General features: G+C 40.5%; 47 protein-coding genes and 2 tRNA genes (1 of these 49 running past the window's edge). 28 read left to right on the top strand and 21 right to left on the bottom strand.

From position 1 onward, the window contains the following. Window positions 1–673 precede the first annotated feature (673 nt). On the top strand, window positions 674–1,699 hold the full coding sequence (locus tag ABF638_RS07165; protein ID WP_435021472.1) for a D-alanine--D-alanine ligase family protein: 1,026 nt from the start codon (window positions 674–676) through the stop codon (window positions 1,697–1,699). A gap of 151 nt (window positions 1,700–1,850) precedes the next feature. On the opposite strand, the gene ABF638_RS07170 is transcribed toward ABF638_RS07165, so the two are convergent. The 3 genes from ABF638_RS07170 to ABF638_RS07180 form a co-directional block, all read right to left on the bottom strand. After that, complete coding sequence (locus ABF638_RS07170; RefSeq protein WP_435021474.1) at window positions 1,851–3,239, bottom strand: ATP-grasp domain-containing protein; 1,389 nt, start codon at window positions 3,237–3,239, stop codon at window positions 1,851–1,853. A gap of 130 nt (window positions 3,240–3,369) precedes the next feature. Then, window positions 3,370–4,203, bottom strand: coding sequence for an O-methyltransferase (locus tag ABF638_RS07175; RefSeq protein ID WP_435021476.1), 834 nt, complete (start codon window positions 4,201–4,203; stop codon window positions 3,370–3,372). A gap of 4 nt (window positions 4,204–4,207) precedes the next feature. After that, the gene (locus ABF638_RS07180; RefSeq protein ID WP_435021478.1) at window positions 4,208–5,440 is read right to left on the bottom strand and encodes a sedoheptulose 7-phosphate cyclase; all 1,233 of its coding nucleotides are present in this window, start codon (window positions 5,438–5,440) and stop codon (window positions 4,208–4,210) included. A gap of 969 nt (window positions 5,441–6,409) precedes the next feature. Between ABF638_RS07180 and ABF638_RS07185 the strand changes: the two genes are divergently transcribed. The 4 genes from ABF638_RS07185 (at window position 6,410) to ABF638_RS07200 (ending at window position 10,166) form a co-directional block, all read left to right on the top strand. Then, window positions 6,410–7,126, top strand: a complete 717-nt coding sequence (locus ABF638_RS07185; protein ID WP_435021480.1) for a methyltransferase domain-containing protein — start codon at window positions 6,410–6,412, stop codon at window positions 7,124–7,126. 403 nt (window positions 7,127–7,529) lie between these two features. Continuing rightward, a complete protein-coding gene (locus ABF638_RS07190) occupies window positions 7,530–8,609 on the top strand; it encodes a M4 family metallopeptidase (RefSeq protein WP_435021482.1) in 1,080 nt (359 codons plus the stop codon). Between the two features lie 176 nt (window positions 8,610–8,785). Next, a complete protein-coding gene (locus ABF638_RS07195; RefSeq protein ID WP_181928858.1) occupies window positions 8,786–9,085 on the top strand; it encodes a protealysin inhibitor emfourin in 300 nt (99 codons plus the stop codon). Window positions 9,086–9,263: 178 nt separating this feature from the next. After that, window positions 9,264–10,166 carry a DUF4437 domain-containing protein gene (locus ABF638_RS07200; protein WP_435021484.1) on the top strand — a complete coding sequence of 301 codons (903 nt, stop codon included), beginning with the start codon at window positions 9,264–9,266 and terminating at the stop codon, window positions 10,164–10,166. Between the two features lie 30 nt (window positions 10,167–10,196). Here the strand turns inward: ABF638_RS07200 and ABF638_RS07205 are convergent, their stop codons facing one another. Then, window positions 10,197–11,681 carry an amidohydrolase family protein gene (locus ABF638_RS07205; RefSeq protein ID WP_435021486.1) on the bottom strand — a complete coding sequence of 495 codons (1,485 nt, stop codon included), beginning with the start codon at window positions 11,679–11,681 and terminating at the stop codon, window positions 10,197–10,199. Window positions 11,682–11,798: 117 nt separating this feature from the next. Between ABF638_RS07205 and ABF638_RS07210 the strand changes: the two genes are divergently transcribed. The 3 genes from ABF638_RS07210 (at window position 11,799) to ABF638_RS07220 (ending at window position 14,134) form a co-directional block, all read left to right on the top strand. Further along, window positions 11,799–12,593, top strand: coding sequence for an aspartyl/asparaginyl beta-hydroxylase domain-containing protein (locus ABF638_RS07210; protein ID WP_435021566.1), 795 nt, complete (start codon window positions 11,799–11,801; stop codon window positions 12,591–12,593). 96 nt (window positions 12,594–12,689) lie between these two features. After that, window positions 12,690–13,697 carry a zinc-binding dehydrogenase gene (locus ABF638_RS07215; protein WP_435021488.1) on the top strand — a complete coding sequence of 336 codons (1,008 nt, stop codon included), beginning with the start codon at window positions 12,690–12,692 and terminating at the stop codon, window positions 13,695–13,697. Between the two features lie 38 nt (window positions 13,698–13,735). Then, complete coding sequence (locus ABF638_RS07220; protein WP_435021490.1) at window positions 13,736–14,134, top strand: nuclear transport factor 2 family protein; 399 nt, start codon at window positions 13,736–13,738, stop codon at window positions 14,132–14,134. An 86-nt stretch (window positions 14,135–14,220) separates the two neighbouring features. Here ABF638_RS07220 and ABF638_RS07225 read toward each other — a convergent pair whose 3' ends face one another. From ABF638_RS07225 to ABF638_RS07250, 6 genes are all read right to left on the bottom strand, one after another. Continuing rightward, on the bottom strand, window positions 14,221–14,697 hold the full coding sequence (locus tag ABF638_RS07225) for a hypothetical protein (RefSeq protein ID WP_435021492.1): 477 nt from the start codon (window positions 14,695–14,697) through the stop codon (window positions 14,221–14,223). Window positions 14,698–14,822: 125 nt separating this feature from the next. Continuing rightward, on the bottom strand, window positions 14,823–17,219 hold the full coding sequence (locus ABF638_RS07230) for a hybrid sensor histidine kinase/response regulator (protein ID WP_435021494.1): 2,397 nt from the start codon (window positions 17,217–17,219) through the stop codon (window positions 14,823–14,825). Window positions 17,220–18,129: 910 nt separating this feature from the next. Next, window positions 18,130–18,729, bottom strand: coding sequence for a hormogonium polysaccharide biosynthesis acetyltransferase HpsU (gene hpsU / locus ABF638_RS07235; RefSeq protein WP_420762219.1), 600 nt, complete (start codon window positions 18,727–18,729; stop codon window positions 18,130–18,132). A gap of 88 nt (window positions 18,730–18,817) precedes the next feature. Further along, on the bottom strand, window positions 18,818–19,774 hold the full coding sequence (locus tag ABF638_RS07240; protein ID WP_435021497.1) for a glycosyltransferase family 2 protein: 957 nt from the start codon (window positions 19,772–19,774) through the stop codon (window positions 18,818–18,820). Between the two features lie 23 nt (window positions 19,775–19,797). Further along, on the bottom strand, window positions 19,798–20,730 hold the full coding sequence (locus ABF638_RS07245) for a glycosyltransferase (protein WP_420762218.1): 933 nt from the start codon (window positions 20,728–20,730) through the stop codon (window positions 19,798–19,800). Window positions 20,731–20,864: 134 nt separating this feature from the next. Next, entirely contained in the window at window positions 20,865–21,692 is an 828-nt protein-coding gene (locus ABF638_RS07250; protein ID WP_435021499.1) for a hypothetical protein, read from the bottom strand. A 215-nt stretch (window positions 21,693–21,907) separates the two neighbouring features. Between ABF638_RS07250 and cobU the strand changes: the two genes are divergently transcribed. From cobU to ABF638_RS07310, 12 genes are all read left to right on the top strand, one after another. Continuing rightward, window positions 21,908–22,483 carry a bifunctional adenosylcobinamide kinase/adenosylcobinamide-phosphate guanylyltransferase gene (gene cobU / locus ABF638_RS07255; protein WP_435021501.1) on the top strand — a complete coding sequence of 192 codons (576 nt, stop codon included), beginning with the start codon at window positions 21,908–21,910 and terminating at the stop codon, window positions 22,481–22,483. Between the two features lie 52 nt (window positions 22,484–22,535). Beyond that, window positions 22,536–23,006: a hypothetical protein gene (locus ABF638_RS07260; protein WP_435021503.1), complete on the top strand. Its 471-nt coding sequence runs from the start codon at window positions 22,536–22,538 to the stop codon at window positions 23,004–23,006. Window positions 23,007–23,593: 587 nt separating this feature from the next. Continuing rightward, window positions 23,594–23,845, top strand: a complete 252-nt coding sequence (locus tag ABF638_RS07265) for a CTB family bacteriocin (RefSeq protein WP_435021505.1) — start codon at window positions 23,594–23,596, stop codon at window positions 23,843–23,845. 167 nt (window positions 23,846–24,012) lie between these two features. After that, a complete protein-coding gene (locus ABF638_RS07270) occupies window positions 24,013–24,264 on the top strand; it encodes a CTB family bacteriocin (protein WP_435021505.1) in 252 nt (83 codons plus the stop codon). Between the two features lie 131 nt (window positions 24,265–24,395). Then, the gene (locus tag ABF638_RS07275; RefSeq protein ID WP_435021507.1) at window positions 24,396–24,647 is read left to right on the top strand and encodes a CTB family bacteriocin; all 252 of its coding nucleotides are present in this window, start codon (window positions 24,396–24,398) and stop codon (window positions 24,645–24,647) included. Between the two features lie 166 nt (window positions 24,648–24,813). Then, window positions 24,814–25,059, top strand: coding sequence for a CTB family bacteriocin (locus tag ABF638_RS07280; RefSeq protein WP_435021509.1), 246 nt, complete (start codon window positions 24,814–24,816; stop codon window positions 25,057–25,059). A gap of 286 nt (window positions 25,060–25,345) precedes the next feature. After that, window positions 25,346–25,642 (top strand): hypothetical protein, encoded by a 297-nt coding sequence (locus ABF638_RS07285; protein WP_435021511.1) that lies wholly within the window; start codon window positions 25,346–25,348, stop codon window positions 25,640–25,642. Window positions 25,643–25,763: 121 nt separating this feature from the next. Then, window positions 25,764–27,914, top strand: a complete 2,151-nt coding sequence (locus ABF638_RS07290; RefSeq protein ID WP_435021513.1) for a peptidase domain-containing ABC transporter — start codon at window positions 25,764–25,766, stop codon at window positions 27,912–27,914. Between the two features lie 24 nt (window positions 27,915–27,938). Next, entirely contained in the window at window positions 27,939–29,342 is a 1,404-nt protein-coding gene (locus ABF638_RS07295; RefSeq protein ID WP_435021515.1) for an HlyD family secretion protein, read from the top strand. A 321-nt stretch (window positions 29,343–29,663) separates the two neighbouring features. Further along, complete coding sequence (locus ABF638_RS07300; protein WP_435021517.1) at window positions 29,664–30,323, top strand: hypothetical protein; 660 nt, start codon at window positions 29,664–29,666, stop codon at window positions 30,321–30,323. Window positions 30,324–30,632: 309 nt separating this feature from the next. Then, window positions 30,633–31,310, top strand: a complete 678-nt coding sequence (locus ABF638_RS07305) for a response regulator (protein ID WP_435021519.1) — start codon at window positions 30,633–30,635, stop codon at window positions 31,308–31,310. Window positions 31,311–31,423: 113 nt separating this feature from the next. Then, a complete protein-coding gene (locus ABF638_RS07310) occupies window positions 31,424–33,313 on the top strand; it encodes a CHASE2 domain-containing protein (RefSeq protein ID WP_435021521.1) in 1,890 nt (629 codons plus the stop codon). A gap of 815 nt (window positions 33,314–34,128) precedes the next feature. Here ABF638_RS07310 and ABF638_RS07315 read toward each other — a convergent pair. Continuing rightward, window positions 34,129–35,877, bottom strand: coding sequence for an endonuclease (locus ABF638_RS07315; protein ID WP_435021523.1), 1,749 nt, complete (start codon window positions 35,875–35,877; stop codon window positions 34,129–34,131). A gap of 1,190 nt (window positions 35,878–37,067) precedes the next feature. On the opposite strand from ABF638_RS07315, the gene ABF638_RS07320 reads away from it, so the two are divergent. The 5 genes from ABF638_RS07320 to ABF638_RS07340 all read left to right on the top strand — a co-directional run bounded on the left by ABF638_RS07320 (window position 37,068) and on the right by ABF638_RS07340 (window position 43,498). Continuing rightward, window positions 37,068–37,466 carry a hypothetical protein gene (locus tag ABF638_RS07320; protein WP_435021525.1) on the top strand — a complete coding sequence of 133 codons (399 nt, stop codon included), beginning with the start codon at window positions 37,068–37,070 and terminating at the stop codon, window positions 37,464–37,466. Between the two features lie 101 nt (window positions 37,467–37,567). Further along, window positions 37,568–38,527 (top strand): ribonuclease Z, encoded by a 960-nt coding sequence (locus ABF638_RS07325; RefSeq protein ID WP_181928834.1) that lies wholly within the window; start codon window positions 37,568–37,570, stop codon window positions 38,525–38,527. A 562-nt stretch (window positions 38,528–39,089) separates the two neighbouring features. After that, entirely contained in the window at window positions 39,090–41,282 is a 2,193-nt protein-coding gene (locus ABF638_RS07330; RefSeq protein ID WP_435021527.1) for a GumC family protein, read from the top strand. A gap of 321 nt (window positions 41,283–41,603) precedes the next feature. Beyond that, a complete protein-coding gene (locus ABF638_RS07335) occupies window positions 41,604–42,041 on the top strand; it encodes a hypothetical protein (RefSeq protein ID WP_435021529.1) in 438 nt (145 codons plus the stop codon). 311 nt (window positions 42,042–42,352) lie between these two features. Beyond that, the gene (locus tag ABF638_RS07340) at window positions 42,353–43,498 is read left to right on the top strand and encodes a SpoIID/LytB domain-containing protein (protein ID WP_435021531.1); all 1,146 of its coding nucleotides are present in this window, start codon (window positions 42,353–42,355) and stop codon (window positions 43,496–43,498) included. A gap of 80 nt (window positions 43,499–43,578) precedes the next feature. Here the strand turns inward: ABF638_RS07340 and ABF638_RS07345 are convergent, their stop codons facing one another. After that, window positions 43,579–44,877 (bottom strand): hypothetical protein, encoded by a 1,299-nt coding sequence (locus tag ABF638_RS07345; RefSeq protein ID WP_435021533.1) that lies wholly within the window; start codon window positions 44,875–44,877, stop codon window positions 43,579–43,581. 368 nt (window positions 44,878–45,245) lie between these two features. Between ABF638_RS07345 and ABF638_RS07350 the strand changes: the two genes are divergently transcribed. Further along, entirely contained in the window at window positions 45,246–45,725 is a 480-nt protein-coding gene (locus ABF638_RS07350; RefSeq protein WP_181928830.1) for a hypothetical protein, read from the top strand. An 88-nt stretch (window positions 45,726–45,813) separates the two neighbouring features. Here the strand turns inward: ABF638_RS07350 and ABF638_RS07355 are convergent. The 7 genes from ABF638_RS07355 to ABF638_RS07385 form a co-directional block, all read right to left on the bottom strand. After that, a tRNA-Gln gene (locus ABF638_RS07355) sits at window positions 45,814–45,885 on the bottom strand. A gap of 262 nt (window positions 45,886–46,147) precedes the next feature. After that, a complete protein-coding gene (locus ABF638_RS07360) occupies window positions 46,148–47,335 on the bottom strand; it encodes a glycosyltransferase family 4 protein (RefSeq protein WP_435021535.1) in 1,188 nt (395 codons plus the stop codon). 266 nt (window positions 47,336–47,601) lie between these two features. Continuing rightward, window positions 47,602–47,916 carry a hypothetical protein gene (locus ABF638_RS07365; protein WP_435021537.1) on the bottom strand — a complete coding sequence of 105 codons (315 nt, stop codon included), beginning with the start codon at window positions 47,914–47,916 and terminating at the stop codon, window positions 47,602–47,604. 139 nt (window positions 47,917–48,055) lie between these two features. Beyond that, the gene (locus tag ABF638_RS07370) at window positions 48,056–48,853 is read right to left on the bottom strand and encodes a WecB/TagA/CpsF family glycosyltransferase (protein WP_435021539.1); all 798 of its coding nucleotides are present in this window, start codon (window positions 48,851–48,853) and stop codon (window positions 48,056–48,058) included. A gap of 776 nt (window positions 48,854–49,629) precedes the next feature. Next, a tRNA-Leu gene (locus ABF638_RS07375) sits at window positions 49,630–49,713 on the bottom strand. Window positions 49,714–49,819: 106 nt separating this feature from the next. Then, window positions 49,820–50,944, bottom strand: a complete 1,125-nt coding sequence (locus ABF638_RS07380; RefSeq protein ID WP_435021541.1) for an alpha-hydroxy acid oxidase — start codon at window positions 50,942–50,944, stop codon at window positions 49,820–49,822. Between the two features lie 467 nt (window positions 50,945–51,411). Next, the gene (locus ABF638_RS07385) at window positions 51,412–53,943 is read right to left on the bottom strand and encodes an endonuclease MutS2 (RefSeq protein WP_435021543.1); all 2,532 of its coding nucleotides are present in this window, start codon (window positions 53,941–53,943) and stop codon (window positions 51,412–51,414) included. Window positions 53,944–54,446: 503 nt separating this feature from the next. Between ABF638_RS07385 and ABF638_RS07390 the strand changes: the two genes are divergently transcribed. After that, window positions 54,447–55,124, top strand: coding sequence for a DUF1449 domain-containing protein (locus ABF638_RS07390; protein WP_435021545.1), 678 nt, complete (start codon window positions 54,447–54,449; stop codon window positions 55,122–55,124). 19 nt (window positions 55,125–55,143) lie between these two features. After that, entirely contained in the window at window positions 55,144–57,093 is a 1,950-nt protein-coding gene (locus tag ABF638_RS07395; RefSeq protein WP_435021547.1) for an SPFH domain-containing protein, read from the top strand. 178 nt (window positions 57,094–57,271) lie between these two features. On the opposite strand, the gene ABF638_RS07400 is transcribed toward ABF638_RS07395, so the two are convergent. Together ABF638_RS07400 and ABF638_RS07405 are read right to left on the bottom strand one after the other, a co-directional pair. Continuing rightward, the gene (locus ABF638_RS07400; RefSeq protein WP_435021549.1) at window positions 57,272–57,568 is read right to left on the bottom strand and encodes a DUF2288 domain-containing protein; all 297 of its coding nucleotides are present in this window, start codon (window positions 57,566–57,568) and stop codon (window positions 57,272–57,274) included. A gap of 70 nt (window positions 57,569–57,638) precedes the next feature. Beyond that, window positions 57,639–57,671, bottom strand: partial view of an AI-2E family transporter gene (locus tag ABF638_RS07405; RefSeq protein ID WP_435021551.1) — the 3' end only. Its footprint extends 1,005 nt past the window's final position; 33 of the gene's 1,038 nt are visible here — the last part of the coding sequence; the start codon falls outside the window, past its right edge; the stop codon is at window positions 57,639–57,641.

Raw genomic sequence — 57,671 nt, forward strand, 5'->3', positions numbered from 1 at the left:
TCGCCGTCTCTACAATAATCGGTCTTTTGTAGAGACGGCGATTCATCGCGTCTTTGTGATCTAAAATTTTCATCAAAAAGCCTTAACCGAACCGTATTGCCATAGCACTAGATTTTCAACTTGTAGGTACTTCGTTCTCAAGCGAAGCTTGGGAATGCATTCATTGAGCCTCTGACTCAATCTTTAGCCTCTAGTAAGCCATTCCTATGCAGAGCCTGACTTTTCACGGCATCTGGAAAACCTCTCTCTAAATCTCTCTTCTAAAAGGAGAGAGACTTTGAATTTCCCCTTTCCCGCATCGGGAAGGGGGTTAGGTTTTTCGTGGATTTTTCCACATAACGTGAAAAGTCAGATGCAGAGCATGGGAACAAGAGAACAATGAAAAAATCGAGCTTTTTTCGACTTGTGTGTGTACCCTACGATTTAAGGTTGACATTATAAATGGCATCTAAATATTTTATGGTGTGATTGAGAGTTATTTTTGATCTCAATTTTAGAAACTAAAAACAGTAATAATTTAACAATTTTTTTCAATTAACTGTTGTTTAAAACTACCAAATAAAAAACTTGCATGACAAATTTTTTCAGCCATATTAACTATATGATAATAAGAGAAGTGCAATATTTTCTCCAGCATTGAATAACCATTAAAAATTACTCAGGAAGATGAATTATGCCAGTACTTAATATCCTTCATTTAGTTGGGTCTGCACACAACGATTTTTACTGTGATTTATCACGCCTTTATGCCCAAGACTGTTTAGCAGCAATAGCAGATAAATCACTTTATAACTTTCAAATTGCATACATCACACCTGATCGCCAGTGGCGATTTCCTGACTCCCTTAGTCGAGAAGATATTGCTCTCACTAAGCCGATTCCTCTGTTTGATGCTATACAGTTTCTAACAGTGCAAAACATTGACATTATGTTACCACAAATGTTTTGTATTCCTGGAATGACTCAGTATCGCGCCCTATTCGATCTGCTCAACATTCCTTACATAGGGAATACTCCAGATATCATGGCGATCGCAGCCCACAAAGCCAGAGCCAAAGCAATTGTCGAAGCCGCAGGGGTGAAAGTGCCTCGTGGAGAACTGCTCCGCCAAGGAGATATTACGACAATTACACCTCCAGTAGTCATTAAACCTGTAAGTTCGGACAACTCTTTAGGAGTGACTTTAGTCAAAGAGGTTACTGAATATGATGCTGCTCTGAAAAAAGCATTTGAATATGCTTCGGAGGTAATCGTAGAAGAGTTTATCGAACTTGGTCGAGAAGTCAGATGCGGTATTCTTGCCAAAGACGGGGAGCTAATCGGTTTACCCCTTGAAGAGTATCTGGTAGACCCTCACGATAAACCTATCCGCAACTATGTTGATAAACTGCAACAAACGGACGATGGCGATTTGCATTTTGCTGCTAAAGATAATATTAAGTCTTGGATTGTAGACTCTAGCGATCCAATTACCCAAAAGGTTCAAGAAGTGGCTAAGAAGTGTCATCAGGCTTTAGGTTGTCGCCACTACAGTTTATTTGATTTCCGCATCGACCCAAAGGGACAACCTTGGTTTTTAGAAGCCGGATTGTATTGTTCTTTTGCTCCCAAAAGTGTGATTTCTTCTATGGCGAAAGCAGCAGGAATCCCTCTAAATGATTTATTAATAACCGCTATCAATGAAACGTTGGGCAAGTAATACAACAGAGTTCAGAATTCATTGGTCAAAATGGGCTTGTTCGTAATAAGGACTTTAGTCCTGTCTTTGGGGACTGAAGTCCCCACTACAAACTGTTTATTATGGGTAATTTGGCGGACATCATAATTACGAATTACGAATTACGAATTACTTAGTCTCCGCCTAATTCCACGAGTTTACCGATATTGAAGTCAATTTTTACCCAGCCTTTGAGTTGTTGCAGGTTTTGTAGCAAAAGTAAAGTAATCTGCCAATGGTGCAAAGTTAAAAATGGTATTGGATCATTTATTTGATAAATAGCATCTGTACCTCGTACTAACCTCCCAAACCAAGTTTGCAATTGTTTTCCAGAGCGAATCCCAGTCAGTCGCCAGATTTCGTGATATATCCAATAAGTGGGCTTGCTATCAGCTAAAGGTTCTAGGGGTGTAGCTAGGGGAGTTTTCCCAAAATAGGCTTCTGCAACACCTGGGTGATTGTAAAACATTGTGATCGCCGAATGGGTGCGGGGATTACATTCAATGGCGTAGGCTGTACCATCTTCAGCTTGGATAAAGTCGAAAGAGACTTGTCCAGTCAATCCCAAACTTTTGACGAAATGTTGCACCCATTCCCGAATTTGGGGATTTTCGACATTTTCATAGTTAATCTGAAACGCAGAAGAATCTGAGCAGCAATGCAACCTTAATTCACCATCCCGAACTGTGCTATGGGTGCATAATTCTTTCCCAGGAATAAACTCTTGCATAATCCAAGGTTTTTCTGGGCTGATGGGTAAACTCTTGACAAAGGCTGCTGTCTCTTCTGGGGTATCACAAGGGAGTTTGGTTAAATTTAAGCGACGAACCGAGTCGTAAGAAATACTTTTAATAATATATTTGCGCGTTTCTTTACTAAAATCAAAGTTGATAACTTGTTCAGGATCGGTAATTTTAAAAGATTTGGGAACAGATAAACCAAGCGATCGCGCCTGATCGGTAAAGGCAAATTTATCATCCAGCATCTTGGTTATCTCAGCATCGAAGTGAAAAACCTCACAGTATGCTGACAGTGAAGGTTTTGCTAAAGAGTCGTAATAACTAGCCACAGGACTGCATACGGGCACATAAATGTCAACCTTTTCTTTTTTGACGATTTCCAATAGCGCCTGTATGTAGCCTTCTGGGTCATCTTGTGGTGCTGGAACTGTATAAAAATGACTCACAGCATTTGAGAATCTATGCCCAGATAACCAGTATTTGTGACCTTCAACCAGAATAACTCTGTGTCCGGCGGCATGGAATGAGCGAGCAAGTTGCAATGCTTTAGTCATTTTGCCGCCACTCACCAAGATAGTCTGAGGATGGGCTGCAACGGCAGGTTTTTTTGTAAATAGAATGCTCCACAGCAGAGATAGCAATACGATCAAAGCGTTGAGAGGTAAAGCTATCAGCAGTAATGTTAGAGTTCCCAGAGTCTTGAATAGAGCTACTATTTTTAGTCTTATACCCGTTGAGGGCGTTGTGGATTCAGGGAGTGATAAGGAGATTGATTGAGCCATAAGTCTTTCCTTTGCGTGGAATGCGGTCTTTTGTAGGGGCGCACAGATATGCACCCCTACCGGATATTGCATCCAAACAAGAACCGCTATAGAGTCGCCTTTTTGTGATGCTTTGAATTGATAGCGCCTGTTACACCAAGCGTCTAATCAGGGTTATACCATCTCGTATGGGTAACAGAACTTGCTCTACACGAGGATCTGCGGCAACAATGCGGTTGAATTTAGCGATCGCTTCACCATTAGCAGTACGCTGTTCGGATGGTAAGTAAACTTGTCCCTGTAACAACGTATTATCGACGCAGATTAAACCGTCGGGAGCCAGTAAATGGCTATCCAAGATAATTTGGAAGTATTCTACATACTCCTTTTTATCGGCATCAATGAAGATCAGATCAAATGATTCTTCTTTAGCCGCCAACTTGTGCAATGTCTCTAATGCAGGTGCTACTTCTACAACAATCTTGTCGCCGTGGGGAGACTCCTGAAAACAAGTTTGAGCAAATTCAGCCACATAAGAGTCTACCTCACAAGCAATGAGTCTCCCATCATCTGGTAACGCTTCTGCCATCGCCAAAGCCGAATATCCTGTAAACATTCCCACTTCCAGAATGCGTTTGGCTTTGGCAATATGCACAAACATCTTTAGTGTTTGTCCTTCAAGATGTCCTGAGAGCATTTCCTGCTCTAGTTGACGCACCGTTTCACCATCACTAAAGCGTTTACTCCAGTCTTCTTTGCTGGTCTTTTGCGCTAGTGCTGTCAATGCGGCCGATTCGGGAGTAGTGCAATCATCCAGATAGGGATCTAAACCTGCTGCTAATTGCAAACCTTGGCGCAGAGATGTCAATATCTCTAAAGGAATATTGCTCTCTTCTGCTATTCGGAGAGTTTTCTGTAGCTGTGCTACGAGGATGCTGTGTGGCGTAATTGGTCTAGCGGTATCTCGTCCTAAAATACTGGTCATGTTTTCACACTCCCAATAGTTTGGATTCTTCTTGAGTCTCGATGTAAGCGTCAATCCCATCTCCGCCACGAGGGTATGTAGCACACAGACGTTTGTGTTCAGCTAAGGCTGCATCTAGTTCTTCACGGGTGAAATCGTTAACAAAGAAGCATTCACCAATGGGTTTGGGCATAGCTGCGCGTTGTTTACCATCTCGCGTCAAGCTGATAGATTGGGTTGCATACCAGAGCAAATCGCTATCTAGTAAAGGATGATCGATTGATAAACCGATACGACTCATCAAGCTCAAAATGCGATCGCGTTCTCCAGTTGTAATGTAACCACGTCTTGCTGCAATGGTTGCAGATAAAGCCATGTCTATATTCACTGCATGACCGTGGAATAGCGGTACCATCGGGGCTAATTCTAGGGTAGGACTCCAAGTGTGACCGTAGGCGATGACGCGATCGAGGTCTAACTCATGCAAATTAGGAGTTTCCAACTCCAGCATAGTTTTAATTGCCTCGTAATTGAGTTTGTGTGCGATCGCTTTCAGTTCACTTGTGCCATTCACATGTCCAAAGTGAGTACGCAGCAACTCTTCGCCATATTCATCCAGCAATTCAAAGACTTCCGAGTTTGCAACAACAGCAATTTTGATTAATTCTGCCATGCCATTACGAACTTGAGCCGTTGGTAATGTTTGCAAAAAGGAGAAATCGAGGATCACTTTCAAAGGAGCATGATATGCACCCAAACGATTTTTTAACTTGCGATGGTTGACTGCAACCTTAATCGCCACACCAGCATCAATTAAACCAATCAGTGTGGTAGGAATACGAATGTAGTTGCTCTTGCGACGGTAAGAAGCACACGCAAAGCCAGCTACATCAGTGGTTAAACCACCACCCACTACTAACACCGGTTCCTTGCGGATTAAGCCAAAATCAGAAAAAGCATCAACAATTTTTTCAAAGGTTGCAAGGGTTTTAGTCGGCTCAGTAATGACAATGGGAACTACAGTCAGATCAATGTCATAGTGTCTAAAATATGACTTGATCTGCTTCCCATATAGTCTATTGACATTGGCATCAATCACTGTCAAACAGCGTCCTAATTTTGCATAGCTGTCTGCAATTTCTCTGTTATTGATATCAAATGCACCGTTCACATACACAAGACTAAACTCAATTTTTTCGTAACCTTCCACGCGAAATTCTGCTTCTGTTGCTTCAAACGATGCTTGAACATTACTCATTATTGTTGACCTTGATAGAAGTGAAAAATTTGTGATAATTAAGGCGATATTTGAGATTGACCCTGATGTATGGCAATAACAAATTGTGCTCATAAACGCCGAAAAATTTAGGCATTCTAAAGCAAGCTTTTACTAGAAAAGCTTATTATTATTAGCGAGCGATGCCACTAAATAACATCGTTATTTGTCTAAATTTTGTCAGCTATCCTCTGATTCGAGGTCGCCTCAAGACTAATCAACTAGTCCCCTTAAAAACTTATTGCCATAACGCTTAGGCTCTTTTGGGATTGTTGACCTGAATTGAGCAAGTTAACCCTAATTTAGATTAACTCCAGCATAGAATCGTAGAAAATTAACCTGAATGCAGATTAGCTTCACGATCAACTCTGCTATATCTACCTATAGATATAGAGGTTTTACAACTGTTTTAATTCGCAAAATTTCTAACAGAGAAAACTGGATAAACAGTTGATCTCCGGGCTTCCATTTAAGATTACAGCCCTGATTAACCTTCAGTTCGCTGTTTTTTAGCATTAGTCTCGAACCTTTTATCGCTAAACTTTCTACACTCTGTTTTACTCAGAGTGCCAGTGGACTTCTAGTTTGATTTAGTTAACTTTCTGTTCAGTATTGAATATACCAACGTCAGTAACTTTTTAAAACCAAGAATTTTAATTTATCAGAGTTACTAATCACACACATCAGTTTAACTCAATATATGAACATTTTTATCTTTACAAATCTTAAAAAAGAGTTAAATTGGCTTTTTCCTTTAAAATCATGGGATTTCAGCTTCAATTTAAGAGATAATTTTCTTGCACATAACATAAAATGTGATGTATGTATTCTGCCAAAAGTATATTGAGTGAATATTTTTTAATACAAGAACTTGTTTCTATCGATGTAGCGCGTACCTCGGTAATGATGGATGATTAATATGGAGAAGTGTGTCTATTTATTCCAATACCCATGCAACAGTTATTTCCCGGAGAGGTATTCGCCAACACTGCTGATTTTGACATTGGTATTCGCCAACTGTTACCCAGATATGATGAAATGTTGGAGGTAATTACCCGTTGTCTACCTTCCACAAGTCGGCGTATTTTAGAATTAGGCTGCGGTACTGGTGAACTTAGTCTCAAGATACTCAACCACTTTCCAGATGCCCAAGTAATTGCCTTAGATTATTCACCTCGAATGCTGCAATTTGCCCAAGAGAAAATCACAGCAGCTGGACATCAAAAACGTTGGACTGGTATACAAGCAGATTTTGGTGACTGGGCAAATAATCCAGAGAAATTAGATATTGGTAGTGAATTTGATGCCTGTGTCTCATCCTTGGCAATCCACCATCTCCAAGATGAGATGAAATTCAAGTTATTTGAGCGAATTGCTACTAGCCTGACTCAAGACGGCTATTTTTGGAATGCAGACCCCACTTTACCAGAATCACCAGCCTTAGTAGAAGCTTACAAGGCGGCACGAGAGGAATGGTCAGTTGAACAGGGAACTAGTTTAACAGAGATTCGCGCCAAGCTTGGCGCTAGCAGCACTCAAGGTTACTCCAGTCAAGATCAGCTAGCTACCCTGGATGCTCATGTACAAATGTTGAGCAAAGCTGGATTTAAGACAGTTGCAGTACCTTGGAAATATTATGGACTGGCAGTGTTTGGTGGCTGGCTGTGAAAAATTGAGGTTTTGGATGCTTTAATTTGGCTCCAAGTGGGTATTTATAGCATTAAGAGCTTGATAGTAACAAAACAGTAATAAATAACATGATCTTTCTTAAGAAGAACTAATATATAAACGCATTAGGTCTGTAAAGGAGGTTTTGCTAACTCACGCAAGGATTTGGGCTGAAATTTGCGGTATATAAGCTTGCCTTGTGTTTTTATGCAATATTTTCACATCAGAAGTACCCATGAGGGTACTATCAATCCTCCGCAGACCTATCTGAAAATACAGAGTAGAAAATTTTATTCAAAAAAAACCAGGGGCACAGGATTTGGATTCGTTTTTCTGCTCGTTTCAAAAGTGGAGTTAAATCCACTGTTTGCCATCACCTAGTTTCAAAAGGAGAATATCTTGGATGGCTCGAAATAAAAAGAAATCAGCCGGGTTTAACTATGAGCATCCACTTTACTCTAGATGCCCGATTTGTTGTATTATCCCGCCCCACATGTTGGAAAATGTCGTGGTAAATGGCAACCCCCAGCAACGGAGTTGGGCTTTTCATACATTAAATGCTTCAGCACAGTTTCGCGGACGGAGAGATGTCATAGGTACTGTATCATTTGCACCTTCTCCGGGTGAAAAGCGCCGCACCATCTACGATGCAAAAAATGGCCAGCAACTTCCTGGTACATTGGTACGAGGTGAAGGAGAACCACCAAGCAGCGACGTAGCAGTGAATGAAGCCTATGATGCTGCTGGTGCTACTTATGACTTGTTTTATGAGATATTCGATCGCAATTCCATTGACGACAAAGGACTACGTTTAGACTCCACCGTGCATTATGGCGTCAAGTATGACAACGCCTTTTGGAACGGCGACCAAATGGTTTATGGTGATGGCGACGGAGAAATGTTTCAGCGCTTCACAAAGTCGATTGATGTGATTGGACATGAGTTAGCTCATGGGATAACTCAGTATGAAGCAGGTTTACAGTATTATGGAGAACCAGGGGCACTGAATGAATCGTTTTCTGATGTATTTGGTTGTCTGGTGAAACAAAAGACTAAAAATCAGACTGCACAAGAGGCAGATTGGCTAATTGGCGAAGGTCTTTTAGTACCGACTGTCAAAGGTGTTGCCCTCCGTTCCATGAAAGCACCAGGAACAGCATACAATGACCCAGTACTGGGTAAAGATCCCCAACCAGGTCACATGAAAGATAAATATACTGGTGCTGAAGATAATGCTGGGGTGCATATCAACTCAGGAATCCCTAACCATGCCTTTTATCTAGCGGCTGTTGAGATTGGTGGCTATGCTTGGGAAAAAGCTGGTAAAATATGGTACATAGCTTTGCGCGATCGCTTACGTGCCAAAGCAGATTTTAAAAAAGCTGCCAACGTCACCATTCAAGTTGCTGGCGAACTCTACGGTAATGACAGTCATGAGCAAAAAGCTGTACAGAACGCTTGGCAAAAGGTAGGAGTTCTCTAGGGGTTAGGAGTGTTGAGTGAGGAGTTAGGAATAAATGGTCAATACCTTCCACTCCTTCACTCAACACTCACGACTGATAAATCTATTGTTTGTTGTTGCTAAAGTGGGAGGTGATAACTATCATCTCCCAGTATTTGTATTTATCCCAACTGAATAACACAACGGAGAGCAAAAAAATGCGAGTATCATTTGAACGCACAGGTGGCTTTGCCGGAATTAGCAAAAAGACAACTGTTGATACAGATACTCTCCCACCACATGAAGCAGCGACACTTCCCCGACTGGTGGAAGTTGCAGATTTATTTAGGCTACCTGAACTAATTACCTCGCCAAATCCCCAGAGCGATCGCTTTCAGTATAAGTTAACAGTGGAAGATAACGGTAAGCAGCATACGGTGACTGTCAGTGAGTCAGCATTACCAGGAACCTTAAGACCACTGATTGAATGGCTACAAACCATAGCACAAAAAAGGTAATTTGCTGAATTAACAAATAAAATTAAATGCCTAATGAGAAGCATATAAACCAATACAGTTCAGATAAGACCAAAACACTTGTAGAGACGGCGATTTATCGCATCTCGAAAACCCACAATTTTGTACAATTAGCCCTTAACCCAAGCGTATTGGCATATAAACAGGAGAATGTGAAGTCGTGAGCGAAGAGAATATAAATTTTAATTTTGCAGAAGAAAATCAAACTGATGATTTTTTGCATTTAGCATCTATAAAAGAGGATTGGGGTGGAGATGGAAGAGGGCGCATGAACCTATCAGGAAGGCGTACAGCCATCTCCAAAGAGTATGTACCTCGCCAGTACCAATTTTTTGATACAAATGCCGTAGCAGAAGAACACCGTTGGCGAGTTAGTGGAATGCCAGAGAATGTAGTAGCTGGAAGCCGTCGATTACTTACTTGGCATGACAGTGGTGCATCAACCTCAAGAGTTGTAATACCACGGCAGTTTGAAGCACCGTCTGGCTTCTTTACTTCTGATTTGGAGATTTTCGTGCTTAGGGGCGCAATCCAAGTGGGAGAGTGGCAGTTAACCAAGCATGGCTACTCCTTTATCCCCGCAGGAGTGAGAGTAGGCCCTTGGAAAGTGCTAGGTGATGAGGAAGCAGAAATCCTCTGGATGGAAAACGGTTCTCTCAAGTATAAATATACGCTAAACGATCATCCAGATGCTAGACTGCGTGACTTCATCCCAGCATTGGATAGCAAATTGCTACCGTGGGGCAATACAGAAACAGTTCAATTTGTACAAGCAAATAAGAAGTGGCTAAGGAAGGATAATAACGGGGGTGGAGTCTGGCTGCTTGCTATCTTGCCACATTATGATGGCAAGTCCCCAATGATTCAATGTTATAACGAGGAAGGGTATTGCCTAGCTGGATACTGTGATATTGGAGACCACCGATTTGTAAAAAATTATTTTGCTTATGGTCCTAGTTTTATGACCTCTCCTTGGCACAGAACAGATGATGGTTGCTTATTCCTTATCCGAGTTGATAGGGATTTATCACAAGTTTCAACAGTTTTGTCATATCCACACTAATAAACACATAGTTTGTAAACAGCAAGGTTTCTATATAGACATTCTAGAAGGTCTTTTTAAATAGCGCCCAATAGGTGAACCTAGAACTTTTCCATTGTTGTAAATCAAGTTTCCGCGCAGAAAAGTACTCTTCACCCTTCCACTTAATTCCACTCCTTCAAAAGGTGTATAACCTTGTTGTGACTCTGACTCAGCCGCACGTACCACAAAGCTTTCATTTGGGTCTACCAGTACCAAATCAGCATCATAACCAATGGAAATATCGCCTTTTTCTAACAAACCAAAGCGTCGGGATGGGTTCCAAGATAGCAATTTAGCCATCTGGTTGTAAGACATTCCCCACTTACTACCTTCACTAAAAACACCAGAAAGTAAATATTCTGTACCGCCAAAACCAGACTTTGCTAACCAAATATTATTCGGGTCTTTAGCACTTCTTTTTTGTTCAGCAGAACAGCAAGCATGGTCGCTAACTATCCAATCTACTTGATTGTTGAGTACTGCTTGCCATAAATATTCCACATCGGCACGGGGACGAATAGGAGGGTTGACTTTTGCCCAAATTGTATTAGGAGTATCGACATCTAATAACAAATGTCCAACAGTAACTTCTCGCCGAAAATTGATATGAGGAAAAGCAGTTTGCATAGTCAAAGCTGCTTCCATTGCTTTACGCGAACTTAGATGCAACAAATTGATATTTGCACAGTTAGTCTCGTTTGCTAAATAAGAAGCAATACAAATTGCTAAACCTTCAGAATGAGGTGGACGCGCTGCACTGTAAGCGTGTAATCCGCTCAGACTAGAGTCATTTTCAACTATTTTGGTATAAGCATTTAGAATTTCTGCAACTTCGCAGTGCAAACTCAAGCTGATAGTATCTCGCGCTTCTGGATGTTTTTCCATCAAGCGAGTTAGACCACGCATAATAAATTCAAAATGGGCGAAATCATACCGTTCCTCTTTATTAATCATCAAAAAGAGGTTTTGCTGGTCTGACAAACCATGCAAGCCATAACCGCCATAAAACATGAAGATTTTAAACGAAGATACACCGTGTTCTTCAAACAATAGAGGTATTTCGTCAATATGCTGGCTAGCTATAGGTGCGATGTGATAGCTGTAATCTACAAAAAAATTACCTGCGGATAAAGCCAACACCTCTGGAAAAAAATCGCGGTAGGAGCCGCCTTTGTTAAGGTAATACTGCCCTGTACGGATATAATTTAAGCTGGTAGTCACGCCTCCCATTGCGGCTGCTTTGGTTTCAGTTACAGCATCTTTGTCGAGAGATTGATAGATACCGATGTGCATGTGGGCATCTACGACCCCAGGAAAGCCCAGTAAATTTTTGCCATCAAATACCTCTTTGCCTGTGTCTGGGCTAATATTAGGGGCAATCTGAGCAAATTTTCCATCCTTAATTCCTAAATCAAGTAGTTCGATTGCATCCTGATGGGGACGAACTACCCGCACATTTTTGATAATTTGATCTAATACGGGAGTTTCAGACATAGTAGACCTCACACTAAAATGAGTTTAGTTAGGAATTCCAACATTGAATCGAGACGAAAACCAAATCCCATAATTATATAACGGTTTTTTATGAAATCACCTTCAGGAGAAAAGACAATGGAAAGTTTTAATGAGTATCATATAGACCCAAAAGAATTTACTTTTCTGAAAAGTTTTGAAGATAACTGGCAAGTTATTAGAGATGAGTTTACATCTTTTATTAAGGATGCATCTGATGACGAGTTAAAATTAGCTTATGATATTTTGGGGCCGAAAAGTCAAACGATTAGAACCAAAGGTGATGCAAAATATAGTGCTTTTGGTATTTTATTTCAAGGTATGTTTATTGAACAATATATTAAAGCATATCAAATACAATATCCTGATTATGGGTCAGATGATGCATCACAAAAAGCACTTATATTAAGAGAGAAATATTTTCCTAATTTAGCTAATGTCATAAAAAATGTGAACTTGATTGATGATGAGATCATCAGAAATGTGTATTTTGGTACATTCCGTCCAGGCTTGGATATCAAGCTGCATGTAAACTATAACCCTCACATGAATCGTGGCTATTTAGGATTAATTGTGCCAGAGGGAGATGTGGCTATGAAAATATGCCATGAGCAGCTTTATTGGCATGAAGGAAAATTCCTAGTTTTAGATCATAGCTATCCTCACTGCCCGCATAATTACACCAACTATGACAGAACTGTTTTGGTTGTAGACTTTTTTAAACCGGATAAATCTAGAGATGAAGTTATCCAATTTGAGAAAGAGCAAGTCACACAACGGATGCAAGATAATCCTTACAGTTTAGGCGTTTTTGGTAAAAGTGATAAAGCTAAAGTAGAAGATTTTATTAAGTATGGTTTAGCTCATCAGTTAGAGTGGGATAAAGCTTTATAAATTAGTGTAATGCACCATGCACCTTAGATAGTTGATAGTGCGTTAGCTGAAAGCATAACGCACCCTGCATTTGTATTTCTTAAATAAGATTGGTAAATGAATTCAAAAACTTACAGAAAGTTAAGAGCAAAGCAACTTAATCAAGATTTTAAATCTGCCGTTGAAATTGTCGAAGTTCCTATTTACCAACCCGCTGCTAGTGAACTTGTAATTCAAAACAAATTTGCTGGCGTTAACGGTGGCTTTGACACCTTACTTTGTCATGGTGATGTTCCCTATATTAACTTAATTCCTCCCTTTGATTTAGGTGTGGAAGCTGTAGGGACAGTTATCGCGATGGGTGAAAATGTCAAAGATTTCCAAATAGGTGATGCTGTAGTAACGACTTGGCGAGGTGGCGGCTATAGAGAATATCAGGTTATCGATGCAAACTTAGCGGTGAAGGTGCGGGAAGCAACGCCAGAATTGTTAACACTAATGCCTACAGGTGTATCAGCTTTGGTTGCACTGGAACAAGTAGGGGAAATGAAAAGTAATGAAGTGGTTTTAGTGACAGCAGCAGCAGGAGGAACTGGTCATATTGCGGTGCAATTGGCAAAGCTAGCTGGTAATCATGTCATTGGTACTTGTAGCTCTGAAGCAAAGGCAAAGTTACTAAGAGAATTAGGGTGCGATCGCATTATCAACTATCGCACAGAAAATCTCAATCAAGTTCTCAAGCAAGAATACCCCAATGGGATTAATTTAATTTTCGACTGTGTAGGCAAACAGGTTTTTGATACCTGTGTTGAAAACTTGGCGGTGCGGGGACGATTAGTAGTAGTTGGTTTCATCTCCGAATACGTAAATAGTGCTGAACAAATTACACAGCCACGCCTTTATCACCAGTTATTTTGGAAAGCAGCTTCTGTGAGAGGCTTTCTCATGTCACATTATAAAGAATATATGACAGAGGCACGCGATCGCCTTTTAAACCTGTTCTACACAGAAAAACTCACAGTTGCCGTTGACCCAACCCAGTTTCAAGGCATAGAATCAATACCCGACGCTGTACAATATCTCCTCAGTGGTCAGAATTGTGGCAAAGTTGTGGTGAAGTTTTAAGTAATACGGTATTAATTTATATCCAGTCAGGGGTGAGAATGACACAAGATTCAGAAAATACTTTAAAAGTTGCTCGACAGGCATTTGAGCATCTTACGCATGGTATGGCGACAGGAGAGTGGGAAGCATTATTAGATATGCTTACAGAAGATTTTACCCTTTGGTTTCCAATGGGAAAATTCCACGGTTCAAATGTGGGAAAAGAGCGAGCTAGAGAATTCTTCGAGTACGTTTTTGAATCCTTCAATCCTGGTTTGAACCTGACTGGTTTAGACCGTGTTACTAGTAATGAAACGACAGCTGTCTTTGAGTTTCGAGATGAGGGACTTTTGTTTGGACAGCTTTATAAAAATCGGGTAGCAGTTTCCTTTGATGTCCGTGGAGACAAGATTTGTGGCTATAGGGAATACTTTGGCAGCGATGGCAAATCCTATTAAATAATTCGTAATGACGCTCCTGCGTCGCTAACGCTGCGCTAACGTAATTCGTAATTCGTAATTACAAATTATTTAATTTACTTTTTTTAATTTCTTTCAGGGTTAAGTTCGTTGATTTCTTTGCACTTCGCCTCTGCGGCTTGATATGCTGCTAAATAGTCTTGACCACCCAGCATTATATCACCGTAATATTCATAAGGTGGATCACCATAGATTGGCAATGGTTCATCTTCTGGATAATCTTCTTTTGATTCTTCAATGATGGCTTTCAGTTTTTTAACGGTCAGCCTTTGTGCTGCAAAATACCAGAGTTCTTCGGGGTTTTTGTTCAGGTGCGGTAATGTCGGATCGATAATGCGGACATCGGAGGCGTCGCCTAGCTCAATCCAACTGTGTTCAATCGGTCTATATGGCTTCCCAGTAAAAGCCAAAAATCCCTGAATGTATCTTGCTCCCTCAGTGGATAATGCTGCTTTGTAAGCATTATCAAACGGAGTGCTAGCCTTGCTGTCTATCCGTTCAGCAATTTTGATTGACAGCGTTTCATCCAATAGTTTGTTCATCAATAGTAAGGATTAGAGCAGCCATAAAAACATATTACCACTGCTACTTACCATTTTGCTTGGGCATTGATTATTCACTTTGAACTAAAGACAAATAGCAAATGACAAATGACCAATGACAAACTCTACTTTGTGTTAATCACCATCTGTAAATTTATTAACAAGTCGCTTGAGGTGTAAGGCTTAGATAAAAGTGTTTTGACGCTATTACCGAGGATTTTAATCATTTCATGATTAGAGGCTAATCCACTAACACCAATAATTTTGATGTCGGGATTAATTTTTTTCAACACATTGATAGTTGTTGGCCCATCCATAGATGGCATCATCATATCAATTAACACTACACTAATTTCTTGTTGATGTTTTGTATAAAGTGCGATCGCATCAATACCATCACTAGCCACCAAAACTTTATAGGCATTTTTTTCTAACCAGGTTTGAGTAACCTCTCGAATTGAATCTTCATCATCAACAACGAGAATCAATTCTCCATGACCTGCGGGTAATTCCTGATCTCCAGCTAATTTGTTATCTGCATCAATTGTCTGCGTCACGGGTAAGCAAACTTGAAACTCTGTACCCTTGCCCACTTCAGTAACTACATTCACAAAACCATTGTGGCTTTTGATAATACCAAGCACTGTTGAAAGACCAAGCCCTGTGCCTTTACCCAGTTCCTTGGTTGTGAAAAATGGCTCAAAAATTCTATCTACTATTTCTCTGTTAATTCCTGTACCTGTATCACAGACGCTAATCATCACGTAAGAACCTACCTTAGCATCAATATTCATTCGGGCATAGTTGCTATCAACCCAGAAATTCTTTGCAGAAATCTCTAGAATTCCGCCATAGGGCATAGCATCACGAGCATTAATACAGAGGTTCATCAGCATTTGGTGTAACTGAGTAGCATCGCCAAAGATATTCCATAAGTTTTGCCCAGGTACATCAATGCGTATTTCAATAGCTCTAGAAAATGTTTGCTTAACAATATTTTCAATTTCTGAAATTAAATACCGCACATGTAAGGTTTTAAAGTTACCTACAGAGCCGCGTGAAAACCATAGCACTTGTTTAACTAAATCTGCCGCACGTTTAACGTTTGTTTCCATAATTGTCAGCCATTGCTGACTTTTTTCATCAGGAAGTTTTGCTTCTAAAAGTTGTACTGTCATCATCATTGGTGTCAGCGCATTATTAAGATCGTGGGCGATACCACTTGCCAGAGTGCCAAGACTTTCCATTCGCTGGGCCCGGAGAAACTGTGCTTCGAGTTGCTTTTTTTCTGTAATATCGGAGTTGACAATCAGTATAGATTTGGCTTGTCCCTCATCATTATTTACTAGTGTCCAGCGGCTAGCAACGATAATTTCTTTGCCTTCTTTTGTGACTTGATGTAATTCACCTTGCCATGAACCACTCTCAGCTAAGGTTTCCTGGATGTTTTTCAGTTTGCAAAAACTTTGCTTTCGATATAAAAGGTGATTGGCATTTTTGCCTAGTGCTTCTTCTAACATCCAACCGTAGAGATGTTCAGCCCCTTTATTCCAAAATTGAATTTGGTGAACTAAATCTTGAACGATAATCGCGTCTGTGGTGATGTCGAGCAAAGCAGCTTGTTCACGGATTTTCTGTTCTGCATTTTTGCGATCGCGTAGCGCAGCTTGCTGTTCGGTAATATCAATTATAAAGCCCGCCATCCGAGCAACTTTGCCTGTAGAGTCTAAAAAGATATACCCGTTATCTTCAACTGTGATGTAAGTCCCATCTTTGCGACAGATGCGAAATTCAAGGTTGAAGCGCTCTTTTGTGGATAAAACGCGGTTAATCTCTTTGTTAAACAAGTTTCTATCATCAGGATGAATTAACTCTAAGCAACGCTTCAAACCTCCTAACATCTCAGGCATAGAGTAACCTAATATTCGCTCTACATTGCCACCATATATAATATCGTTGGTATGCAAATGCCAGTCATAGAGAATCTGACCACTGGCTTGAATTATTGCTTGATAGCGATTGTTCCACTCGTCTAATGCATTGGAATGACATCGCAGTTTTTCCTCTACCTGCTGGCGCTCAAAGATTTCCATCTCTAAACGCTTATTTTGCTCTGTGAGTTTTTTTGTGAGGTTTCGTAAACGTAAATGGGTATTTACTCTAGCTAAAACTTCTTCATGTTCTAAAGGTTTAGTGATATAATCTACTGCGCCAAGATTCAAACCTTTGACTTTATCCACCTTGTCATTCATGGCAGTTATGAAGATTACGGGAATATCTTGAGTGGCTGGATTTTTTTTCAAAAGTCTGCAAGTCTCAAAACCATCGATTCCTGGCATTAATACATCCAATAAAATTAGATCAGGTGAGGCATGTTCTGCTATATTAATTGCACTGCTTCCATCTTCAGTTATTAAAACTTTAAAACCGTAATATTCTAAAAAATCGAATAACACTTCTAGATTAATAGGAGTATCATCAACTATTAAAATGACAGATTTTTCTTTTTTATTAAAATTCATACTTGCCTCTTATTAAATTCACTTTAAAGTTTATCGAATTGGTTTGTCTTTAAAATTTTTTGCAAGATGAGAAAAATGGATGGTAATCGGCACTTGATTACCTACTTGTTGGAATGGCACAAAAATTTACTAATTAGACTATATACTGGCTGATTTTGCATATCACATCTTCTGCTAATTTTTTTAGATATGCACGAATTTTAAACTTGAAAACAAAAAGATTTAATTAAAAGTAAATTATTTCTAGAGAATAGCAATCTGATCGCGAAGTGGTAGTGAGTCTTGTCTACGACACGCTACGCGAACGAGCGTCTTTGATTCCTGAATCACTCATAGATATAGGGAATATATAGCAATATAGTTCAGATAAGACGAAAACACTTGTAGAGACGGCGATTTATCGCGTCTTAAGAACCCACAACTTTGTGCGATTAGCCCTTAACTGAACCGTATTGGAATATATGGGACTCATATTCGATTTGTGTTCTAGGTTAGAGCACTGCAAGTTGAGAATTCAATGTCGGCGATGCCTGCGGTTTTTACAAGCCTACGCTACTTGCAATTTTAGCTTGCCGATTCACCTATCGCCGATCAATCAAAATCTTCTAAATATAATAATTACCGATTTTGACAAGTACTTAACTTATTATGAGAGTAAACGCTTTAAGTATATAGCGATCGCACTTTTATTCTCTTCCCAAAAGCAAATCAATATGTCGCAAAAGTAGGGGCGCAAAGCTAGCTGTACGCCCCTACTAAGTAAACAAAAATAGCTCAAACTATGTTAAGCAATGTAAATAAATTTAATTCTATTGGTTTGTAGTAAGTGGCTCCAGCCTCTACTACAAACCTGAGCAAATCACAGGGCGATTTAAAACCACCACCAAATTTTTAATTTGGGGCTGCTTATTCAGGAGTGATCTGAATCCCCAATCGAGGTAAAACCTTCTGCCTCCTTCAACCGAACCGTCTTAGGACGACAGGGGCTTCCCCAACAAACTTGCCCAGAGGGCATATTAGTAAAAACACTACTACGAGCGCCAATTACAGCATTAGCCCCGATTTGTACTCCTGGCCCAACGAAACAATCTGCCGCTACCCATGCACCATTGTCAATAGTGATACTCGCTGTTTTCAACCCAAAAGCAGGGTCTTGGATATCATGACTACCAGTACACAGATAGCTTTTTTGGGAAATTACGCAGTGTTCACCAATATGAATTTGATCAAGGCTGTATAAAACTACGTTATCACCAACCCAACTGTAGTTGCCAATAGTGACTTTCCAAGGATAGGTGAAGCGGGCGGTGGGTCGAATTAATACGCCTTTGCCGATACGAGCGCCAAATAATCGTAGCAAAGCACAACGCAGAATATTTAACGGTTGAGGAGTGAGAGGAAAAGCGATCGCTTGTACAAACCACCATAATAATACATACCAACTTGGACGCCCTCGATCAAACCAAGATTGGTCATATTTGCGTAAATCTACGAAAGGGTCATTAGTCATTCAATTTTGGATTTTAGATTTTGGATTTTAGATTTTAGATTTTAAATTTTTCCTTCAATCCAAAATTCAAAATCTAAAATTGGCAGAGTTAGGAGTCAATGGTCAATAGCTTTCCTTCTGCTCCCCTGCTTCCCTGCTCCTCTGCTTCCTCCTTCGGGGTTGTTGCAGTATTTAAGTGACCACCACAATTGCGTAATTCGTAAAGTTTTACGCCAATTTGATATTCATATTGACTCAGCAAACGTGCATAGATATATCCTGCTTTGCCATCCAAAAAACCACGTTGAATTATATAAAATAAAACAAACCGCAAAAGGGGTTTAAATGGCAGGTGTACCCACACTTTTTTCAAAAAGCGCTTGCGTTGTACGGCATCACCAAATAGATTCGCGCCGATAGTACCGCTATCATCTTTACCTGTGAGAATATTAAAATAAACACTGGCTTCCCAGTTGGAGTAACGGTTGTGCCGTTCTAACCAGTGGTAAAGGTCGCGGAAGTCTTCGTGAAGCATATCATTTTTGAGATACCCAACTTTCCCCTGCAAAATCACGTGTTCGTGAACTTCGTTATCACCAGTATTAGGAATATCTTCTGTATTTAGATTTTCGTAGCGACCTTTTTTATGCTGAAATAAACGTAGATTCCAATCGGGATATTTACCACCATAGCGAATCCATTTTCCTAAGAAAAATACACGGCGGTTCAGATAATAACCTGTATATTCATTGTTTTGAATTGCTTGGTCAATTTCTTCCCAAAGTTCGGGGGTGATGCGCTCATCGCAATCTACAATTAGTACCCATTCGTTGCGAAAAGGTAGATTCTCTAAAGACCAATTTTTCTTTTTAGGCCAGCGTCCATTGAAGTTGAATTGCACGACATTTACACCGTGACTTTTAGCAATTTCAATGCTGTTGTCGGTACTTTGAGAATCTACTACAAATATTTCATCTGCTCTGCTAAGGCTAGCAAGGCACGCAGGCAAATTTACTTGTTCATTTTTAGCTGGAATTAGTACTGAAACTGGTATTTTAGATGACATACGTGTATAAATTATGTTATTGGTTATTTCTTATTTGATGTAGATAAAAGACCTTGAATAGCAGCATTTAAGTAACCAATCTGACCGTAAGCATAAACAAGTTTGTCAAACCGTTCTGCGGGATCAGAGAAATATTGCAATGCCTTATACAAGCCGCGTACAAACCGTTCGCTACCTCGCTGCAATTGAGCGATCCCAGCTTTACCAGCGAGTTGTTCTCGATAACATTCACTGATACCTTGCCACCAGCCTCGGTTTAAAAACCAGGAGCGTTGGAGGCGCTCTGGGGCTACATTGTGAGCGACTAGTGCTTCGGGAAGATAAGCGACTTGCCAACCACGCTGTAGGGCAAATTCGGTCATTTGCAGTTCTTCATTTGATAATAGATTTTTCCCTACTCGACCGAGATGTGGATCAAAACCGCCAATTTCTTCTAGGAAACTGCGGCGGATGGAGTAATTTAAGCCTCTGGGTGTTGAGCCAGGTTGCTCAATGTAGATGTTACTGTCACCCAAGTCGTATGCACCCAAATTTGCAGCTAGGCCTGGAGATAGCCACCGTGGTTGTTGAATTCCTGGGGGCCAGATGAGAGTAACTTTACCTCCTGCGATCGCAAGCTTAGAGTTATTGTAATAGGCAAAATATAAAACTTGTAGCCAGTGAGGGCAAGCAACAGCATCATCATCCAGATAAGCAAGAATATCACCACTGGCTACTTTTGCACCCGTGTTGCGGGCGACAGATAAACCAATGGTGGGTTCAAAAACATATTTCAGGCGCGGATTGTGGGCCCTTTCTTCTACAACTTCACGAGTGCGATCGCTAGATCCATTATCAATTACCACAATTTCAAAGTCAGCAGCAAAATCTTGTGCTAAAAGACTATCAATTGCAGCCCCTAAATAGGTATCTCGATTGTGAGTACAGATAATGGCAGAGATTTGGGTGTCTGGCATGAATTTAATTTTGGATTTGAGATTTGGGATTTTAGATTAAAATCTTAAATCCAATGCACAACTGCTGAGAGCTAATCTAAACCAAAAGTTACTGACTCACCAACCGAGTTTCTTCGGAAATAATCTTTAAAACTTCACGTTTGTTGAATATGACTGTGTAAAACTACAAGAGTTTGGGCTAGTTGACTCAGGCGGGTTTCCAAGGATTGCTTGCGCCCTAACAGTTGACGTAACTTTTGGTAACGAGCGATCGCCATACTAACATTGGGAACCTGATCCGCTGGACATGGACGCGACCAGACTTTACCAGTGTCGTCCACACCACAGAGGCGGTAGCCAGTAATAGATGATTGATAAGATACTTTCCCACCACTGGCGCAAATTTCTTCTACGTAGTTCATCAGGCGGTCAACTTCTGCATGGCGCAGTGTTGCGGTTCCTCCTGGTTCTGGTTCGGTGGGATTGGATTCTAACCAGCCATTGACAATTGGGCCTTCTAAGTAAATATCCTGAATTTGCTTCAAAATATTTTGCAATTCTGTTTGCCAACCGGCGACAGTTTCTTGAATTTCTTGCAATAGATTCATCGCCAATCCAGGATTGGCACCGTGTCGATGGCTACTAAAGCTTGGAGTTTTCAACTTGGGTAGGCTGGGTGTTTTGCCACCATTATCTTCTGCTTGAAAGGTCTGCACAGAGTCGTGGTGAGGAAAGAAATTTTGCTCGTGAGGATAATCACTGTCAGTATCTACACCCAAGTCAACTGTTTTTTCTTGTGTATTTAGTTCCCCATTCTGAGAGGATGGAGTTTGTGTACTTTCTGTGGGTTCATTGGCTCCGACGCTGATTCTAAAAGAGAAAGGGCGTTTTGTCGTCGAATCACCTGTTTCAGCGGCAGAGGCAGTGCCGCGATTGCCTAAATCGTGTAGAGTTGCTTCAATGCGTTTTAAGCCTGCGTTCATAAAAACATCCTAAAGTTTGCTGTCCCCAGTGGTATTGAATAATTAAGAATGGGGTTGTTGGGATTTTCGGCTTTTGCCAATTGTGGCATCAATGATGCTGGTGCTAATTTTATCTCTTAAAAGTTATTTGAAACCAAAAATCTCACCGATGAAAGAAAAAACTTTAGTGATAAATTGCAACCCTAGCATATTGTTAAAATACTCAGGAAACCATTTTGGGTAAAATCATCTTAGTAACAGGGCCAGCACGATCTGGTAAAAGTGAATGGGCGGAAACTCTAGCCATGCAATCAGGAAAAGCAGTTGTTTACGTAGCAACAGCCATCGATAACCCAGATGACCAAGAGTGGCATCAACGCATTCTAGATCACCAACAACGTCGTCCCGAAGACTGGGTAACTTTATCTGTACCTGTGGAGTTGCCTGCTACCCTGGCTGATGCCAAACCCTATACCTGCCTTTTAGTTGATTCTTTAGGAACTTGGGTTGCTAATCTCCTGGAACAGGACGAATCTAGCTGGGAAAACATTCTTGCAGAGTTGTTAGAGACGGTGGATTTGGTTGCTGCTGATATAGTGTTTGTAGCAGAAGAGGTGGGTTGGGGTGTGATACCAGCTTATCCCCTTGGAAGAATGTTCCGCGATCGCCTTGGTTCTTTAGTCCGCCAGCTAAGTGTACTCAGCGAAACTGTTTATTTAGTTACTGGTGGTCATGTTCTCAATCTCAGCGTCCTTGGTTCGCCATTGCCAAATAGAGAGGATGCTGGAACATTCAGGAGTCAAGATTCTTAACTCTTGATTCAAATTAATCCAAAATCTAAAATCTAAAATCTAAAATTGTAATATGGCAACCAAACAAGAAGTTAGAGGATACCTTGCCTACTGGTTTCAGTTGGGTAAGAAAGTGATTATGGACAACGGTAAGGCAAGCCTTTTGCCTCAAGACGCTCTCTACGAGACGCTGCGCGAACGCGGACTCGCTATCGCTCCGCTATCGGTGCTAAATGGCGATCGCTATAGTGAAGAATTTGAAGAGTGCTGGCAGAAAATTATCTCACCGGAATCGGGTGACTGTTACCTAGAGGGTACACATGAAACCATTGCTGAACTGTTGACACCGGCATGGGATATGCTGCCTTGTGGTCGTTGCAATATGCCAGTAGCCGCACGAAACGTCGGGATGCCGGCATTGTTATGCCCCTGTAATGATTTACCTAACTGGCCTAATACCGAATTGCCAGCACCACGAGAGCCAATTAAGACTCAAGACCAACTCAAAACAATTCGCGATCGGCTTGTAGATAATATTGCATAAACAAACAACCAAGTTGTAAATCTGATAAGTTTTTTCTAATTATTTGATTATCTTAATTTTTCCTGTACTGGCTTTTAGTTCCACTACAGGATTTTTGTATGTCTGTGTCAGGGGCTATTGCATACAAAATACAAGATTTTAATTTTAACGTGAGTTCGATGAACCTCTCCGAAACGGAAAGGGAGGAGCAACGAAAAATTCAGCCTTTTGCTCCCCTCTCCGTGTCGGAGAGGGGTTGGGGGAGAGGTCAAATAAGACTTGTCGAACTCACGTTAATTTTATATTTTTCCCACGGATAACTGGGCAAAAGTTTATTTTTTTACCTTATTATTAACAGCCTATTGTAATTTATCATCCTCCAGACAGAGGATAAAACCCTGTTTTTATCCATACGTATTTTTAGGACAGACTATTGGCTTAATTGTGCAACAACTTTTTATAAACATGGAAATTAAGTTTGCATAAAAAGCAAATGACTCTTCTAATTGCTTACCTCTATTGTATTAACAAGCGACGAGTTAAGGCGCAAAAAGCGCAATCAACTAATAGCTAAAAACTCATCTAAATAAATTACGAGGTTTGTAATTATGTCTAACGTATTGTTTACCGAATTATCCAACGAGCAACAAGAAATTGTCGCTGGCGGTGTTGATTTTCAACTAGATGCAACTTTTTTCGCAGCGCGGGAAAATGTTCTCAATGGTGGTACTAGTTCTGATCCTAGTGGCAGTACTGCTGACTCAAATGGTAGATCTACAGAGATTGCAACTGCTGGACTAGCTTTTTTAGCTTTGGGTGCTAGTGACATTCCCGAAATTTCTAAAGGATACGGCCATTAACTTGAGCAGCTAAAAAAGAGCAATCAACTAATACGTGAGTTTGATGAAATAAATTTAGTAACGAAGGAGTTAGATAGGATTACAAAATTAATCTGCTAACTCTCCGTCACAAACTCACGTATCTAATACTCAACGTTCATCAACTCAAAATTACGAGGTTTGTAATTATGTCTAACGTATTGTTTACCGAATTATCCAACGAGCAACAAGAAATTGTAGCTGGTGGTGTTGATTTTCAACTAGATGCAACTTTTTTCGCAGCGCGGGAAAATGTTCTCAATGGTGGTACTAGTTCTGATCCTAGTGGCAGTACTGCTGACTCCAATGGTAGATCTACAGAGATTGCAACTGCTGGACTAGCTTTTTTAGCCTTGGGTGCTAGTGACATTCCCGAAATTTCCAAAGGATACGGCCATTAACTTGAGCAGCTAAAAAACGGCAATGAATTAATACATGAGTTCGACAAAACTAATCTTCTAACTCTCCGTCACAAACTCATGTAGCTCTAAAGGTTCATTAAATAAAAACAAAAACTAGGAGCTTTACAGCTATGTCTCATGAATTGTTTACCGAATTATCCAACGAGCAACAAGAAGTTGTAGCTGGTGGTGTTGATTTTCAACTAGATGTCAGTTTTTTCGCAGGAGAGGAAAATATTCTTAATGGCGATAGCAGTTCTGATCCTCATGGCAGTGCCGCTGATTCTAACGGTAAGTCTACAGAGATTAAGACTGGTGGACTAGCTTTATTAGGCTTAGGTGCTCATGACATTCCTGATATTTCAAAAGTATACACCTATTAAGTTAGTAGCTAAAAACCGACAATCAACTAATGCATGAGTTCCATGAAAAGAGTTTCAAAACAAAGGACTTAGATAGAATGACAAAATCAATCTTTCAAACCTTAGTCGCGAACTCATGTAGTTAATACTAAACGTTCATCAAATCAAAAGTAGGAAGTTTGCAGCTATGTCTCACGAATTGTTTACAGAATTATCCAACGAGCAACAAGAAGTTGTAGCTGGTGGTGTCGATTTTCAAATAGATGCTACTTTTTACGACGCTAGTGAAAATATTCTAAATGGCAGTAGTTCTTCAGGACCAAATGGCAGCACTGCTAAATCTAATGGGAAGTCTAAAAATGTTAAGACTGCTGGACTAGCTTTCTTAGCCTTAGATGCTAATCACATTCCTGACCTTTTAAAGAACCACTAAAAAATAATCCACAGAGGCGTTGTTTAAAATTTCAGCATTGGAAACATTAGCGGCACACTTAAAAACAACTTGGTACTAAAGATTTCACAGATGACCCATAATAAGACGATTATATGGGTCATTTTTTGTTCCAAAGTAGTACCTGGTATTTCGCTGTTGTAGTTTTGTCATTTTCAACATTGATTATCTTTGGGTGCTTACAACGTTACTACGTCAAAAGATTTGATTATTTTGCTGTTCATGCTGTTGCAAGCTGTTTAGATTACCAAAGTATAGAGCTAATACTATGTCTAACAATATCACACACCAAAAGCGTGAATTATTTCTTGATTTATCTGAACAAGAGCAAGAAATTGTATCTGCTGGAAGTTTAGTTTCTAATCCCGATTATTTTTTCCTGCAAAGGACAAATCTAGAAACTTTTGCCATTAATGAAAGTAATATTTCTGATGGTGATTCTAGTTTCTCTAGTAAGCAAGAAACTGGATATGCGCTTTCACAAACTACGATTGGATTTAGCGGGCAAGGCGGAAGAAGCTTAAATTTTTGCGATAAATTGTTTCTGATGTTTTTATTATGGTGAAAACCATAAATTAGCTTGATTGATAGCCGATGAATTTAATAGTATTTAGGAATTCAAAAATATCGCAATAGATTGACAACATTTTAGGGTAGCAGTTGTCATTATGTAGGGCAATTTACCGATGAAATACCAGTTTGTTAAACAGCATAGTGAAGAAGACTGCGGAGCTGCTTGTCTTGCTGCTATTGCCAAATATTATGGACGTACTTTTACTCTCAGCCGCATTCGTGAAGCTGTAGGTACTGGGCAATTTGGAACTACTTTATTAGGGTTGAAGCGGGGAGCAGAAACACTTGGGTTTAATGCTCGTCCAGTGAAAACTTCCCCAGAACTTCTCAACCGAATGAATGAAGCACCTCTACCGGCAATTATTCACTGGAAAGGGAATCATTGGGTTGTTTTATATGGTAAAAAAGGCAAAAAATGTTTAGTTGCAGATCCGGCTGTAGGGGTTCGCTATCTTTCTCAACAAGAGATAGCAGAAGGTTGGACAGATTGGTTGATACTTTTATTGGAACCTGATCCAATACGCTTTTTTGCCCAAAAGGATGAGAAAGTTGGCGGATTTTGGCGTTTCTTTAAGCGCGTTTGGATTTATCGCGCCATTTTAGCTCAAGTTTTGCCCCTGAACCTAATGTTGGGTTTGCTGTCTTTAGCTTCCCCTTTTCTACTGCAAATTCTCACTGATGATGTGCTGGTTCGAGGTGATACAAAGTTACTTACGACTGTAGCGATCGCAGTTGTGGTGATGAATGTTGTTTCGCGTAGTCTGTCGTTTGTACAGTCTAACTTGATTGCTCACTTTGCACAACGTCTGCAATTAGGGCTAGTTCTAGAATTTGGGCGGCAAATTCTGCGATTACCTCTCTCTTATTATGAAGCTCGTCGCAGTGGTGAAATCGTTAGCCGCCTGCGAGATATTGACCAAATTAATCAGTTAGTTGCTCATTTAATTATCAGTCTACCCAGCCAATTTTTTATTGCATTGATTTCTTTTGGTTTCATGGCTTTTTATAGCTGGAAACTTACGGTAGTGGCCGTATTCATTGCTGTAGTGATGAGCATATCTACAGTAGTCTTCCAGCCTACTTTGCGTCAAAAGACTCGTGAACTTTTAGTTCAAGAAGCCGAAACACAAGGGGTTTTAGTAGAAACATTTAAAGGTGCTCTTACTCTCAAAACCACCACATCTAGACCACAATTTTGGGACGAATTTCAAAGCCGATTTGCTCGTCTTGCTAATGTGACATTTAGCACGATTCAAATTGGCATTATCAATAATACTTTCTCTAGCTTTGTTGCTAGTATTGGTGGCGTTATTTTGCTTTGGTTCGGTGGTAATTTAGTGATTAACCCAGCAGAAAACCTGAGTATTGGGCAATTACTTGCTTTTAACTCAATGAATGGTAATTTTCTGGGCTTAATTGCAACTGTAATCAGTTTTGTTGAAGAATTTACTCGTGCAAAAACAGCTACACAGCGCCTCACAGAAGTTATAGACGCTACTTCCGAAAATGAAGGTGATGAGATCAAGCCTTTTGCAGAAATTCCGGGAGATGCTGATATTGTTTGTACAAATATTAACTTTCACTATGCTGGTAGGCTTGATTTAATCGATGACTTTTCTTTAACTATTCCTGGGGGAAAAGTTGTCGCTATTATCGGTAAATCAGGTTGTGGTAAAAGTACTCTAGCTAAATTGATTGCTGGGTTATATCCGCTACAATCTGGCAATATTCGGATTGGACTTTATAACCTCCAAGACCTTTCTCTTGATTGTTTGCGTCAACAGGTAGTTCTTGTTCCTCAAGAGCCTCATTTCTGGAGTCGTTCTATTGTGGAAAACTTTCGCTTAGGCGCACCACAGGTTACCTTTGAGCAAATTGTCAGAGCTTGCCAAGTTGCGGAAGCTGATGAATTTATCAGTAAGTTACCTGACAAATATCAAACTGTTTTAGGTGAATTTGGTGCAAATATTTCTGGTGGTCAACGTCAAAGGTTAGCAATAGCAAGAGCCATTGTGACCAATCCATCAGTTCTCATTTTGGATGAATCTACTGGTGGACTTGATCCAGTAAGTGAAGCAGAAGTTTTGGATAAATTGTTTAAGCATCGCTGGGGTAAAACTACGATTTTAATTACTCACCGTCCGAAGGTAGTGAATCGCGCTGATTGGATTGTATTGCTAGATCAAGGTAAGTTGAAAATTCAAGGTTCTTTGGAAGAGTTGCGAACCAAACCCGGAGATCATATAGACTTTTTAATTCCTTAAATATTTCCAATTATTCGGATAAACATGCTTTACACTCATAATCAAAAATTTCTACCATCGCTTCAAAAGGATGAATTTCTTCCTCCCATTAGTGCTTGGACATCATTAGCTGGAATATTTCTTGTCGGAACGATTGGTTCTGCGATCGCTCTCTCTTCATGGGTTAAATACAATGTCATGGTGGAAACGGCTGCAACTGTTCGTCCCATAGGCGACACCAAGCTAGTACAACCATCTATTGAGGGAACTGTTGAAACTATCTTTGTGAAAGAAAATCAGATTGTCAAAAAGGGAGAAGCGATCGCTCGTCTCGATACGGAGCAACTGCAAATCCAAAAAAGCCAACTGCAAGGTAATATCGAACAGGGTAGATTGCAACTAATTCAAATTGATGCCCAAAGCGGCGCTTTAGATACTCAGATTATCGCTGAAAAAAGATTCATCGAACGGAGTGTTTCTTCTGCAAAAGCAGAGTTGACACGCAACCAACGAGAGTATCAAGAACGACAAGTTTCTACTCAAAGCGAATTCTTGGTTTCCAAAGCCAGTTTGCAAAAAGCTAGGGCAAGTTTACAAAAAGCCCAAGCTGATTTAGACTTTGCCCAGATGGATAGCGATCGCTATGAGCAACTAGCACAAGTTGGCGCAATTGGTCGGCGTGAATTTGAACAAAAAAAACTAGTTGTTGAGCAGAGTAAATTAATACTTGAAGCTGAAAGAATATCTATTGAGATTGCTCAGGCTAAATTGCAATCAGCTAAAGCTGTAGTTAATCCTAGTACGGCAATAATTGCGATCGCTCAAGAACGCATTGCCCAAGAAATTGCTAGAGGCGAAGCAACTATCGCTACTTTAAACCAACAAAAACAAGCCTTGATGCAGCGACAAGTTGAAATGCAAACCCAACTCAAGCAATATCAAAAAGAACTTCAACAAATTGAAACTCACCTGCAAAATAGCATCATTCGCGCCACCAGTGACGGTATCATTCTCAAGCTCAATTTGCGAAACCCTGGTCAAGTGGTGCGTGCTAGCGAATCTATTGCTGAAATTGTTCCTCAGAATGCTCCTTTAGTAATTAAAGCAATGATTCCGACCGCAGAGATTAAAAAAGTTGCAGTTGGTCAAAAAGTGCAATTGCGAGTTGATGCTTGTCCATATCCTGATTATGGTACTCTCAATGCTGTTGTTAGTGCCATTTCTCCAGATGTAATTACACCTCAAACTAATAATATTAACGTACCGACATCAACTCCTGGTGCTGGCTATTTTGAAGCGACGATTCAACCGGAAATGCTGACATTTGGTAATAACGCTCATCAGTGTCATATCCAATCAGGGATGGATGCAAAAGCTAATATTATCTCCCAAGAAGAGACAGCGCTGCAATTTATGTTGAGAAAGGCCAGACTTACCACTGATCTATGAGCAGATATGAATCTAATGTCTAGTGTTTACCCACCACAACTTGTTCTTGACTGGCATAGATAGGTAAGAGAATTTTGTCCTTTTTATATTTAGCAATGGCGAGAAATCTCCCATGAAATGCGTTAGCGATCTACTGTGAAGTTTTCGGAAATCATCATGGCGCTTTTGGGCAACCATTTTGCAAACGTTGACAGTTTTTTTGGCATAAATATGCCGTGGGTTGCATATAACTTTTTTCTGATGCTACTAGAATAGCTGACATAACAAGATTATGTGAGCGTGGAATTATGTACGCAAATTATACTTTGAATTGTCTACGTTATGTCCCTTGTTCGGTTTCTGACATCTTATCATAGTATTCAACAAGCATTGCAATGGTGGTCTTCTAGGCAGTCAACAAAGCTGTTTTTAGAAGCAGAGAAAATTCGGGATAATTTATTACAAGACTCTTTTACAATCCGTCGCAACTTAGATTTGTTGTCAGTAGATAATTTAAATTTATCAGACAATAGAATTCAAGAGTGCTTAAAGCACATTGATAACTTTCATCACTCTTTAGTGCAATTGAGCGATCGCTTATTTCCAGCATCCCTTCAAGATAGCTTTCCGCTAGCTATTGAGTGCCTATTAGAACCTTGGCTAGCATCGAATTCGCAGTTATATTTTCAAATCGATATGCCAGTCTATTGGCGACATGAGCCAGCAGAACGCAGTCTAATTGTTTTAACAGCTTTAAATGAGTTGCTGATCATCTCTTTAGCAGAAGTTTTGGCACCAACATCAATTTATATCAATTTAAAACAACACAGCAACATAGGACAATTAATTGTAGAGTTTACCTACCCTAATGTCTCTGCATTTGTTTTACATTCTCGCCTACCCGAATTAAATTATCTTTGTGAAAGTTTTCGATTATTAACATCAGGTAAATGCTTTAGCCGCACTAAAAATCTAAGCATTTCTTGGTACTTTTATTGGTAATTATTTTAGAGGTTGTTTCAAAAGTTGTAAAGTATACTTAAAACCCCGCTTCCATTCCTCTCCCCGAAAGGTCGAGAGGCTTTGAAACCCCCATTCCCTTGTAGGGAAGGGCAGGGTGGTTAGGTTTTCGAGGCTTAGATGTTACCAAAAAAAACTTTTCAAATATCCTTTTAGTTGTCCTTTACATATTTTTAATATTTACTATATTTAACCGTCATCAAACAAAATAATTTGACAGCAAATAATTGGCTAACGTAGAGAAATAAGAGGAAAATTAAAATTGTATGTTCAATCAGCAGGCTGTTAATTATGAAACAAGAACTATCCGATAAGTCATTGCTGAAAATTTTGGTAATTGATGACCATGAATCAGTTTTAAGTGGAACAGTAGACATCTTACAAAAACATTATCCTGGTGCTGAAATTGCTACTGCCATAAATGCTAACAATGCTCTCAGCCAAATTATTAACCCTGGGCTAGACCTTGTGGTTACGGATCTTTCTATTCCAGAAGATTATGGGATGACAGCACGACCTGATACAGGTGTTCAACTTCTCAGAACTCTAATGAAACACCATCCCAACTTAAATATTCTTGTCCAAACTGCTCATGTCAGAACACTGGTGAGAATTAGACCTGATATTGATAGTCATAAAGGAGGTTTTACAGTCGCTGATAAAAGTCTTTCCACCCAAGAAATGTTAACCAGAGTTGATTGGGCATTACAGGGATTAACTCATACGAAAGATATCAAAGGAATTTATGCAGGATTAGAATTTAAACCAGAGTGGCTGAGAGTACTAATTCTTGCATTTGAGGAAGGATTACAAGATAAAGCTATTGCCGAACGAATGTGTATATCTGAACGAATGGTGCGTCATTACTGGAGTAAGCTACAAGACGCTTTAAATGTTTATCCTGATGAGGGTAAAAATATCCGTATTCAAACTGAAATACGAGCTAGGGAAGAAGGTTTAATTGATTAGTTAATAATCAATATTTAAGGGTTGTCTGTCATTAGTGCTTAATAGAAGTTAAATTTTTTATTTATTAAAGTGACTTACTAATTACTTTTAGCTAAAGGCTAGGAGACAAGCTTATGCAGCCTGGACTTTGGAAAATAATCAAAAAAGAAATTAGCATTTGGCGTGTAGGTGCATTACCAGGAATTGTAGTTATTGCATTGGTGATAATTGCTCATCTTACTGGTTCAATGCAATCTTTAGAGTGGCTAGCTTTTGATAGTCTTCTCCGTCTGCGTCCTGAAGAATCTATCGATGAACGAATCGTGCTTGTGGGAATTAATGAAGATAATATTAGCTCTGATAAAGATTATTTAATAGATTCTTCAATATCAGATAGGGATTTGGCAGCACTGCTGTGGAAACTACAAGCATGTAAACCCAGAGTGATCGGTCTTGATATTTATCGGGATTTAGCAGTTAATCCTGGTAACGGAGAACTAGTTGCAGCTTTTAAAAATATCAAAAATTTAATTGTGATTGAAAAAGTATTGCCTAAGCAAATTGCTGCGCCACCAGGTTTATCCCCTAAACAAATTGGTTTTGCAGATCAAATCACGGATGGTGATGGTAAACTAAGGCGAAGTTTATTAGCAATACCAACAACTCAAGGCTACAAGTTATCTTTTTCTCTACGTTTAGCCAAAGCTTATTTAGCTCATGAAGATATTAGCTTAAAAAACGGTATTAGCGATCGCACTCCCATAAAGCTAGGGAATACTGCACTACCACGATTTTTCCCCAACTCTGGGGGCTATGTACGAACCAATGCAACTGGTGTTCAAACACTGCTCAATTTTCGTAGTGGGCGAGCAAGATTTAGAACTATATCTTTAAATGATATTAAAAGCAACAAATTTAATTCAGACTGGGTGCGCGATCGCATTGTCATTATCGGCATAACTGGCCCCAGCCGTAAAGACTTTGTAACTACATCTAACCAACTTGCAAAACGGCAAGTTTATGGAGAGGAAATTCAAGCACACGCTGCTAGCCAAATTGTCAGTGCAGTACTTGACGATCGACCACTTTTAGACACTTGGCAAGATGAATGGGAATATCTGTGGATTTTTGCCTGGGGTTTTTTAGGAATTGCGATCGCTCGATTGACTAAATCTACTTTGGCAAATCTAATAGTAGTCGGTATTACTAGTGCTACTTTAGTGGTTACTAGTTATTTACTCTTAACTTGGGGTTGGTGGGTTCCAGTAATTCCAACAATTCTTGTCTTAGCTGTAAATGGTATAGAACTTACTGCTTTATATCAATGTGACAAAGTTTTGCGATCGGGACTCAAAGCTAGACAAGATGTCATTGAACGCACATTTGAAACAATTCACAATGGGCCACTACAAAGTCTCGCAAAAGTTTTGAAACTGGTTCGATGCCAAGAATTGCCAATAAAAGAATTGCTCCCAGAACTGGAAAAAGAACTGGAGAAATTAAACCACGAACTCCGAGGAATTTATGAGTTTTTACAACGAGAACCGCCAACTCAAGACAATAGTCTTTATTTAGGAAATACTTTAGTATTAAATTTGCAAGACCCTCTTCACGAAATTCTCTATCAAGTTTATAGCTATACCCTAGCGCGAGACTTTCCCTGCTTTAGAAGCATTAAAATTAAAATCCGTACCTTTGAACCGATAGATGAGCGATGCTTAAGCATTGAACAAAAGCAAGGACTCTGCCGATTTTTAGAAGAAGCTTTGTGCAATGTCGGTAAACACGCCACAGGAGTCACCCGCCTCGAAGTCACCTGCTCATCATCTGGAGGCTGGTACACTTTGAGCATAGTTGATAATGGCTTGGGAATTAAATCATCTAGAGAAGGTCGTGGCACACAACAGTTTAGAAATTTAGCAGAGCAACTCAAAGGGAAATTTCAACGAGTACCTCTTTCTTCTAAAGGAACTATTTGTGAGTTGTCTTGGCCTGTAACTAAGTTTTGGTTCAGTAATAAATAATCTGAATAAGGCAGAAGGCAAAAAGCAGAGGAGATGTAATAATGCGCGAACTACTGAAATGAATACGCGATATACCGAAATGAGAAAGCATTTAAGTTAAATGAGAAAGCAATATGTCTTTTTGCTTGCTGAATCTACTGAAATGAATACGCGATATACCGAAATGAGAAAGCATTTAAGCTAAATGAGAAAGCAATATGTCTTTTTGCTTGCTAAATATACCGAAATGAGAAAGCAATCAGCCTTTTTGCTTACTAAATATACCAAAATGAGAAAGTAATCAGCGAAATAGCTGATTGAATTTGACTTTATTTATATTGTTCTGATGTAGTGACTGAATAATTACTTATAGCCATTTTCAACCTGGTGAGTACAGGTATGCAAATAGACCTAACCCCCTAACCCCCTTCCCGAAGCGGGAAGGGGGAACAATTCAAAGCCTCTCTCCTAAAAGGCTACGGTGTACACACAAGTCCTAAAAACCTAGCTTGATAAGACTTTCCTCGTTCCCAGTCTCCGACTGGGAATGCATTCATTGAGTCTCTGACTCAATGCCAGATTGGAGGCAGAGCCTCCACGAGGAGCATTCCCATGTAGAACATGGGAACGAGATCAAAACGAGGTAAACGAGATAAACGAGAGAAGAATGGAAAATCAAGCTTTTTTCGACTTGTGTGTACACCGTAGCCTGAAAGGAGAGAGGAATGGAAGTGAGGTCAAAATTGTACTTCACGCTTGTGGAGAACCGCTATACCAAAAATATCAGAGGTCTAAAACTCTTCCAAGCAGGATAGATTTAAGACCTCCTGTACTTTTTAATTGCAGTAGGTTCGTTGTGACAGAGTAGGATCTAACACAAAGGGATTATCATTTCCTTGGGGTGTTTTAGCGATCGCATTACTGCGTGCTACCTCACCAGCATCAACTGGATCATCTCCTTGCCACTTACAGAGAGTATCCTTTTGTTTCTCAAAGAAGCTTGCATTTGCTAGTTCTGGGTAGACTGTGCGGAAATAGAAAATTATCCGAGCTATATCTCCTTTTTTCGCCTCCCGTGGTTCAAAAAATCCCCGTTTGAATTCACTGTACTTGTCAATATCTTGGGGATTCGGTTTGAAACTCAGTTCTTCATCGTCGAGATACCAAGACGTAGTTTGGTTATCAGGAATCTCTCCAAATGGAAAGTTGGCGCGATCGCTATTAATTTCTATTCGTGAAGAAAAGAGGTTATGCAAATCGCTTTTTGCCGGGCCTTTGGCTCCCATGCTCTGCGGCCAGACATGTTCTGCATTGATTCTGTGTCGTGCAGCTTCTTCTCTGGGTTTGTCTGAATTTTGGTTGAGCGGCACACTGTAACCAGCGTAGATATCTGTTAATATACCGCCTTGGTTATCTATTTTGGTGTAGAGCAAGTCACGAGCGCTACCATATCCGAGGCTAGTACGAGGAGAGTAAAGGCTATCCAATTTTTTCAGCAAATCATCTCCAGTAATACCAGAAAGAATCGTGCTTGGTGTAACTGCTGGTTCGGGAATAGTAACTGGGACTGATGTAATAGGAGTAGCCTCTCCAACAGCTGATAGAGTAAACCGAGCAATCACAGGATCGTGATCGCTGGCTGACCTAGAAATACCTGCGTTAACGTGAACAGCATTGATCTCAGGATTTCCATTGTTAAGCAAGTTTGGAGTAACCAGGATTTGGTCAATTTGTTCCTTACTTCCTTGAAAGACAAAAGAAAAGCGGTCTGCTAGTGGAATTTTGTTTACCAAATTTTCTAGCTGATTTCCTGCAAGAGCTTTTATCGGCCGGGAGTCTGGAGTATCATTCAAATCGCCAAGAACGACAATATTTGCATTGGGGTCAGTAGTTAAGCGATCTGCAACAAATTCGTTAACAATTGTTGCTTGCTTTATCCGTTTTGGGTTAGAAGCCGCTCCTCCGCTTTTAGAAGCAAAGTGGTTGTTTATCAGGGTGACGGGAATATCGTTGAAAGTAAATTCACCCACTAAAGGTTTGCGACTTTCTAAAAAAGCTGGATCGTCCGCAAAGCGATCAAGTTTCTGTAGCTTAACTCGTTGAGGATTGAACAAAAAGCCTACCCGAATATTGCCACCTGGTTGGCCTCCATCTCGTCCGTTCTGAGGAGGAATTTCTTGATATTCATAGCTTGGGCCTCCTACAGATTGAATTGAATCGATCAAAGTCTTAGCCGTCACAGCGGCATCAACCACTGAACTCAACTCAGCTCCATCATTGTCTTGTACTTCTTGCAAAGCAATAATGTCTGGTGCTTCAAGATTAGTAACAATCTGGTTTGCCAAAGCTGTAAACTTACCGCTTCTGACATCATCATCGACGTTTCTAGTCGTTTTGCGATCAACCTTAGAAACATCTTCCTTTTTAGGATCAAGGTTTTCAACATTGAAGGTAGCAACCGTCAGTTGCGTAGGACTTCCTACCAAAGATGTCACTTCTACACCATAAGCGATTCCTGAAGGAAGGCAGAATGCAATAAAAACAATCAGGCATAGTGTCTGCAAGACTTTTTGGATAGAACTCATGAACATTGTCCTTAATTGCAAATAGAGACTGAATTCAGTTGCAGTGCCATCCCAAAGATATGAGAAACAAATAAATTGAAGTTCTTCTCAAGCCATTTGGCTGTGAAAAACAATCTATCTGTCTCAACTCAAATCAAGCATTGAGTGCAAGTTTTTTCTTGTATTAAGAGGTGTACTTAGTTCGACTTTATCCAAAATTAATAATTTGCTTCTCTTTCTACAGCAAAAACCCTAGTCTTTTGGCAAAACTTTTACCATGTCACTGATTATCGGTGAAATCGAAAAAGTAAAACAAGAGTCCCACTAAGGTTTCAGCGTTAGCAATCGTGTTCAGAGAATATGGATAAAGTCGAGCTTAGATTTCAAAAAAGAAATCATTGCCATAATACAGCAGTTATTTGGTATTTATCAACTTGTTTTTAAGTTACTTTTTGGTACGTAATTGCGACCGAAGTATCCCATTTTTTTGCAAAGAGAATGAAAAGAGAGAAGCAGGTGAAAAGAAACCCCATGCTTAACCATTAGTTATATTTTTCTTAATTTTTGAGTGCGATCGCAAGTACCCAAAAAACTTTAGACCTCCGTATTAAATTATCAACAAACTTGAGTATTTATCATTCAATCTTTTGTAGAGACGGCGATTTATCGCGTCTTTGGCTCTAGAATTTTCGTCAAAAAACCTTAACCGAACCGTATTGAGGGTGGGGTAAAACCTTGGTTGATCAGCTATTTCAGACTTGTGTATACACCGTAGCCTTTTTAAGGGAGGTTGGGGGATAAACAAGTGCCTAAAATTACAGCGAAACACTTTTAAAACATCCTCTAAGACCCTCTTCAAATCTGGGTTTTAGGATTGTTACAAAATATGTAGAGAAGACACAGACTTAATAAAGACTTTAATTCATAGATTTTTCGGAAATAACTGCTTCACAAAGCTATAACTTTGTCTGACACAAAATGTAACTAATTTGTCAGAAAAAGCTAATGAATTTATTAATCAACTTTTATATATTTTAAATATCAACAATAAATTAAACATCAAAGAGCAAATATAAATCATACAAATCTTTCAGCTTTAGAAGAAGTTATAAATCTGACTAAAGTCTGCACCAGTAAGACAAATATGGCATTTAACGAATTATTAAACACTGCCATAGTTAATCAACCTAATATTAGCTGGGGATAAAAATATGCTAGAAGTAAATAACTTGTTCAACCAAATAGAACGATGTTCATATCTGAAGACTGCCCAACCAGACAACAAAAATATTGAGGCGCTAGCAGACACCTGGAATCATTACCTCAAAACTTTACATGAAGCGATCGCTGAATCCAATACAGCCAAGCAAATTGCTCAAAGAGATTATGAAAAAGTCCAAGCTCTTGCGATCGCTTGGGAAAAACAAATGCAAGTTGCTTTGACTAACTCCAGCGAAGAGGAGGTTCGTCAGGCACTAGCGCATAAACAAATTTATACTGCAAGGGCACGACAACTAAAAACCTTAGTCGAACGTCATATTATCCATATCAGCACCCTGAAAACCCAACTAGCTTATTGGGAAAATCAACCTTATTCTCAAGTCTCGTAAATTGACGAAGCTACTGGCTTTAAAAAGTATTTTGCTCATCAACCGTGCCACTATAGAAATATAGAGTTGCAAATTGAGCAATAGGAAGACTAAAGAACACTGTGCAGATAACATTCTTAGGGACGAGTTCCGGTGTACCCACGCGATCGCGCAATGTTTCCAGTGTCGCTCTGAGATTACCACAAAGGGCAGAACTCTGGTTATTCGATTGTGGCGAAGGCACCCAGCATCAAATTATGCGGAGTGAACTGAAAATCAGTCAACTCTCCCGAATTTTTATCACCCACATGCACGGCGACCACATCTTTGGCTTGATGGGACTTCTTGCTACTTGCGGCTTGGCTGGCAATGTAGAACGAATCGATATCTATGGCCCACCTGGATTAAATGATTACATTCACTCCGCCTCACGTTACTCCCACACCCACTTTTCTTACCCGATTAAAGTTCACGCCATCCGTCCAGGGGTAATTTATGAAGACGAGGACTTCACCGTTAGCTGTGGTAACTTGCATCACCGCATTCCCGCTTTCGGCTACCGCGTAGCCGAAAAAGACCGATCAGGACGCTTTGACGTGGAAAAAGCCAAAGCGTTGCAAATTCCTGCTGGTCGGATTTATGGTCAACTCAAGCGCGGTGAAACAGTTACCCTTGACGACGGACGGGTGATTGATGGCACCCAATTGTGCGGCCCCACAGAAATTGGTCGAAAGATTGCCTATTGTACAGACACAATTTATTGTGATGGGGCAGTGGAATTAGCTCATGATGTAGATGTATTAATTCACGAAGCAACCTTTGCCCATCAAGATGCAGATATGGCTTTTCAGCGATTGCATTCCACAACCACAATGGCAGCGCAAACAGCTTTAGCCGCTGGGGCACATCGGCTGATTATGAGTCATTTTAGTCCCCGATATGCTCCCGGAAATACCTTGGAGTTGAAGGATCTCCTGAAAGAAGCCCGTGCTATTTTTCCCCGTACTGATATGGCTCACGATTTTATGATTCATGAAGTACCCAGGCGACGGCAAGTAGAGTTAACCAAGGTAGGCGTTTAAGTTTTGGATTTTAGATTTTAGATTTCCTATTGAACCCTTGTAATCTAAAATCTAAAATTAACCAAGCTCTATCTTGGAGTTAAGTTAACATCCAGCAAATAGACAGCAGTTTAATTTTATGAGTAAGTCAACTAGTTAACCAACGATTTACGGTTAGCTCAGTGTATCAAGAATATAGAAATAGTATGGTTTAAATATTTTTATCAATATGTTTTTTAAATTACAAGTTATCAAAAGAACTTGATTGTAATAGTAAGATTGTGAATCAGAGAATTTTTTACTTAAATACTTAGGAAAAATAATTAATTTTCCGTCAAGATTTTTCTTCCTTAAATAAAATATTTATTAAAAATTTATTCTTCCAACACTGATTAAGAATTTATATGCATGAATTGATGAACATGAAAGCGCCAGTTGGCATAATATTGTGCCAAGTGAGCTTGTCATCGTTGGAAGAAAAATTCAGTATGCTATTGCAGCTATTAGGTGTAAAAAAATCATTTCACATTTTTCATAAATCTTCCAAATAAATATAGTGTTTCGATATTAGAGGAGTTGGATAGTGGCTAAGACTAGTCTGAATCAAGAGCAACAGGTTACTACTTCAGCACAAGGTGCAGTTAGCATCAGACAACTATCTACTATTTTGCTTCGCCAACGCTTTCTGATCTTAGGAGTTTCCTGTGTAGTTATGTCAGCTGCTAGCCTCTTAGCTGTCATTGCCAAACCTACTTACCAGAGCAATATGCAGATATTGGTGAGTTCCAATTTATCTGAAGAGGCACAGTCAAATAATATCCCAGTTGGGGTAGATACTCAGGTTACTGATTCCACTACTCAGATGAAACTTATGCTGAGTTCTAAGCTGCTCCAGAAAGCCGTAGATTCACTTCATTCTGATTATCCTGATATCACCGTAGAAGATATCAATGGTCAAAAAGAACAGAGCAAAAAAGCACCTCTGGAAGTGACTTTAGAAGAGAAAAGCATAGGAGCTAATAAAGTTTTTAATCAAGTATTTGAAGTTACTTTCAATGATGACGATCCAGTTAAAGCGCAAAGAGTACTTCAATCTCTACAAAAAGTCTATCAAAACTACAATAAAGAGCAACAAAAAGAACGTCTGAATCATGGATTAGCATTTGTAAACGCTCGCCTACCTGAGATCAAAAAAGAGGTGAGTAAAGCTGATAAAAATTTGGAACAGTTTCGTAAGAAACATAAATTACTCGATCCTGAAGTCCAAAGTAAAATCCTGCTAGAATCTCTAGCCGATATTCAACAACAGCTACAAACCACTCGTGCCAACCTTCAAGATGTAAATGCTCGCTACAGCAACTTAGAGCAACAAATAGCGTCTTCATCCCAGCAAAATACACTAATTTCGTCTCGTTTAAATCAGTCAAGCCGCTACCAAGCGCTATTGAGTGAAATTCAAAATACTGAACTAGCTTTGGCTAAAGAGCGGCTGCGCTATACAGAGGATTACCCATCAGTACAAAAACTAAAGCAGCAACGCCAAAGTCAACTATCGCTATTACGAGAAGAAGTAAAAACTATTACTACTAGCAGTAAAAGTGAACCACTCTTACAAGGGCAAATCGTAGGGGTTGAGCCAAAGTTAGTAGACGAGTTAATTCTGGTACAGACAACCGTCTTAGGACTAACTGCCAATGAAAAGAATCTAGCCGAGTCAGAACAGCGACTCCGCTCCGAGCTAAACAAATACCCAAGCTTAATCGCAGAGTACAACAGTCTGCTGCCAAAGGTAGAAACTAGTCGTAAAACTCTTGAACAACTGCTCCAAGCACAACAATCCTTGGGACTGAAAATTGCTCAGGAAGGATATAACTGGCAAGTTTTGACCGAACCTACTCTGGGTACTTATATGGGGAGCAACAGATTATTAATTTTGGTTGGGGGAGCAGCAATTGGGCCGATTTTAGGTATCTTAGCAGCCCTAATTTTGGAAAAATTTAATGACGCTATTTATTGTGCAGGAGATTTAAAGAAACTGACGAACCTACGTGTATTGGGATCAGTACCAAAACTACCATCGCGTGGTGTCAAAAAGCGGCGGCTGGGACTGCCTTGGAATAGTCGGCGAAGCTCAGATTCTTCTGTAATAGAAGCCACTCCTAAATTGCCCGTCCATGAAACTTTGGACATGATTTACCAAAATATTCAAATATTAAAATATCCCTTGTCTTTCAAGTCGCTGATGTTTACTTCAGCACTACCAGGGGAAGGGAAGACAACCTTAGTATTAGGACTTGTGGCTAGTGCTAGCCGGATGCATCGACGAGTATTAGTAATTGATGCTAACCTACACAATCCTAGCTTGCACAAAATCCTAGAGCTATCCAATGACTGGGGACTATCTCTGTTATTAGTTGATGAGACAACTACTCATTTTCAAGATTACATCCAGCCCATTCACCCCTCTATTGATATTTTGACTGCTGGGCCGGAACCAGAAGACACGGTTAAGTTGCTCAGTTCTCAACGGATGAAAGAATTAATAGAGTTGTTTGAACAAAATTATGACTTAGTACTGATAGATGCTCCACCTATTTTAGGCACGGTTGATGCCAGGATTGTGGCATCTTTTTGCAACGGTATTGTGATGGTAGAGCGCATGGGGAAAGTGACCCGAACTGAACTGACTCAAGCAACAGAAATTTTGAGTAAGTTGAATTTAATTGGAATTATCGCTAATGAAGTGAGCAATTCTCAAAAGGTATTGGCATCGTAAATCGAAGAATAAAAGTTTCTCTTCCACAGCAGTAAGATTTGGACAATTTACTTTCCCCAATTACTGCAACAAATTTTTGACTGTATTCTCAACTGAATCGGAATATATTTGAGCGATGCGATCGCTTTCAGTGGGTGCTTGCCCCATCACTAAGTGATTGCATCTGCTCATATTTAAGATAAAGAGGTCAGTCAGAGCTTTCCTGACTGGCAGTTAGCAATATTCAGGCTACTATTCTGGATAGCAAGTAAGTAAATAAATATACTGATGTGCTATGGACGACTGAGATAGTAAACTGTTTAACACATTTAAACAAAGCTAGTGAAAAAACTATTTGTAACTTTTAATATTTTGGTACTTTTATTGCCCCTAACTGCTGTAGCTAGCAGCACAAATGACGACTTGTCATTCTTCGAGAGCAATAACAATTTGATCATCGTACTGGATAATAAGACTAATACTGCATGTTCTTTCAACACTAAAACTAATTCAGTCGTTAAAATGTCTAATGTTAAGTTTACTGATACGCGAATGGTTGGGGCCTCTTACTGGTGGGGAAAACTAAGCGGAAACCTGAACCATTTTCTTAATCCTAAAACATTTAAAATCAGCCAAATTAAAGGCAGATGGAGCGATAATAACGTCATGTTAATCAAGAGACAACATTACAATGACTATGCTGCTTACACAGAAAATCTCGGTGCAACCTGTGTTAAAGAAGGCGGTTTAAATGAAGTAGCGAAGAAGATGATAAGGTAATTTAGCTTACACTTAATCTCAATTAAAAGAATTTTTTACTGTGCATTGATCTGCTTTCACTCAATTAATTTAGCAGGTGTTAATGCAATGCCTAACAAGAGAAAAAGCTAGTGGCATTGAGCATTGGAAACAGGTAGAGGAGAGAAGTTCTCCCCCTGCCTCCTTCACCTGATTTCTACCTGATAGCTAAAGTAAAATGCATAATTAGTAGGAGGTGGCAACCTCCTGCGTTGGAGAAGTGTCTCATCTTAAAGTAGTAGACGCCATAGTTCAAAGCGTCAATTAGATACTAGTGTGATTAGATGATCAGCATGAAATTCCAACTTTACTTAGGCTCTTTATTTTCCCAGATTAAAGTACGTCATTGGTGGATCAGTGTCTTATTATGGATAGCTTTGGTTGCCCCAGCCCAAGCGTCTGTAATTCTGCGCGTGGCAATTGAGAGGGGCGTTAATCAGGTAAAAGTGGGCAGTTCCACCACTGGGATTGTCAAGGATAGTACTGGCCGGACTCTTGGACAGTTACCAGCGATGAGTGCATATTATGCCCAAGCCATTCCTGGTGGAGTTGCTTTAGATAAGTGGCAGTCTGGTTTATTTTGGATTGAGCCAACTGGTAAAGGATTCGTTTATATTGGCGATCGCTGGTATCGGGGTAGAACTCTAGTTGTCCCCACAGAAAAAGGCTTAACTGCTGTTAATTGGGTTGATGATCAAGAATATCTCTACAGCGTTCTTGGTGGCGAAATGGATGCTAGCTGGCCCCAAGAAGCACTAAAAGCCCAGGCGATCGCAGCCCGCACTTATGCCCTCTACGAACGAGAAAAACAACGGAATAATCCCATTTACGATTTAGGCAATACCCCCGATCGCTGGCAAATTTACAAAGGCGTCATCAGTGAATCTCCTGCTACTTACAAAGCAGTGGATGAAACAGCAGGGCAAGTACTAACTTATAACAACAAGATTATTCTCTCAGTTTTCCACGCTTGTTCTGGAGGACATACCGAAAACGTGGAAGACGTTTGGGGAAATGCCTTGCCGTACCTACGGGCTGTTCAAGACTACGATCAAAATATCAGCGCGTGTAATTGGGTAAAAACCTTCTCGCCCAGTGAGATTAGTGCTAAATTCCCTGAACTTGGCAATGTGACGGCGATGATTGCAGAAACATTCTCGCCTTTCCGTAGTGTTAAAGTCTTGAAAATTGTCGGTAACAAGGGCACAAAGGTTTTACAGCGCGAGCAAGTGCGGACAGCGCTGAAGCTAAAAAGTACCCGTTTTAGCGTCACGAAGGGAGCCGATGGCAATTTTGTACTCCAAGGGCTTGGCTTTGGTCATGGTTTAGGCATGAGTCAGTGGGGGGCATACAATCTAGCTCGGCAAGGAGTGAACCACCTGCAAATTTTGGGACATTATTATCAAGGTGTAGCCCTCACACCAATTCAGGCGAAGTAATCAGGGATTGGGGATTGGGGATTGGGAATTGATTATTTCCCCTGCCCCTCCGCCCCTCCGCCCCTCTGCCCCTCTGCTTCCTATTCCCCACTCCCACGTTCTAAGCGCCGTTGCCATTCAGCATCAATTTGTGCAGAACGCTCAACTTCCTGGTCGAGTAAGTCAGTTTCGCTGGAATACACCAAATCTTCGTTGCCAATGACTTTTTCTGCGGCAAATTGTTGGGCATAGTCGATTTTTTGTTGCAAAGGTGCATCAGGACTTGCTAATAGCCTTGCTCTGGAAAGGCGATCGCGGTTGCGATCGCCAATTTTGCTATTACGCCACCGAATCCAGAAATAACGCAATAACGGTATGCCTAAGAAACCTGCTCCGTAAGCCAATAGCAGCCAATAAATTCCTTGCACAAAAGCTACCAGTCCACCTAATTGGACGGCAACAGTCCCATCTCTCAACAAACTTCCCAGTACTAAGGCACCAACAAAATTTAGTACCCCCAATCCAGCACTCAGCATAATTTGCCCTGAACTTGCAGCACTAAAACGCCAGGGAAATTCCTCCAAGTGATCTGATATTGCATGACGGCGCTTTTTAGTTGCACTCACCTGCAACTCTGGAAAGTAATAAACAATTTGCCCTTCTGGACTTACCCCTGGTTGCCCATTAAATCGCGTCAGAACGGGCAGCATATAATCTTCGTACTCTCTTGTATATCCCTCGCCAATGTCATCCAAATATGGGGCAATTTGTTCTGCTACCACTGCACCACGGTTACTCCGAATCACCGTAGCAATTTCTTGCCAGCGACGTTCTTCTAGGTTGGCATTAGGATTACCATCGCCAAACAAAAACGAAAACACAGCTTCAAAGAAATTTAGATTGCTTTCTTCCTGGCTTCCGCGTCGCCGTTCCTGGTAGTGGGTGTCATAATTTGGGCTAAGATACCAGAATAAATTAGGAAAATAGAAGAACCCCCCACCACCGGAACTACTGCCTCGATTGTCGCCATCACGGTCTGAATTGGCAGCGGTAATGATGATGAAGATGGTAACAGTTATCAGGGCGATGGAAACAGTTAAGAAGATTCCAAAAGAAATACGAATCAGGTAAAACAGAACACTCCAGACCTTTTTCCACCATTCCTGCAATCGTAACCGAAAGTATTTATTACGTAAAATTGCTCGGAAATTTTGTGGAAAAAGGTAAACTATATCACCTGAATCCGCTACCTGTAAATGTCCCCCAGCATCTGATGCCAGGGCTAACAAGCTTTGATTAGCTTCAGCGACGTTCAATCCTGCCTGAGTTGCCACATCACCAACGGTGACACGGTAGCCCAGTTGTTCCACAGCTTGCATGATGGTGGGACTGGGAGCCATTGCTCTCCCCTCCTATTGAAAATTATTCCTTTTCTTAAGTATAAAGTTTTATTTTGAGCGACTAGAAGCCAGGAAGCAGGATAGCGTAGCAGTAGCGAGTCCGTGAGCGTCGGTATGAGGTAGGGAAGAAAGATACTGGAATTACCCTGCAAAAAGGGTTTCAGAGCAAATAAATTTATTTACACCCAAAAGCAAAAATATTTATTTCGAGCGGAAAGTGCCACAAGAAATAATGCGTCAAAAGTTTCAGAGCCAATAAAGTTATTTATGGGGTTTCCCCCCTGCTCCCTGCCTCGTCTTCACTGACACGCAACATGCTATAATCACTTGCCTCTGCATTGATTAACCAGCAAATTTTCTGCTCAAATATGGTTCAATACACTCTCGCTCAAAGCCCAGAAATTATCCTTACCGTTTCTGGAAAAGATTCAGCCAAAGCCCGTGATAAAGCAATGGATCAGTTGATGGAACTGATGGATGCAGGTAAACTACCCACGGAACTGGAAGAAGGATTTGGCCCTCAACAATTAATTGAGGTTAAAGAGTCAACTATTGATACTGCTAGCGGTGAGGATACCATTACACAAGCTGTCCAGGTTCTGAGTAACCTGGCCACACTCAAGCTGAAAGTTCAAGAATCACGATCTGAAGCGTTGGAAATTCGCCAAGCGGTTGATGTTCTGTTCACCGATGAGTCGGTAACAGAAGAGGAAATTACTCGACTCAAGGAAGGTTTTAAAGTTCTCAAAAATTTTGCCCAAGCTAATGTGCGTTACCAAGAAGCGCGATCTAAAGCAGAACAGGCTCGGCAAATTCTGGATCAAGCTCTCAAATCGCCTGACAAGTAAAATTTACGGAATTAGATGCGTCTCAATGCATCTTAAAATACAATTAAATACTCTAAAAGACAGGCTGTTATGCCTGTCTTTAGATTTACTGGGGCGCTAGGATTCGAACCCAGGAATGGCGAGACCAAAACCCGCTGCCTTACCACTTGGCGACGCCCCAATGAATTCACTATAGTAAATATAGCATTTAGTCCTGGGTTAATGTCAAGTACTTTAATAGTTGATTTCAGATAAGAGGTTTTTAACCTTGGGTATTGATTGCTCGAAATCCTTGCACTTAGACTCTTTCATGACTTTGGGGTTAACCCTTGAATCTTTGTGGTTAAGGCAGAAAATTCTGCGATCGCGATTTTTTTGTGTCTAAAATATGCTTTACTTGATGCTAAACGCCTTGGGGTCTGTTCCTACTATCTAGGGACACATTATTTCTTCTTATTGATGACTTGTTGGTAAATTGCCATCAACTGCTGATAATTAGCTTCAGGAGCATACTTAGTCTCATAAACCTGGCGAGCATTTTTGCCCATAGTTCTCATAGTTTCAGGATGAGTGTTTGCCCATTCTATTTTGGCTGCCATATCTGTAGAGTTGCCTGCTTCAAAATGTAAACCAGTTACTCCATCCTCTACAATTTCTACCATACTACCTAATTTGGACACCAGTACAGGTAGACCACAGGCAAAAGCTTCAGCAATAGTCAAGGGAAAACCTTCATACCAAATGGAAGGAAATACTAAAAATCGTGCATTCTGCATTAGTGCCAACACTGTTGGCTTATCCTGAAACCCTAAAAATTCGATGAAATTTTCGGAACTGGTATTTTTAATCTGTTGCTGCAACTTTTGACGCCAAGGGCCATCACCCACAATTTTTAGTGGTGTGCATAAGTTATTCTGTATATAAGCATCAATTAAAACAGAAACTCCCTTTTCTTCAGACAATCTACCAACAAAAAGTAAGTAGTCACTATATCCACCATTTTGGTTTCGAGAGTCTGGAGCAAACACAAAATTAGGTTTGATGTAGAACTTTTCAGCTGGCAGTCCAGCCTGTAACATTTTGTCTTTTTGAAATTGGGTAAAGACAATATAAGCATCTACCTGTTCCTGCCAAGTACCTCGCAACCTATGCCAGCTGTTCATTGCTGCTATCACAGAGCTTTGTACGCGTGAGTTGCGGTAGCAGCCATGTACAACACTAGACCACGGTACTCTTTGTCCAAAGCAATCTACACAAACTTTTGCATCTCGAAAAGGCATTGCTTTGGGACAAGCAAGCCGATAATTATGAAGAGTTTGGACAATACTTAGCCCATACTCTCGACAAGCATCATATATGGAAGGAGAGAGTAGAGGAAAAAAGTTATGTACGTGGACGACATCAGGGCAGAGTTGGGAAATTTGGATGCGAACTTGTTGTTTTGCTGAATGTGAGTAAATTGCACTAATACCAGTTGCAACTTTATCCCAGGTATTTTTAATGTCATGATTACTGACTTCTAGTAAAGATACCTGATGACCATTTGCTTTCAGCAAGGATTGTTCCGCTTTTACTACACCATCCTCACCGCCTGCAAGTTGATAACGGTTATGTATCAACAGCACTTTCATGCAGTTAACTCTCTGAATAGTGGAAGGAAAGAACCAACTAGTAGATCATGCAAAGCAATTACATCCTGATTTATAGTAGTTTTACTGTTCTATAGCCGATTTTTCTATAATTCGCGACCTACAGCCAATTTTTGATCGAATTTAATTAGTTTTTTCCCTATGTTACCAGTATCACTAAAGTAGCAGTTGAAAAGATATATAACTATGACGTTATCACTAATTATAGTTAGAGCCATTGCTCTAACTCAATTTCAAGCGAATACGGTTCACTTAAGCGCTACTTGTACAAAATCGTGGGTTTTTGAGACGCGATAAATCGCCGTCTCTACAAGTGTTTTGGTCTTATCTGAACTGTATTGGTCTATGATCCAGCCTAAAGGATCTAAGTAAACAACGTGCAGCTTGGGTAGGGGATTACGTGCTAGTTCAGTTTCTAGACCTTGACGATGACAGTTTGATGTGAGTACCCAGATTTGATGATACTTGCTTACCTCCCTCGCAACATTCCAGCCTACTCCTGGTTCAGAACCCTTTCCCGGTTCACAAGCATACGCACAGATGAGAATTTTTAACTGTTTCATGTCCGACATTTCCTTCATGTCGCTAATATCGTTGTAACTATTGCTCTATAAGCAGCCCCTAGCTTTGAATATCAAAGCTAGGGGCTGCTAAATTATTTCTTTTGACGCCAGTTGTGATTCTCACCCTATTTTCTTTTCCTTAATCCCCAGTTTCGTGAAGGAAGACCGCTGCAATACGACTTGATGATAGTAGTTGCTTCGTAGCCAGCCATATAAAGAGTGGAATGGTCTTAGCATAGCGACCGCAAAGCCGTCGCGGTTCTTGAATCCACCGATACAGCCATTCAAGTCCTAAGTCTCGAACTATACGGGGTGCCCGCTTGTGAATTCCTGCATAAACTGGGAAAACTCCACCCAGTCCAATCATTACAGCTTGTATTTTACCCTTATGTTGAGCTATCCAATTTTCTTGTTTGGGACATCCCAGAGATACTAAGACAGCGCTGGCACCACTAGAATTAATCTTTTGAACCAAAGCTTCGTCTTCAGTTTCAGTCAGGGGACGAAAGGGTAGAGGTTCCATCGCCGCAATCTTCATCTGCGGAAATTCCTGCTCTAACCTTTTTTGCATTCTAGAAAGAATTTCTGTTTGGGAACCGACAAAGAAAATACTCAGATTTTGTGTTTGAGTTCGCTGACACAATGCGAGGAAAATATCCATCCCTGCCACACGGTCTTGGTAAAGCGCTCCCATTTTTCGCATCATCCATACGAGAGGCATACCATCAGGAGTAACTATGTCTGCATTTCGTAATACGGTGGCAAACTCTGGATTCCAATGAGCTTCAATGAGCATGTGTACATTGGCTACATATACAGCTTTACTCTCACGCCTACTCGCCCACTTAAGTATTGTTTGTACCTGGTCGTCAAAGCGTAAAGCAGTAATAGAAAAATCAAGCACTTTTTTAGTAGGTAGAAGCACTCTCGCCACCATCAATAACTCCTGTGTCCAAGAAAAAAATCCATAGATTACCTAGACCATTCCGAATATTGAATAATTTGGATTGGATTACTCCTGACTTTTTGTAGGTTTGTGTCATCGTTGGAATTTAACACATGGAGGTGCAATTACCTTCTTAGTATATTTTTGGCTTAATCGGTAATACTAGGATTCTTTGCTGTTTCGTCCTAGCTTACTGTTTTAAGCTGGTAATTCTAGGCGCTGTTTGGCAAAATTCATACTTCCTTCATAATTATTTTTTGATTTGTTCATGCAAGCATTACAATTGCGATAAATTCCTATGGATATATATTTAATTAAGCAGCATTTGCTACATAATATAATTACGTGGTAAGGTAGAATCCCAGATAGTCTGTCTGCCGATTTGATACGTAAGTATGCGCTTAAAAGGTTTAATTTAAACTAGTATATTTTTAAGAATGAAGAATAATTTTTTCTTATGAATTTCTAAATTTCTTACAGATTTAATTTAGTTTATGCGTTGAAAAATATCTAAATTTTATTTTTTTCTGAAATAAAAGCCAAAAAAATAAGGGGAAGATAAACTTATCTTCCCCAGCTTTCTCGTTTTTGTCATTGTCTGGTTTGTTACTTTCCTTGAGTCTTTGGAGTAACATTTGCCTTTGCTTTTTGAGTTGACGCTTCCTAGCAGAACCGCCTCTACCTTTGTCATTCCTGCCTTCTTTACGGGGAGATTCCCATCGTTTCAGGCGCATAAGTTTTTAACCTCTCTATAGCTTGTCTGGTAGTGGGCAGGAGGAGAATCGAACTCCTATGACCGTAAGGCCGCCACATTTTGAGTGTGGTGCGTCTACCAATTCCGCCACCCGCCCTTATATCTAACCTTAACTAGTATACTCTAATTAAGTGATTTTGTAACTACTCTGAAAATTATTTCTCAAAGTTTTGCTGGAATAACAGTTTTAAGAATTATCTGGCTTAAAAACGTGGCAGAGTCAATAAACTAGGGTCAATATCCTGTAGTTTGGCACAGCCGCTAAGTGCCATTCCCACATTTAACTCATCTTGTAGGAGTGAGATGACATGAGATACGCCAATTTGTCCTGCTACTGCTAGTCCCCACAAAATAGGTCGTCCGATCAGTACTGCTTTTGCTCCTAATGCTAGGGCTTTGAGAATGTCTGTGCCCCTACGAATGCCTCCATCCAACAGCACTTCTACTTTACCATCCACTGCTGTTACTATTTCAGCTAGGGCATCTAAAGAAGCGATCGCACCATCGAGTTGTCTGCCACCATGATTGGAAACAACAATTGCTTTGGCTCCATATTCTACAGCCCGCACAGCATCATCTCCTCGTAAAATTCCTTTGATAACTAAAGGTAGTGGAGATAAAGATTGCAACCATTCCAAATCTTGCCAAGTGACTGCTGGGTTTAGCTGTTGGGCAAAATAGGTAAATAACCCAGATTCACCTTTTTCATGGGAAATATCTAGTCCTGAGATGGTGGCTAGATTAGCCAGATGTAAGTCTAGGGGTAAGGAAAACTCATTACGTTTATCTCTTTCTCGCTGTCCGAGAACAGGTGCATCTACAGTTAGACAAAGTGCTTTGTAACCTGCTTTATAGGCTTTTTCTACCAAAGCACGAGTTAATCCCCGATCTTTATGGATGTAAAGCTGGAACCATCGTAGAGAATCGGGAAACTGATTACATGCAGTTGCCACTTCTTCAATGCTCTTTGTTGCCATTGTACTTAACACCATGCCCACACCAGCTGATGCGGCAGCTAGGGCAGTGGCAACTTCTCCGTCTCGATGAGCTAGGCATTGAAAAGCCATCGGTGCGATTAACAAAGGTAGTTGCAGGGGTTGTCCTAAAATGGAGGTAGTTAGATTGCGATCGCTCACATCGACTAACATCCGAGGTCGCAGCTTGACTCGCTCAAAGGCATCACGATTATCTTGCAATGTGATTTCGTCCCAAGCACCACTGCTATAGTAATCGAGTGTCGTTTGAGGCAGACATTCTTTTGCTAATTTTTCGTATTCAAAGAGGTTAATGGGTTGAAAGCGATCGTTGTTGGATAAGTCGGTAGACATAATTAAGGTTCTTGGCAACTTTTGGTGACGATGAAAGGTTATACCAATTCACAATGGGCTAACGCCCTGCTCCGCTAACGCAATTAAAAAACTTAGATGCAGCAAAGCTTTCAGGGGTTACATCTGTATCAGATTTTTCATGAAATTGTATTACGCACTTTAAGGCAGAGGGCAGGAGGCAATACTGACCAATACGCTTGGGTTAAGGGCTAATTGTACAAAATTATGGGTTTTCGAGACGCGATAAATCACCGTCTCTACAAGACGCGATAAATCGCCGTCTCTACAAGTGTTTTGGTCTTATCTGAACTGTATTGCAATACTGACTCCAACGCTGAGAGCAATCGACTAGACGGATCTTGGGTCTCAAACCCGCCGTCTACACGGTGCTTACAATCATTGGGCGGGGTCTGAATCCCGCCCAATTCTCCTCCTGCCTCCTGCCCCCTGCCTCCTTCAATGCGACTTTATTTGATGTGAGCAACGGTAACACCACTGCCGCCGTCTCCTTGTTCCGCCGGTTCGTAGTTTTTCACTCTGGAATGCTGTTGCAAAAAGGCGTGTACTCCTTGTCGCAGCTTACCAGTGCCATACCCGTGAATAATCCAGACTGGGCCTGTAGCTTCCGAAATGGCTTTATCTAAAATGTATTCGGCATCAGCCACCCGTTTACCACGCAAATCGATGGTGTTTTGGGAAGTCCGAATTTCTGGAACATTTTGCGGTGGCGGGGTTACTGCTGGTGGGGCTGGTTTGGGTTTGACAATTGGTTCGGGTTTTTGACCATCTAGAGATTCTACGTCTTCCAACTTCACATTCATCTTCATTAGCCCAAAGCGAACGCTTAATTCCCCATCTTCATTAGGGGCGGTGATTACATCGGCTGTTTGTCCCAGTTTGGGAACGCGAATGCGATCGCCTACTTTGGGCATAAATCCAGCTTTTGGTTTTGCTGGCGTTGCTGGCTGATATTGCTGGCCAATTTGATTCAAGGCATTGGTGGCTTGCTGTGCCTCTTGGGCTGTGGGCGAACCTTTCTGCAAGCGGCGGATTACTTGGGCAATTTCACCTTTTGCCTGAGCGATCGCTTGTTTGACAGCTACTTCCTGTGAAGCCCGCAAACTGCTTTCCCTCTCCTCCAAACTTGCGGCTTTTGCGGATACTTCTTTGTATAAACGTTCCGCTTGCTGCAACAAACTTTGGGCTTCGGCAGCTTTGGTTTCTTGGCGGCGGCGTTGCGCTTCTAACCCGGCAATCACCTGGTTAACTTCATCTGTGGCCTCTCCCACTTGAGTTTTTGCCTGTTGTACCACTTCTGGTTTTAATCCCAAGCGCAGAGCAATAGTTAAGGCATTAGAACGTCCAGGGATACCCCACAACAAACGATAAGTAGGCGACAGAGTACTTTCGTCAAATTCTACAGAGGCATTTTCAAACCGATCGTCTTCGTATTTCAGGGCTTTTAGTTCGCCGAAATGAGTGGTGGCGATCGTTAGCTGGGCATGGTTGGCGAGATATTGCAACAAGGCGATCGCTAAAGCGCTACCCTCAACTGGATCGGTTCCAGCGCCGACTTCATCGAGTAAAACGAGTGCTGAGTGCTGAGTGCTGAGTGCTGAGTGCTGAGTGCTGAGTGATGGAGAAATAACTCCAGTCTCCAGTCTCCAGTCTCCTGCCTCCTGCTCCCCTGCTCCCCTGCTCCCCTGCTCCCCTGCTCCCCTGCTCACCAATGCTTCTTCTTCCCCAGTCCCTAATGCTTCTAAAATCCGACTAATCCGGCGGATGTGACCAGAGAATGTGGATAAACTTTGCTGTAAGGATTGTTCATCGCCAATATCTGCCAGCACTTTATCAAACCAAGGTATTTCCACTGGTTCGCGGGCGGGGACAAATAAACCCACTTTGGCCATCAATGCTGCTAACCCCAAAGTTTTTAAGGTTACAGTTTTACCGCCAGTATTTGGCCCGGTGATTGTTACTACTCGAATTAGCGGGTTTATCAGCAAATCTACAGGAACTACTGGTTGCCCTTGTTCGTGCTGTTGTTGCCACACTAACAGGGGATGTCGTAAGTTTCGCAAGGTAATGATTTCATTATCTTTCCGCTGGATAAATCGCGGGGGATTCGCTCCTAGCCAGTAACTATATCGTGATCTAGCGGTTGCCAAATCTAAAGTGGTAGCGATCGCTAATAATCTCTCTAAATCTGGTTTGACTGCGGCTACTTGTTCTGTCAAAGCCCGGCGAACCGCTTCTTCTTCGGCTTGTTCTCTTCTGATAATCTGCCGCAGTTGGTTGCCTAAAGGCACTACTGAATTCGGTTCCACGTACAACGTCGCACCGCTGGTAGAGGTATCGTGGACAATACCGGGGATGGCATCTTTTTGGGGTGCTTTTACGGGGATGACATAGCGATCGCCCCGTTGCGTAATTAGCTGTTCTTGAACTGCTCCAGATTTTGCTTGTAAGATATTTTGCAGCTTTTGAGTAATTTGACTGCGTAATCGCCGCAAATCTGTGCGAATTTCTCCCAGTTTTAGACTCGCGCGGTCAGTTACCTGGGCCCGTTCATCAATACAGCGGTGAATTTCCTGTTCTAGTTCTGGATAAGTCCGCAAATCGGCAACCAACCCAGTGAGTATCGGCAAATCTTCCTGATTGTCAATGACACGGCGCAAATTTCTGGCACCAGCGAGGGTGGTAGCGATCGCTAACAGTTCATCCCCCGTCAAAATTCCACCGCGTTCTGCCCGTTCTAAAGAATCGCCAATATCTTGAATTCCCTCAAATGACAGTCCAGTGGTTAGACGATTTTCCAGTTGGTAGACTTCTTTGGTTTGCTCTAACAACTGTTCGCTTTGGGTCTGAGAATCAGGTATTTTCAGATGACGCGCAGCTGTCGCCCCCAGCTTAGTTGCCGCAAAGGTGGCAAGGTGCTGGCAGAGGCGAGGCCATTCTAATAGTTCTAAGGTTTCAGATTGGATCAAGGATTTCAACATCTAATCTGAAATTATCGTAACAATTCTAGCTCCTAGATGGATAAATCTTAAAGGAGAAAATTTTTCTTTAGTCAATAGTCAATCAATTTTGGATTTTAGTCTAATGCCTAGGTTGGCTGTGCAACGCCCTAAGCAAAAACACTCTACGGTTCTTGCTACAAATTTTCCGCAAAACTCAAAATTGGTAGTCGAGAGCTATTTTGCCCTCTGTCTACTTTCATCTTAATTCTCTCTTAATGTCTTTTATAATACATTGTATACGTACTAAAAATTATATGCTTGTCGGCAATCAAAGTATTTTTTATTTATTTAAACTTGGGTTAATATTTTATTCAAATCTTTAAGAAGATTATTATTTCATCAAATAAAAATTAACTTTATATTTTTATAGTTAAATACTCAGTAAACAATTAATGTAGTTTATTATATTTATAATTGTAGTATTATCTAATAAATAAATTAGATGTTACACAACTACCACCACATATCATTTACGAAATATTATGCTGTTTAGCCCAGCCAACTTGCCCTATTGGATATTTCTGGGAATTGGTGTCTTGCTATTCTTATTTATGATAATTTCCGGCGAGGGAGGGCAAGATATTGATGCAGATGTTGATGTAGATGCAGACCTCGATGCAGATAGCAATAGCGAATTGGGCTTTGGACAATTCTTGGGATGGGTAGGTATTGGTAAAGCACCACTCATATTGTTACTAGCAACAGATTTGAGTTTGTGGGGCCTTTTGGGTTGGATGTTAAATGTTTGGATTAGTGGAAATTCAAATAGTAATATTACTGGTTTTATTGGAAGTATTATATTATTTGGTTCGCTGATTATCAGTTTATTAATGGGAGGATTGATAGCACGACCAATTGGCAAGATTTTTGCCGAGTTTAGCGAGGATGCAAGTAGCGATCGCTTGATAGGTTGTATTGGTATTGTTACGTCTGCTTACATTCCTATGGAAAATCTGGGCAGAATTGGACAAATAGATGTGCTGGATACAAAACGTAATCTTTTGACAGTTAGTGCTGTTCTACCAGACTGGGCAACTATTGCACCACAACGTGGAGAAAAAGTTTTAATCATTGAACACAAGGTACAAATTTATGTAGTTATTGCCAAAGATAGTCCCGATGAAGAACACTGGTTAACTAACTCATCCCAGAGAAATTAAACTTAGTGAGAGAAAAAATATGCTTTTTTGGTTAACTTTTATCCAGTCTTTACCAAGTGTCACAATAGCTGAAGTTCCACAAATTAATTTGCAACCACAACAAAAGCAAACAACATTAGTTTCTCAGACACTCCCAGTCAGAATCCAGCCGACTGTTGCCCAAATTAATGGGGGATTAGTATTTCCTGGAATTATTGCTGCTTTAGTTTTATTACTACTATTTAGCCTGTTTGCTTATACGCGGGTTTATGTAGTGACACCCAATAACGAAGCTTTCGTCAGGACTGGGGGTCTTTTTATCAAAAAGAAATCAGTGATTTTGTATGGGGGTTGTATTGTTCTACCAGGATTTCATCAGCTAACTCGCGTACCTCTGCGAGAAATTTCCATTGATGTGGAACGTACTGGTAAACTTGCAGTTCGGACTAAAGATTACTTACGAGCAGATATTCGAGTCACTTTTTATGTATGTATTAATGCCTCCGAAGACGATGTTTTAACAGCAGCCGCTAGACTATCTCAAAATGGCATTAAAATTACTCCTGAAGATATTAAAAACGCTTTAGAAAAAAGAGCAGATGATGCAATTAGAGCAGCAGCTAAAACTAAGGATTTAGCAGAAATTGACTCTGATAAATTAGGATTTGCTCAGGAGGTATTGAACTTGGTTGGCACGGATTTGAAAAAAGTCGGATTAACTCTAAATAACATCGCCATTTCCGAAATATTAGAAAGTGTTACCTACGATCCAGATAACTTCTTTGATGCTCAAGGTGTGCGTTTGCGAACAGAAATTATTCAGCGCTCAATTCAACAAAAACGGGAAGTTGAGTTAGCAGCACAAGTGACAATTGAGCAAAAAGAACTGGATGCCCAAAAGCGATCGCTACAAATTGCCCAAGAGCAAGAAAGCGCTAAATTGGAGCAAAAATTGCAAGTAGAAGCATTAAAAGCACAGAAAGAACGCGAAATTCAAGAATCTAAAGATCGGGAAGCTGCAACAGTACGCCGTACTAAAATTTTGCAAGAAAAATCAATTGAAGAAGAAGAAATTCGCAAAAAACTATCGGTGCAGCAAAGCCAAATTGAAGCTGATATTTCCCTAGAAGAACGCAATAAACAGCTAAATGTAGCGCAAACATTGCAAAAACAAGAATCTGAGCTTGCAGAGATTTTACGTCAACAGAGTGTAGAATCTGGAAAGCTACAAGCACAAGTGCAGATAGCTGAGTCAGAACGATTGGCAAGACTAGCTCAAGAAGATGTAGCGATCGCGATCGCGAACAAAAAACGCGAAAGCTTTGTTGCACAAGCACAACAAGCCAAAGCGGAGGAATCAGTTAAAACAGCAGGTGAAGTTGAAAAAGCCGAACGCAACAAACGCCTATCGGTGATTGCTGCGGAACGAGAAGCCGAAGAACGGAGTATTGGCGATCGCAACGTAGTAGAAATCGATGCTTTCCGCCGTCGTCGTCAAGCAGAAATCGCCCAACAAGCAGCAGACTTAGAAGCTGAAGCAATTCGCACCCTAGCAGCAGCTAACCGAGATAGAGTTTTAGCAGAAGCAGAAGGTATTCAAGCAAAAATTACCGCCGAAAATTCCATTAGTAACGCCAATCTCACTGCCAAAATTATCACCACTATTTGGCCAGAATTAGCCGATAAACTACCAGAAATTGTCACCGCTTTAGCACCACAGCCGGGAGTTTTAGGAGATACTCGTATTTACTCATTCCCTGGTGCAAACGGCAGTAGTGGCAGTCAAGATATCAATAAATTGCTACTATCCACAAGCGGACTTTCTTTAATCAATACTTTACTTGACGAAGGGAAATTAGGCGAATTAATCGGTCAAGTCAGCCAGCTAATGCGTGGCAATAACCAAGTAATAACTGGCACACCAAGCCACATTTCTTTAGAAACTACTCCAACACCAACTGTCATCGAAAACAACACAGAAACTAATTAAAGTAATTCGTAATTCGTAATTCGTAATTGTAAGAATTCAGCACCCAGGAGTCAGAAGTCAGAATTTACAATGAATCCAGTATAATTCATCAAATCTTATTCTGATTCTTTAACTATTCTGACTCCTGAATTCTGAGTTCTGAATTCTGAATTCTGACTTCTTCTTCAGCAGAATTTAGTTAAGCAGCGGCTATTTCTTGTGCCAAAACGTAAGGCTGGACGATGAGGGTATTAAATCGCTTACTGCGTTCAAGATTCCATTCCCCAACTTGTACTGTCGTGGGTTTGGTAATCAATTGTTCATCAATCCACTGTTCTACTGATGGAATATTATCACTAGCGATCGCTACTCCAACATCAATCAAGTTTAAATCAGGTGCCACCAAAATCACTGCATCTCGTTGTACATGAGGAATTAGCCACTCCCACTCTGCCTCATCCAAAATTTCTGTCAATTCTGCTCTTAAATCCGACATCACTTCCCAATATTGATTTATAGATAGCTATTTTTACATTATTCACTAGTTCCTAGTTCCTGACAAATGACTAAACCTCTGCCTTCATCTCATCAATCTCAAA

Origin of the sequence: Nostoc sp. CALU 1950 (assembly GCF_051172895.1) — a bacterium.
GTDB classification, from domain to species: Bacteria; Cyanobacteriota; Cyanobacteriia; order Cyanobacteriales; family Nostocaceae; genus Nostoc; species Nostoc edaphicum_A.

Excerpts from the sequence above, each read along its gene's own strand:
- ABF638_RS07380 (WP_435021541.1), bottom strand. The coding sequence starts at position 50,944 with ATGTCTACCGACTTATCCAACAACGATCGCTTTCAACCCATTAACCTC.
- ABF638_RS07350 (WP_181928830.1), top strand. The coding sequence starts at position 45,246 with ATGGTTCAATACACTCTCGCTCAAAGCCCAGAAATTATCCTTACCGTT.
- ABF638_RS07340 (WP_435021531.1), top strand. The coding sequence starts at position 42,353 with ATGAAATTCCAACTTTACTTAGGCTCTTTATTTTCCCAGATTAAAGTA.
- ABF638_RS07300 (WP_435021517.1), top strand. The coding sequence starts at position 29,664 with ATGTCCCTTGTTCGGTTTCTGACATCTTATCATAGTATTCAACAAGCA.
- ABF638_RS07180 (WP_435021478.1), bottom strand. The coding sequence starts at position 5,440 with ATGAGTAATGTTCAAGCATCGTTTGAAGCAACAGAAGCAGAATTTCGC.
- ABF638_RS07215 (WP_435021488.1), top strand. The coding sequence starts at position 12,690 with ATGAATTCAAAAACTTACAGAAAGTTAAGAGCAAAGCAACTTAATCAA.
- ABF638_RS07210 (WP_435021566.1), top strand. The coding sequence starts at position 11,799 with ATGGAAAGTTTTAATGAGTATCATATAGACCCAAAAGAATTTACTTTT.
- ABF638_RS07370 (WP_435021539.1), bottom strand. The coding sequence starts at position 48,853 with ATGGTGGCGAGAGTGCTTCTACCTACTAAAAAAGTGCTTGATTTTTCT.
- ABF638_RS07175 (WP_435021476.1), bottom strand. The coding sequence starts at position 4,203 with ATGACCAGTATTTTAGGACGAGATACCGCTAGACCAATTACGCCACAC.
- ABF638_RS07260 (WP_435021503.1), top strand. The coding sequence starts at position 22,536 with ATGGCAACCAAACAAGAAGTTAGAGGATACCTTGCCTACTGGTTTCAG.
- ABF638_RS07320 (WP_435021525.1), top strand. The coding sequence starts at position 37,068 with ATGCTAGAAGTAAATAACTTGTTCAACCAAATAGAACGATGTTCATAT.
- ABF638_RS07170 (WP_435021474.1), bottom strand. The coding sequence starts at position 3,239 with ATGGCTCAATCAATCTCCTTATCACTCCCTGAATCCACAACGCCCTCA.
- ABF638_RS07305 (WP_435021519.1), top strand. The coding sequence starts at position 30,633 with ATGAAACAAGAACTATCCGATAAGTCATTGCTGAAAATTTTGGTAATT.
- ABF638_RS07240 (WP_435021497.1), bottom strand. The coding sequence starts at position 19,774 with ATGTCATCTAAAATACCAGTTTCAGTACTAATTCCAGCTAAAAATGAA.
- ABF638_RS07345 (WP_435021533.1), bottom strand. The coding sequence starts at position 44,877 with ATGGCTCCCAGTCCCACCATCATGCAAGCTGTGGAACAACTGGGCTAC.
- ABF638_RS07270 (WP_435021505.1), top strand. The coding sequence starts at position 24,013 with ATGTCTAACGTATTGTTTACCGAATTATCCAACGAGCAACAAGAAATT.
- ABF638_RS07250 (WP_435021499.1), bottom strand. The coding sequence starts at position 21,692 with ATGAACGCAGGCTTAAAACGCATTGAAGCAACTCTACACGATTTAGGC.
- ABF638_RS07360 (WP_435021535.1), bottom strand. The coding sequence starts at position 47,335 with ATGAAAGTGCTGTTGATACATAACCGTTATCAACTTGCAGGCGGTGAG.
- ABF638_RS07185 (WP_435021480.1), top strand. The coding sequence starts at position 6,410 with ATGCAACAGTTATTTCCCGGAGAGGTATTCGCCAACACTGCTGATTTT.
- ABF638_RS07315 (WP_435021523.1), bottom strand. The coding sequence starts at position 35,877 with ATGAGTTCTATCCAAAAAGTCTTGCAGACACTATGCCTGATTGTTTTT.
- ABF638_RS07310 (WP_435021521.1), top strand. The coding sequence starts at position 31,424 with ATGCAGCCTGGACTTTGGAAAATAATCAAAAAAGAAATTAGCATTTGG.
- ABF638_RS07365 (WP_435021537.1), bottom strand. The coding sequence starts at position 47,916 with ATGAAACAGTTAAAAATTCTCATCTGTGCGTATGCTTGTGAACCGGGA.
- ABF638_RS07220 (WP_435021490.1), top strand. The coding sequence starts at position 13,736 with ATGACACAAGATTCAGAAAATACTTTAAAAGTTGCTCGACAGGCATTT.
- ABF638_RS07390 (WP_435021545.1), top strand. The coding sequence starts at position 54,447 with ATGCTGTTTAGCCCAGCCAACTTGCCCTATTGGATATTTCTGGGAATT.
- ABF638_RS07265 (WP_435021505.1), top strand. The coding sequence starts at position 23,594 with ATGTCTAACGTATTGTTTACCGAATTATCCAACGAGCAACAAGAAATT.
- ABF638_RS07285 (WP_435021511.1), top strand. The coding sequence starts at position 25,346 with ATGTCTAACAATATCACACACCAAAAGCGTGAATTATTTCTTGATTTA.
- ABF638_RS07165 (WP_435021472.1), top strand. The coding sequence starts at position 674 with ATGCCAGTACTTAATATCCTTCATTTAGTTGGGTCTGCACACAACGAT.
- ABF638_RS07290 (WP_435021513.1), top strand. The coding sequence starts at position 25,764 with ATGAAATACCAGTTTGTTAAACAGCATAGTGAAGAAGACTGCGGAGCT.
- ABF638_RS07275 (WP_435021507.1), top strand. The coding sequence starts at position 24,396 with ATGTCTCATGAATTGTTTACCGAATTATCCAACGAGCAACAAGAAGTT.
- ABF638_RS07245 (WP_420762218.1), bottom strand. The coding sequence starts at position 20,730 with ATGCCAGACACCCAAATCTCTGCCATTATCTGTACTCACAATCGAGAT.
- ABF638_RS07190 (WP_435021482.1), top strand. The coding sequence starts at position 7,530 with ATGGCTCGAAATAAAAAGAAATCAGCCGGGTTTAACTATGAGCATCCA.
- ABF638_RS07225 (WP_435021492.1), bottom strand. The coding sequence starts at position 14,697 with ATGAACAAACTATTGGATGAAACGCTGTCAATCAAAATTGCTGAACGG.
- ABF638_RS07295 (WP_435021515.1), top strand. The coding sequence starts at position 27,939 with ATGCTTTACACTCATAATCAAAAATTTCTACCATCGCTTCAAAAGGAT.
- ABF638_RS07230 (WP_435021494.1), bottom strand. The coding sequence starts at position 17,219 with ATGAATTTTAATAAAAAAGAAAAATCTGTCATTTTAATAGTTGATGAT.
- ABF638_RS07195 (WP_181928858.1), top strand. The coding sequence starts at position 8,786 with ATGCGAGTATCATTTGAACGCACAGGTGGCTTTGCCGGAATTAGCAAA.
- ABF638_RS07395 (WP_435021547.1), top strand. The coding sequence starts at position 55,144 with ATGCTTTTTTGGTTAACTTTTATCCAGTCTTTACCAAGTGTCACAATA.
- ABF638_RS07400 (WP_435021549.1), bottom strand. The coding sequence starts at position 57,568 with ATGTCGGATTTAAGAGCAGAATTGACAGAAATTTTGGATGAGGCAGAG.
- ABF638_RS07280 (WP_435021509.1), top strand. The coding sequence starts at position 24,814 with ATGTCTCACGAATTGTTTACAGAATTATCCAACGAGCAACAAGAAGTT.
- hpsU (WP_420762219.1), bottom strand. The coding sequence starts at position 18,729 with ATGACTAATGACCCTTTCGTAGATTTACGCAAATATGACCAATCTTGG.
- ABF638_RS07385 (WP_435021543.1), bottom strand. The coding sequence starts at position 53,943 with ATGTTGAAATCCTTGATCCAATCTGAAACCTTAGAACTATTAGAATGG.
- ABF638_RS07205 (WP_435021486.1), bottom strand. The coding sequence starts at position 11,681 with ATGTCTGAAACTCCCGTATTAGATCAAATTATCAAAAATGTGCGGGTA.